The sequence below is a fragment of the Clostridium sp. MCC353 genome, assembly GCF_018785315.1.
Taxonomy (GTDB): Bacteria; Bacillota; Clostridia; order Lachnospirales; family Lachnospiraceae; genus CHH4-2.
In genome coordinates this window covers 149,162-206,832 of the sequence record NZ_WQPN01000109.1, presented here as the reverse complement: position 1 = coordinate 206,832, position 57,671 = coordinate 149,162, and the positions used below count along the sequence as shown (strand labels likewise).

42 protein-coding genes and 6 pseudogenes (2 of these 48 running past the window's edge) are annotated in these 57,671 nt (G+C 44.2%); 33 read left to right on the top strand and 15 right to left on the bottom strand.

The window, feature by feature from the left end; translation table 11 throughout:
• The 4 genes in view from dndC to GPL15_RS19150 are tightly spaced (at most 10 nt apart) and all read left to right on the top strand, a layout consistent with a single transcriptional unit that may run on beyond the window.
• Nucleotides 1–460: the 3' portion of a DNA phosphorothioation system sulfurtransferase DndC gene (dndC, locus tag GPL15_RS19165; protein ID WP_252198504.1), read on the top strand. Its footprint begins 1,013 nt before the window's first position; the window shows 460 of its 1,473 coding nt (coding positions 1,014–1,473); the start codon falls outside the window, past its left edge; the stop codon is at nucleotides 458–460.
• Between the two features lie 10 nt (nucleotides 461–470).
• Nucleotides 471–2,453 carry a DNA sulfur modification protein DndD gene (gene dndD, locus GPL15_RS19160; RefSeq protein ID WP_215700283.1) on the top strand — a complete coding sequence of 661 codons (1,983 nt, stop codon included), beginning with the start codon at nucleotides 471–473 and terminating at the stop codon, nucleotides 2,451–2,453.
• Between the two features lie 2 nt (nucleotides 2,454–2,455).
• Nucleotides 2,456–2,845, top strand: a complete 390-nt coding sequence (dndE, locus tag GPL15_RS19155) for a DNA sulfur modification protein DndE (protein ID WP_215700282.1) — start codon at nucleotides 2,456–2,458, stop codon at nucleotides 2,843–2,845.
• 1 nt (nucleotide 2,846) lies between these two features.
• Complete coding sequence (locus GPL15_RS19150) at nucleotides 2,847–3,977, top strand: cysteine desulfurase family protein (RefSeq protein ID WP_215700281.1); 1,131 nt, start codon at nucleotides 2,847–2,849, stop codon at nucleotides 3,975–3,977.
• A 53-nt stretch (nucleotides 3,978–4,030) separates the two neighbouring features.
• On the opposite strand, the gene GPL15_RS19145 is transcribed toward GPL15_RS19150, so the two are convergent.
• The 9 genes and pseudogenes from GPL15_RS19145 to GPL15_RS27580 form a co-directional block, all read right to left on the bottom strand.
• Nucleotides 4,031–4,366 carry a hypothetical protein gene (locus tag GPL15_RS19145; protein ID WP_215700280.1) on the bottom strand — a complete coding sequence of 112 codons (336 nt, stop codon included), beginning with the start codon at nucleotides 4,364–4,366 and terminating at the stop codon, nucleotides 4,031–4,033.
• A 12-nt stretch (nucleotides 4,367–4,378) separates the two neighbouring features.
• The gene (locus GPL15_RS19140; RefSeq protein ID WP_215700279.1) at nucleotides 4,379–5,053 is read right to left on the bottom strand and encodes a hypothetical protein; all 675 of its coding nucleotides are present in this window, start codon (nucleotides 5,051–5,053) and stop codon (nucleotides 4,379–4,381) included.
• On the bottom strand, nucleotides 5,040–8,156 hold the full coding sequence (locus tag GPL15_RS19135) for a hypothetical protein (RefSeq protein WP_215700278.1): 3,117 nt from the start codon (nucleotides 8,154–8,156) through the stop codon (nucleotides 5,040–5,042). The genes GPL15_RS19140 and GPL15_RS19135 overlap by 14 nt, the downstream gene beginning before the upstream one ends.
• Nucleotides 8,153–8,953 (bottom strand): hypothetical protein, encoded by an 801-nt coding sequence (locus GPL15_RS19130; protein ID WP_215700277.1) that lies wholly within the window; start codon nucleotides 8,951–8,953, stop codon nucleotides 8,153–8,155. Before GPL15_RS19130 ends, GPL15_RS19135 begins: the two co-directional genes overlap by 4 nt.
• A gap of 9 nt (nucleotides 8,954–8,962) precedes the next feature.
• The gene (locus GPL15_RS19125) at nucleotides 8,963–11,455 is read right to left on the bottom strand and encodes a helicase-related protein (protein WP_215700276.1); all 2,493 of its coding nucleotides are present in this window, start codon (nucleotides 11,453–11,455) and stop codon (nucleotides 8,963–8,965) included.
• Nucleotides 11,448–14,672 (bottom strand): SNF2-related protein, encoded by a 3,225-nt coding sequence (locus GPL15_RS19120; RefSeq protein WP_215700275.1) that lies wholly within the window; start codon nucleotides 14,670–14,672, stop codon nucleotides 11,448–11,450. Before GPL15_RS19120 ends, GPL15_RS19125 begins: the two co-directional genes overlap by 8 nt.
• Nucleotides 14,673–14,717: 45 nt before the next feature.
• Nucleotides 14,718–17,618: a hypothetical protein gene (locus tag GPL15_RS19115; RefSeq protein ID WP_215700274.1), complete on the bottom strand. Its 2,901-nt coding sequence runs from the start codon at nucleotides 17,616–17,618 to the stop codon at nucleotides 14,718–14,720.
• A gap of 3 nt (nucleotides 17,619–17,621) precedes the next feature.
• Nucleotides 17,622–20,903 (bottom strand): UvrD-helicase domain-containing protein, encoded by a 3,282-nt coding sequence (locus GPL15_RS19110; RefSeq protein WP_215700273.1) that lies wholly within the window; start codon nucleotides 20,901–20,903, stop codon nucleotides 17,622–17,624.
• 98 nt (nucleotides 20,904–21,001) lie between these two features.
• Nucleotides 21,002–21,141: pseudogene (locus tag GPL15_RS27580) on the bottom strand (helix-turn-helix domain-containing protein); the annotation flags it as partial.
• Between the two features lie 926 nt (nucleotides 21,142–22,067).
• Here GPL15_RS27580 and GPL15_RS27575 point away from each other — a divergent pair.
• From GPL15_RS27575 to GPL15_RS27570, 3 genes and pseudogenes are all read left to right on the top strand, one after another.
• Nucleotides 22,068–22,621, top strand: a pseudogene (locus GPL15_RS27575) (transposase); the annotation flags it as partial.
• Nucleotides 22,622–23,428: 807 nt separating this feature from the next.
• Nucleotides 23,429–23,602: pseudogene (locus GPL15_RS19105) on the top strand (IS110 family transposase); the annotation flags it as partial.
• Nucleotides 23,603–23,771: 169 nt separating this feature from the next.
• Nucleotides 23,772–23,903 (top strand): hypothetical protein, encoded by a 132-nt coding sequence (locus tag GPL15_RS27570; RefSeq protein ID WP_252198503.1) that lies wholly within the window; start codon nucleotides 23,772–23,774, stop codon nucleotides 23,901–23,903.
• 165 nt (nucleotides 23,904–24,068) lie between these two features.
• Here GPL15_RS27570 and GPL15_RS28130 read toward each other — a convergent pair whose 3' ends face one another.
• Complete coding sequence (locus GPL15_RS28130; RefSeq protein ID WP_346345001.1) at nucleotides 24,069–24,425, bottom strand: transposase; 357 nt, start codon at nucleotides 24,423–24,425, stop codon at nucleotides 24,069–24,071.
• Nucleotides 24,391–24,564 (bottom strand): hypothetical protein, encoded by a 174-nt coding sequence (locus tag GPL15_RS28125; protein WP_346345005.1) that lies wholly within the window; start codon nucleotides 24,562–24,564, stop codon nucleotides 24,391–24,393. Before GPL15_RS28125 ends, GPL15_RS28130 begins: the two co-directional genes overlap by 35 nt.
• A 528-nt stretch (nucleotides 24,565–25,092) precedes the next feature.
• On the opposite strand from GPL15_RS28125, the pseudogene GPL15_RS19090 reads away from it, so the two are divergent.
• Both GPL15_RS19090 and GPL15_RS19085 read left to right on the top strand, forming a co-directional pair.
• Nucleotides 25,093–26,285 (top strand): annotated as a pseudogene (locus GPL15_RS19090) (ATP-binding protein).
• A gap of 10 nt (nucleotides 26,286–26,295) precedes the next feature.
• Nucleotides 26,296–26,886 carry a class I SAM-dependent methyltransferase gene (locus tag GPL15_RS19085; protein ID WP_215700272.1) on the top strand — a complete coding sequence of 197 codons (591 nt, stop codon included), beginning with the start codon at nucleotides 26,296–26,298 and terminating at the stop codon, nucleotides 26,884–26,886.
• A 113-nt stretch (nucleotides 26,887–26,999) separates the two neighbouring features.
• On the opposite strand, the gene GPL15_RS19080 is transcribed toward GPL15_RS19085, so the two are convergent.
• From GPL15_RS19080 to GPL15_RS28120, 3 genes and pseudogenes are all read right to left on the bottom strand, one after another.
• Nucleotides 27,000–27,596, bottom strand: coding sequence for a response regulator transcription factor (locus GPL15_RS19080; protein WP_215700271.1), 597 nt, complete (start codon nucleotides 27,594–27,596; stop codon nucleotides 27,000–27,002).
• A gap of 2 nt (nucleotides 27,597–27,598) precedes the next feature.
• A complete protein-coding gene (locus GPL15_RS19075; RefSeq protein WP_215700270.1) occupies nucleotides 27,599–29,044 on the bottom strand; it encodes a sensor histidine kinase in 1,446 nt (481 codons plus the stop codon).
• A 591-nt stretch (nucleotides 29,045–29,635) separates the two neighbouring features.
• Nucleotides 29,636–29,776: pseudogene (locus GPL15_RS28120) on the bottom strand (DUF6783 domain-containing protein); the annotation flags it as partial.
• Between GPL15_RS28120 and GPL15_RS28115 the strand changes: the two are divergent.
• The 22 genes and pseudogenes from GPL15_RS28115 to GPL15_RS18970 all read left to right on the top strand — a co-directional run.
• Nucleotides 29,753–29,875 (top strand): annotated as a pseudogene (locus tag GPL15_RS28115) (DUF6783 domain-containing protein); the annotation flags it as partial. The pseudogenes GPL15_RS28120 and GPL15_RS28115 sit on opposite strands and share 24 nt — an antisense overlap.
• Nucleotides 29,876–30,017: 142 nt before the next feature.
• Nucleotides 30,018–30,653: a hypothetical protein gene (locus GPL15_RS19070; RefSeq protein WP_215700269.1), complete on the top strand. Its 636-nt coding sequence runs from the start codon at nucleotides 30,018–30,020 to the stop codon at nucleotides 30,651–30,653.
• A 149-nt stretch (nucleotides 30,654–30,802) separates the two neighbouring features.
• Entirely contained in the window at nucleotides 30,803–31,078 is a 276-nt protein-coding gene (locus tag GPL15_RS19065; RefSeq protein WP_215700268.1) for a hypothetical protein, read from the top strand.
• Nucleotides 31,079–31,087: 9 nt separating this feature from the next.
• On the top strand, nucleotides 31,088–31,849 hold the full coding sequence (locus GPL15_RS19060) for a hypothetical protein (protein WP_215700267.1): 762 nt from the start codon (nucleotides 31,088–31,090) through the stop codon (nucleotides 31,847–31,849).
• Nucleotides 31,830–32,318 carry a hypothetical protein gene (locus GPL15_RS19055; protein WP_215700266.1) on the top strand — a complete coding sequence of 163 codons (489 nt, stop codon included), beginning with the start codon at nucleotides 31,830–31,832 and terminating at the stop codon, nucleotides 32,316–32,318. Before GPL15_RS19060 ends, GPL15_RS19055 begins: the two co-directional genes overlap by 20 nt.
• On the top strand, nucleotides 32,299–32,991 hold the full coding sequence (locus GPL15_RS19050; RefSeq protein ID WP_215700265.1) for a LytTR family DNA-binding domain-containing protein: 693 nt from the start codon (nucleotides 32,299–32,301) through the stop codon (nucleotides 32,989–32,991). The genes GPL15_RS19055 and GPL15_RS19050 overlap by 20 nt, the downstream gene beginning before the upstream one ends.
• 207 nt (nucleotides 32,992–33,198) lie before the next feature.
• A complete protein-coding gene (locus GPL15_RS19045) occupies nucleotides 33,199–34,767 on the top strand; it encodes a GTPase domain-containing protein (protein ID WP_215700264.1) in 1,569 nt (522 codons plus the stop codon).
• Nucleotides 34,768–34,796: 29 nt separating this feature from the next.
• Nucleotides 34,797–36,839, top strand: a complete 2,043-nt coding sequence (locus GPL15_RS19040) for a dynamin family protein (protein WP_215700263.1) — start codon at nucleotides 34,797–34,799, stop codon at nucleotides 36,837–36,839.
• A 54-nt stretch (nucleotides 36,840–36,893) separates the two neighbouring features.
• Nucleotides 36,894–37,541: a hypothetical protein gene (locus tag GPL15_RS19035; RefSeq protein WP_215700262.1), complete on the top strand. Its 648-nt coding sequence runs from the start codon at nucleotides 36,894–36,896 to the stop codon at nucleotides 37,539–37,541.
• A gap of 11 nt (nucleotides 37,542–37,552) precedes the next feature.
• A complete protein-coding gene (locus tag GPL15_RS19030) occupies nucleotides 37,553–40,840 on the top strand; it encodes an ATP-binding protein (protein WP_215700261.1) in 3,288 nt (1,095 codons plus the stop codon).
• Between the two features lie 37 nt (nucleotides 40,841–40,877).
• Nucleotides 40,878–43,880: a dynamin family protein gene (locus tag GPL15_RS19025; protein WP_215700260.1), complete on the top strand. Its 3,003-nt coding sequence runs from the start codon at nucleotides 40,878–40,880 to the stop codon at nucleotides 43,878–43,880.
• Nucleotides 43,873–44,295 (top strand): hypothetical protein, encoded by a 423-nt coding sequence (locus GPL15_RS19020; RefSeq protein ID WP_215700259.1) that lies wholly within the window; start codon nucleotides 43,873–43,875, stop codon nucleotides 44,293–44,295. The genes GPL15_RS19025 and GPL15_RS19020 overlap by 8 nt, the downstream gene beginning before the upstream one ends.
• Nucleotides 44,296–44,844: 549 nt before the next feature.
• The gene (tet(W), locus tag GPL15_RS19015; RefSeq protein ID WP_002586627.1) at nucleotides 44,845–46,764 is read left to right on the top strand and encodes a tetracycline resistance ribosomal protection protein Tet(W); all 1,920 of its coding nucleotides are present in this window, start codon (nucleotides 44,845–44,847) and stop codon (nucleotides 46,762–46,764) included.
• 50 nt (nucleotides 46,765–46,814) lie between these two features.
• On the top strand, nucleotides 46,815–47,582 hold the full coding sequence (locus tag GPL15_RS19010) for a class I SAM-dependent methyltransferase (protein ID WP_002586626.1): 768 nt from the start codon (nucleotides 46,815–46,817) through the stop codon (nucleotides 47,580–47,582).
• Between the two features lie 171 nt (nucleotides 47,583–47,753).
• Nucleotides 47,754–48,176 (top strand): sigma-70 family RNA polymerase sigma factor, encoded by a 423-nt coding sequence (locus GPL15_RS19005; protein ID WP_002586616.1) that lies wholly within the window; start codon nucleotides 47,754–47,756, stop codon nucleotides 48,174–48,176.
• On the top strand, nucleotides 48,169–48,381 hold the full coding sequence (locus tag GPL15_RS19000) for a helix-turn-helix domain-containing protein (RefSeq protein ID WP_002586615.1): 213 nt from the start codon (nucleotides 48,169–48,171) through the stop codon (nucleotides 48,379–48,381). Before GPL15_RS19005 ends, GPL15_RS19000 begins: the two co-directional genes overlap by 8 nt.
• A 497-nt stretch (nucleotides 48,382–48,878) precedes the next feature.
• Nucleotides 48,879–49,277: a plasmid mobilization relaxosome protein MobC gene (mobC, locus tag GPL15_RS18995; protein ID WP_002596229.1), complete on the top strand. Its 399-nt coding sequence runs from the start codon at nucleotides 48,879–48,881 to the stop codon at nucleotides 49,275–49,277.
• Nucleotides 49,249–50,874 (top strand): relaxase/mobilization nuclease domain-containing protein, encoded by a 1,626-nt coding sequence (locus GPL15_RS18990; protein WP_002596230.1) that lies wholly within the window; start codon nucleotides 49,249–49,251, stop codon nucleotides 50,872–50,874. The genes mobC and GPL15_RS18990 overlap by 29 nt, the downstream gene beginning before the upstream one ends.
• On the top strand, nucleotides 50,864–51,250 hold the full coding sequence (locus GPL15_RS18985) for a cysteine-rich VLP domain-containing protein (protein ID WP_002596231.1): 387 nt from the start codon (nucleotides 50,864–50,866) through the stop codon (nucleotides 51,248–51,250). The genes GPL15_RS18990 and GPL15_RS18985 overlap by 11 nt, the downstream gene beginning before the upstream one ends.
• Before the next feature lie 72 nt (nucleotides 51,251–51,322).
• Entirely contained in the window at nucleotides 51,323–52,117 is a 795-nt protein-coding gene (locus GPL15_RS18980) for a replication initiator protein A (RefSeq protein WP_006356266.1), read from the top strand.
• A complete protein-coding gene (locus GPL15_RS18975; RefSeq protein WP_002596233.1) occupies nucleotides 52,114–52,956 on the top strand; it encodes an ATP-binding protein in 843 nt (280 codons plus the stop codon). The genes GPL15_RS18980 and GPL15_RS18975 overlap by 4 nt, the downstream gene beginning before the upstream one ends.
• A gap of 14 nt (nucleotides 52,957–52,970) precedes the next feature.
• Nucleotides 52,971–53,165 (top strand): transposon-encoded TnpW family protein, encoded by a 195-nt coding sequence (locus tag GPL15_RS18970; protein WP_002596234.1) that lies wholly within the window; start codon nucleotides 52,971–52,973, stop codon nucleotides 53,163–53,165.
• 64 nt (nucleotides 53,166–53,229) lie between these two features.
• Here the strand turns inward: GPL15_RS18970 and GPL15_RS18965 are convergent, their stop codons facing one another.
• On the bottom strand, nucleotides 53,230–53,430 hold the full coding sequence (locus tag GPL15_RS18965) for a hypothetical protein (RefSeq protein ID WP_002596235.1): 201 nt from the start codon (nucleotides 53,428–53,430) through the stop codon (nucleotides 53,230–53,232).
• Between the two features lie 225 nt (nucleotides 53,431–53,655).
• On the opposite strand from GPL15_RS18965, the gene GPL15_RS18960 reads away from it, so the two are divergent.
• Together GPL15_RS18960 and GPL15_RS18955 are read left to right on the top strand one after the other, a co-directional pair.
• Nucleotides 53,656–55,272 carry a recombinase family protein gene (locus tag GPL15_RS18960; RefSeq protein ID WP_002596236.1) on the top strand — a complete coding sequence of 539 codons (1,617 nt, stop codon included), beginning with the start codon at nucleotides 53,656–53,658 and terminating at the stop codon, nucleotides 55,270–55,272.
• Between the two features lie 532 nt (nucleotides 55,273–55,804).
• A protein-coding gene (locus GPL15_RS18955; RefSeq protein ID WP_215700258.1) for a dynamin family protein crosses the window boundary here: on the top strand, nucleotides 55,805–57,671 show its 5' portion. 290 nt of this gene lie beyond the right edge of the window; 1,867 of the gene's 2,157 nt are visible here — the first part of the coding sequence; it begins with the start codon at nucleotides 55,805–55,807; its stop codon lies beyond the right edge, outside the window.

Genomic DNA, 57,671 nt, shown 5'->3' with positions numbered 1-57,671 from the left:
TGAAAAACTTGTTCATGAAATTGGCCCGGACGAAATCAAGGATGTTCCTCTTATTACAATGGATGAATTAAAACTCATCCGGCAGATTTGGTTAGATGAGTTTCATGAATTTGAAGATATTCTTCCTAGAATCTATGAGGAAGAAACAGGAAAACCTTATAGTGATGGAATTATAGGAAAGAACAAATACTTTGGAGCAACGGAAACAGAAATTCTCAAACAAGTATGTGCTGACATGTGTTATGAGGAGACGCTTATGCCTCAGATGTTGAAAGCTTTACTTGATGTTGAAGCCAAAGCAGCGGCTATTTCTAATAAGCGAAATGTAATTAACAATCTGGAAAAAGAGATTAAGAAAGCTTTTTATAAAAATGAAACAGAAGCTGAAGGCATTGCTTCTTCTCGAGCAACTAAACTTTCTGAAGCCATGGAAGAAAACGATGAAGAATTTGTAGAGTGAGGTGATCCGAGTGTATTTTACCAAGGTTGAATTGCATAATTTCGGTATATATAAGGGCACTCATGAGATGGTCCTCACTAATAAAATTGGTGAACGTAACATTACGTTGATTGGAGGTCTTAATGGCCGTGGAAAAACGACCTTTCATGATGCCATACTAATTGCTTTGTATGGAAAGCAGGCCCTGAAATATATACAGGAAAAAGAAAAATCATACGATAAACTTCTGGTTGATCATATTAACAAGCATGCTACTGATGGCGCAACATACATAGCTGTAACTCTTGTGCTTGAAGACAATGTAGTGATTCGTGTGAAACGAATTTGGAGCCTCAAGGGGAAAAAAGTTGATCAGCAAACAAGCGTTGAAAAAAACGGTACAATAGATAAATATTTGGGGGAGAACTGGAGCTATTACATCGAAGAAATACTGCCTTTTGGTATTGCGAGATTTTTCTTCTTCAATAATGAAAAAATAACTCAGCTTGCTGATGACAGTTCTTTTGAACAGATTAAGAGTTCAATCAAGTCTGCTATAGGTGTTTCAACAATCGAAAAAACGATTGAGCATATAGATGAGGTGATTCGAAGAAAGAAAGCTGCTCTTAAAACATTTGAGGCTAGTGAATTAAACCAAGAATATCAAGCAGTCGAGAAAGAAATATCTGATATCGATCAGCGTTTAGAGGAAGCACAGAGAGAATTGAATAAGCTTGAGCTTCGGTGTCAAAAACTTACGATTCAAATTGAAACCAAAGAGAGCGAATTTTGGTCTTCTGGAGGAGATCTTAGTAGAAATCGTGATTCAATTAAAGCTGAGATGAATCGGATTTCAGGTCTGGCAGAACAAATCCAGCAGGAAATTCTCCAACTGGCTTCCGGTGCCGCTACTCCATTGGCGCTCTGCAAAGACTTGGTTGTTCAGTCGTATAACGAAGAACAAGAACAGCTTCAGGGCGATGTAAAACGCCATACAGATACAGTAGTTAATGACAGTTACCAGAGAGTGATCAATCGTTTAAACGAAAGTAATTTGCCTTTAGAAGTGCTGGATCTGGTTAAAAGAATAATCAGTGACGAGTTGGTTGTACATATTAGTGAGGCGGTAAACGAAAATCGCATTAGTATGTCTCCAGCAAGTCTCATGCTATACGAAAAACTAATATCAGAATTTTTCCCTGAGATATCTCAAAAAATTTCAAATTTGCTCTCTTCTTCTGAGTCTCAGGAAGCTGAATATATGAGTTTGGATGCTCACCTTGACGCGGCGGATGATAAAACTCTTGCTATGCAGTTATATGAAGCATTAAAGAGTATTGAAAGGGAAAAGGCCATTGCTGATGCTGAATTCCAAAGAAAGTGCGACTCTATCGAAAGTATGAATCGTCAGAGAAAGATCCTTGTCGGGAAGAGAATTCGTCTCATTAAGGGCATGGCTGAGAAAGAAAATGCAAATGATGATAACATGCGTATTATCAAATATGCAGCGATGTCTATTGAGACACTGACCGAGTTCAAGAAGCGTCTTCAGTTTGAAAAGGTTGAACGCCTTTCTGATACTGCAACAAAATGCTTTCAGACATTGATTGAGAAGAATTCTTTGGCAAAGAGAATTGATATTAACGCAAAAACTTTGGATGTTACCATTATTGACATCGATGGCAATGAGTTACTAAAGAGTCAGTTATCTGCAGGTGAACAGCAAATGTTTGCGGTGGCTATTGTGTGGGCGTTGGCATTATCTTCGGGTTATAAAGCTCCGGTTATTGTAGATACGCCTATGGCACGACTGGACTCTTCTCATAGAACCAATTTTGTAACAAAATATCTTCCCGCGGCAAGTTCACAGGTTATGGTTCTTTCTACCGATGAAGAAATCTACGGCAGATATTTGGATATGGTGCGTGAAAATGTTGTGGATTATTACACACTTCTCTATCGCGAAGATGAACAATGTACATCTATTGTGCAGGGATATTTTGAGGAGGCATGATTATGATCGTAAAACATTTTAAGCTTTCTCAGCCGGAAAAAGATCGTCTGATTAGAATAAAAACCAAAACCGGTATTCAAAACTGGAATATTATCTGCCGTTGGGCGCTTTGTTGGTCATTAGCAGAACCAACCCCTCCTGGAGGCATAGATCCTTTATCGGATAGCAACGTTGAAATGGACTGGTCGACTTTTGCGGGTGAGTATTCAGAAATATATGAGGCAATAGTTCGTCAGAGATGTATAAATGATGGATTTGGAGACGATGAAAAGACGTTGGCGAAATACTTCCGTCTCCACCTGAATAGGGGAATAAACCATTACAGTTCGAGAGATGTATTAAAGAATTGTGCTGACCTCCTAAAATCTGCAGTAGCAAAAGAAGGAGAATAATATGGCGGTATATCTAGATTATAATGCTTCCTCACCAGTTGATGCACGAGTTTTAGACCGTATGATTGAAGTATACCGTTCTCATTATGGGAATGCCGATAGTAGAACCCATACTTTTGGAACGGATGCAAAGGAAATCGTTGAAAACGCAAGGAAAACAATTGCAGAGGTTCTTTGCATTGATAGTACAGATATTATATTTACGAGTGGTTCCACAGAGAGTAACAACATGACCACGGTTGGTTTGCTTGAATATGCTCTAGAGTCAGGACGGAATCACTTTATCACAACATCAATAGAGCACAAATCTATTCTGGAGGCTATGAAATATTTGCAATCGAAAGGGTGTGTTGTGGATTTTGTATCTCCTGGCGAAACAGGTCGCATAAAGCCGAGTCAGATTCTAGACTTAGTAACTGACAAAACTCTTCTCGTGTCAATGATGCACGTGAATAGCGAAACTGGCATTATTCAGCCGATTGAAGAAGTTGGAGAGGCTCTTGCTGGAACTAAAACATACTTCCATATTGACGCGACACAGGGATTCGGAAAGCTGAATGATTCATTACGAAAAGTCAAATATAATATGATGAGTATCACTGCGCACAAGTTGGGTGGTCCGCAAGGCATCGGAGCGCTGATACTGAAGCGAGATAAAACTTATCGTCGGCCACCTGTTAAGCCGCTTCTATTTGGAGGACAGCAAGAACGCGGTTTTCGTCCTGGAACTACTCCAGTAGCATTGGTTGCCGGCTTTGCACTTGCTGTAAAACTCTGTAATGAGGAAGCGGCCGAACATATGAAACAATGTGCAGAAATAAAAGCTTCTTTGCTGTCGGCTATAAAGGAACTGAAGTATCAGGTTAATGGAGATCCACAGTATTGTATTTCAAATACAATCAACATCAGCTTTTCCGGGGTGGATGCAGAAAGCTATTTTGTATCCTTAAAAGACGAATATGCATTTTCAAATGGATCAGCATGTAACTCTGGAAGCCATACACCAAGTTATGTGCTGACCGCTATGGGGCTCGATGAAAAACGAATTAGTGAAGCAATTCGTATGTCGTGGGACGCTCACGTTAACCCTGATTTCTCAGCATTTTGTAATTATATAAAATCAATAGTATAAAACAGAAGGGACAGCCGGATTTGCAGGCTGTTCCTTCGTTTTTTTAGGGTGTATTAATATTTTCGATTAAACTCAGAAAGAATCATATCAAAAACTTCCGGATTGGAAAGCAAGAGTGAATATACTTTCTGCATACTTGAACTAGCGGCAGACAGACCTTGTTTCCCATCTGTTGCAATGAAAACAACATTCTGGAACATCATTTTCATTCCATTTAGATTTCTGAATTTTTCATCATGTGCAATTTCTAACTTGTCAGCTCTTTTAACAAGTCTTTCCGAAAGAGAGCTAAGCTTTTCATCGATATCAGACGCAGACATATTGCCTGAAGAACAGTAAACGTCTATCAACGCAACCAGTTCTTCGACATCCCAATTAACTTTCATCATCGTTATTTCTCCTTAGAATCTAACCTTAAGTTTTTCCATAAGCTTTTTCTCTTTTAACCAAGCAGTAACATCTGGTGTCAGATCTGCAACAGTAGCCTGTTGGGAGGATACCTTTTTTAGGAAACTCTCAATTTTCGAGCTGATTGAGAATGCTTCGATGATTTTCTTCGCAGCAGCAACGTCTGTTACAAGCTTGGATATTGCTCTGATGGACGGATCACCTTCGGTGGTTTTATTGATACCATCAACTAGCTCTTTAGCTTGTTTAGGGCTATCAGTCAGACTTCCAATCATAGAAAGATAGCCTGCAGGCCCTTTAGCGTAAGTACTTGCCGCGTCTTTCCAGACGACTTTTATTGAGGATGCAATCGCATCACCTTTAGACTCCAGCAACTTTACGGTAGCTAAAGATAACTGTTCCGCAGAATCTGGAGAAACACCATTTCCGCATGAATCAATACAAGTAAGCAGATCAGCCTTTACCTCTACTACTAGTATTGGCTCCGCAACAATGCCTTGTGATTTCATTTCTATGGCACATTTCAGGGTGTCTTCTATGTTTTTGGCCGTCTGATCCAACTGAGTCAAAGCCTTGAAATAGGACTCGGCTTTTGCCCTGTTGTCAGTTGCATTTCTACGCAGCTTAATGGCGGTTATACTTTTTTGAATTGTTTCAGTGAGTAGCATTAGACACCTCCGTAGCTTCGACGAATTCATACAGCTTTTTCATAGTTTCCAGAGCAGCAATGGACATCTCATTAATACCGTCAATTCCGTCGATCTTAGCTAATTCCTTGTTTGCAGTAGCTTCTTCTTTCTCGGCTAGGCCGGCAATTGTCTGTAAATCACGTAGAAAGTCCGCCAGAACATGTAAAGCGTTTCTTGAAAATACTGACAGTTTTTTTGCGTTGGATCGTTGTTCTTCAGCCTTCTTTATAGATTCCCTTGCATTCAAAATTTTCTTTGCAGTATCAATGGGTGTAGATTCGTACTTTGTACGGATCTCATTGCTGCCAATGATTCCATTGGAAGCGAAGACAGAAAAAAGGGTCTGAATCGCGTTCAGCGTTTGTAACAGATTTCCCTCATTAATGGGTCCAACATATTCTTCGATATTGTAAGAAACCTGTTTGGCTTTTTCAGATTCTGCTACAACCACTTTTATTACGCTCGGATATAGCTTTTTGAGCAGAGCCGCCTGGTTATAAAGGAGATGCTTATCGGGTATCGTGGACGGTATTTCAGCTTCGATGTCCCAATTACAATTCTTAAGCTTATTCAAAATAGACAACAACTCGTCCGCTCTAATGCACGAGGCATTTTGGGTATCAACCGCATAGTGGACAGCACCTTGCGTTGTCGATACCGATCTACAGAGCAAGGTATATGCACTATCAAATTCAGATTTCCTGTTTTGAACGAACTGAATCAGATCTCCCCATTCTTTTGTCTCGCGCTTATTTTTGTCATCGGCCTTATATGTGAAATCCGACATTAATGAATGTAAGAAGGTATATTTGTTCGTATTGTCGAGCTTACATCCAAAGATTTTTGCCTTAAGATACTGTAATACTAGGCACCATTCAATAACAGGAAGAGCGGGTTCGTTGCCTTTTGAAGCGGTAACTCGTTGGATGATGGAATCCTTTTCTCGCTCTAGCCAAGTGATCAGCCGTTGTTGGTAATACGCTGCGCTATCAAAATCCCACCCCTTTGAATACTTCAGTTCATTTAACGCGAGAAGAGCATCACGGCTTAATGTACTTTTATCCATTAGAACGATAGCTTTGTCTTGGTTTAATGGCGTGCTTTGATCGGTGATGAAATATACACCTAAATCTTCCAGGCGTTTCTCTGCAATGTATGCGGGAATTCCAATATCTTGCCAGTTGATAGCACCACCCTGGGATGCACCACCCTTGATTAGTTCTCTAAGCCATGTTCTATAGTCTACATCAAATTTAAGTGGTTGACTCTTTGTGAACCATCCGTTGATATCGTCTTTGTACTTCTGATAGCTTTTCGCTGCTTCATCAACTCTTGGCTTTTGCGGTTCGGGTTTCTGCGGTTTTTTTGTGCCTGTTGTTCCATCACCAGTGGTTTGATTTTCTGTTTTTAAATCACCAATTCCTTCGAAAGAATCCAAGCCAATATCGTCAAAGAATTTTTTGTTGATTCCGCCAAAGCGAATGGTTCCATCAGCCTCTTTGATTCCGGAAGCAGATCCATCTCCCCATAAAGCAAATATTGCTTTCAAACGGCTTCGATCACAAAGAGAAAGGCTTTCAATTCGATCAATAGCGGAACTGTGTGGATCCTTGCTCATCTGGACATTTCCTGGGTTCAGAGGGAAATACCATTCGTCGCCATAAATCTTCCCATCAAAATATTCTTTTAGCTGTGCACGTAAAACCTCTTTTAGGAACATACGAGGACTCTTTACGGGTAAGCTTTCATAAAGCGCAACGAGTGACGTTTTGTTGAAGGGATAAATAGTTGTTTCTTTCGAACCGATTTTAACAGTATCCCATTCGCAAGGAGGTACAAAAGTGTTGATCGGCAGCGAGTTAAAATCTGCCCCATGATCATTCCATTCGCGTAAGGTTGTGGCATCACAATAAATAGAATTAATATAGCGCCCTGCCATTTGCGTCAGGAATTCAGGGCTTCCAAATGATTCATCGGTAAGACTAATCTGATGGGTAACACGATCGGTGAAATTATCACGAAACTGGTCGTAGTAGTCATTTGTGATACCAATAATTGAGGTAACACGGCAGAGGTCTGCATAATCGCCGCCATGCTCTGTAGATAATACGGTAATCAGTTCTGAGTCAATACCCGTGAATCCCGTAAAGTCCTCAATAAACAGTGTGAGATTTTTTCCTTGCCTTTTTAGATCTTTTCGGAGTTGCTCAAAAACAGCTTTTGCACTTTCACTTGAAATGTCAGCGCAGCGTTTAACAACTTCACTCGTAAAACGGTTTAAGTAATTAACCAGTTTATGTATTTCATCTCGATCGCCCTTGATAGTAGATGCAAAATCGGATGCCTGAGGATCGCCCTGCTTGATTACGGCAGTAATAATTTTGCGCACATCAAAGTCTTCATCTGTAAAGACTTCTGTAGTTTTTAACACTTGATTGCTTGGTGCTGTAATAACAGTGTAGCATCTTGAAATAGCACCTCCCTCACGAAGAAGGTGATCTTTTACACGGCTGTCAGACAGATAACTGGAAATGTCGCGGCATATTACAGGCTTGTATGTATTGCCAGTTTGATCGTTACTAACCGCTACAATATAAGAATACAGGATATCTGTTAGGAATGCAGCCTCATCTTTAGAATCAGATGAGGCTATGAATTTTTTTATCTTCTGACTAACAGCAGGATCTTTTATAACATCCTGTTCAATTAATTGAGAGAAGACCCCTCGCACGGAGTTATTCAAACGACGCAGAAAAATCAGCTGCTCAGTTGTTGGATTATAAACTGTGGCTGGGCTCCCTTCCAGTCTGGCTTTCAAGAAACGAATAAGATGCGACTTACCGGTACCGTTATCACCTCTGACGATAATCATTCGATGGTCATTATCAGGATTGCATATAAGCTGAGCAAAGACTTCCTCTTCGCTATACATCTTGGGTGCGCTTTGAGTACGTCCACCTTCGTATACGGCCAATTGTGAGAAAGGCATGTGAGTGGACATGAAATAGGCGTCTTCTGTTGCCATATCATCCGTCTTTATGGCGTAACGCTCCATTGCGGATTTGTATTGCTCCCAACTCATTTTGCAACCTCCTTTCTAACCGTAATGTGAGAAAAGTCATTGATAGGATCACCGTCAACAGGATATAAGAAGATTCGATTAGAATCTCGCCATGTTTCAAGCTTGATTAACCCCAATTCATGTAAGGTTCTTAACCCTGCTGAAAATGCTAATGGCAATTTTCCCGACATGTCTACCTCAGGTACTTTTGTGGATATCCAAGTAATAAAATCTGTTGCTCGTATAGCCAGGTCATAGTTGAATTTTTCTGCAAAAGTAGTTGCCAAAATATCTTCTATTCTGATTTTCATATTGGGAATAATTATTGTTCCACTCAAATATCCAAAACCTAAAAATGTAGCCCAAAAACGCCAACCAAGGGCAGCGTTTTCACTCATATTAGAAAGTTCAGACACTTGAGATCCACAGGTTTTTGCCATGGATTCCCATGTTTTCAATGCGAAGATTTCTTCATTTTTTGAAATTACCCATTTTGTAAATAGATGAAACGTTGTGTCTTTTTTCAAAAGAGTGGTGATTCCAATGTGTCGCCGGAAGTTTACTGGCGACGCAACAACCATTGGGTTAACCGCAAGTTCGATCAAATTATCCTTCGTTCTGACAATATTTAACTCTTCTAAGGCAACTGACAAAGATTTGTTAATCTGATCAACTTCTTTTTCACCGCTCTGACCCATAGTCATTGCTTGACGTAGTTCCTCATGGGTTATGCTCTTTTGAGCAATTAATCTGCAAACAGAAAGTACACGCTCGGGAGTAGGTTCCATTCGCATACCATCTGGATTTGTCTTAAACATAGGCCCTCCTTAGAATTTGCTTAATGTGATAGTGTATCCATCCACACATTCTCTAAGCGCTTTTCCGTTGCTCATAACAAGTGCGTTTTCGTTGGAATATAAAACACATCTGTATCCGTATTTTTCTAGTTTTCTTGCATGCTTGAATAGAGATGATTTTGAAAAATTATCTCCATCAAGAACACATACCATGCCATTTGCGAATAAATAAGGGCAGTGGATTGTTGCAAAAAAGAATTCATCGTAGTTCAGCACTATACAATCCGATGAAACATTGGCGAGCAATTCGTTTGGAGCGATGAATATACCAACTTGGTTTTGACTCGCTTTTTCTGCCAGGGTAATGACTTCAGTCTCGGCACAAGGACCAGAACCTTCTCTACGGATAACCATTTCGGTAAAAGATGCAATATTACGTGCAAGCTTACGGCTAGGTACTGTAGGCGCTAATTGAATATCTGGGTCTAAACGTAATTTATAGTTTTCATCAGTAGTAACTCTGCCTTCAGGGTCCGCAGGGCAACCGTTACAGACTTCTTTTGACAGCGGATATAAATGCTTAAATATACGTCCCCAGCATTTAGATCTAGGCGAAGCAACAAGCTCACTAATGATTCGATATCCAGCCATTTGGGATTGATACTCGGTATCTCTTGGCTCGGCCAGACTATGTGTTAGTTTCTCGGGATCAGATAATTCTTCAATCTTAAGTAGTTTAACTCTTACGGAATAAGCCTTGTTTTCTTGGATATAACTTGCATCTAGCAGGTCAATATATCCCGTGCGATACAGAAATAGCAAAAGATTGATATTCCACGCAATATTTCGATTTCCAGCATATTCAGCCTGTTCATCAGTCATAGAAGTTGGCGGAGTGGCGGTGTCAAGAACACATTCATCAGCATCTATCATTGCCGAGGGACTATGCAACATACTGTTCCACCTAATTACTGCACGCTCTACCGTGAGTACCCTTTTATTAACGAGTCCTAATGCTCTTCTGACATCGCCTTCATAACTATTTTGGTTAGGCATAAACAGACTTAGAGACGGGAGCCTATCACGACCACCACGACCTACCTCTTGGTAAAAGCGACTGAGATTTTCGGGACAACATGCATGAATAATAGTTCTTACATCGGGCTTGTCTACACCAATACCAAAGGCCGAGGTAGCTAGCACGATATCGTATTCCTGGTTTTTCCAACCAGATAGAATGGTATCTCGGTCTTTTTCCTTCGTTTCTCCAGTAAAAACTGGGGTATTCAAAAAGCCTTCGTTTTTCAACTGTTTTTGTAAGTCAATTGCTTCGCGAGGTTCGAGAACGTAGACGACCATCGGTTTTGGCAGTAATTTAATGGCCTCAATGGTTTTTTTATCTTGTTCTGCTTTTGATCTTGTGGATTGAAAATAGAAACGAGGTTCTTGACGGAGTGTATCACACCGTACCTGCTTATTCTTTCCTTCAAGTCCAAACAATTTAAATAATGTTTCAACAACATCATCGGATAAGGTTGCAGAGAGAAGATAAGTTCTGAGTTTTTCTCCGGACGCAGTGCGCCATTTTCGTAAAGTAATTGAAAAAATCTGAAAGTCCGGTCGGAAGAAAACTCCCCAATCCGGGATTACATGTGCTTCATCGATTACCACATTTTTCAGAAATCTACTCTGCACAGATGCTTCTAAAAGTTTATATAATTCAGTATTCTTAAAAATCGCCTCTGGCGAGGTGAAGAGAATTCGAGTTTTCTGTTCCTTTATGGACTTTACGATAGATACTCGACTATCCGCAGATTGATCGCCTCTATAACAATAGATTTCTGTTGAATCCTTCAAGTTTCCTTGAGCTGCATGATACTGGTCCAAAGCCAATGCTACGGTTGGAACGATTACCAAAGTCATTCCGGCTGATACACTGGATAGCATTTGAGTTACAAGACTCTTTCCACCACCGGTGGGTTGTGAAACCAGAAGAGTGTATCCATCTGGTAGGGCTAATGCGGTATGAACAGCAATCTTTTGCTCAAAGCTCTTGTAATGCTGGAATACCGTATGGGTTCTTAAAAGATTATCTCCGCATGAGGGCCGTTTGGCATTAATCCCGTCATCCTGCTTAAGTGAGTACACATCGCGAACATAATGAGAAGGTGATAACCAATTGGGAATTTTCAAATCGCAAGAAATCTGATTATCGGCTTCTATCCGAAATCCCAGATCTACGCCTTTCTCTTTAATCAATTTATAAAGTCTGTCATTGACCTTTATACGACCCAAAATTAACGATAAATCTCTGATATTTAGACAGATATCCATGTCGGATGCGTTACCAGCCAGATATTGCCGATAACGGCGAATAAACCCCGTCACATATCGAGCTTTTGCAGATTCCTGTAGTGCATTAGGGGATGAACCAGGAGATATTAATTTGTTTAATTCAACAATGGCGCTTGCTGACTGAATTGCTCCTATCATGAATTGGCGCAGGATTTCTTTACTATCCATTTGTTCTCACCCTTAAAAAACATATAGCGTCCAGTTCGGGTTTTGCATTTTTTAAGGCCCGGAAAGTTACCTGGAAAATTTCTTTCTTTTGTTCAACAACGTCTGTATTACGTTCAAAATAGAGATATTCTGCACGATGACCATTTAATACTCGCTGCATCTCTGCGCGTGCTGCAGAAAGATTTGATTCCGTCGCTATTACTTTTTCTGCTTTCTTGTATGCTGTGGTCGAAATACTATCGACTAATGGTTCCCAAACACTTGGAGGCGTTCTCGAAATAAATGTTTCAAGCGGAGACATCATTCCCTTGTAGGAACTGCGGCGACCGATATGACGGGCCTCACTCAATTTTAGGTTAATTAGTTTACTTTTTACGGTCTCTTCAGATATCTCTCTGCTCTTCTGAGTGAGTGGGATACAAATCATTATTTGCTCAAGAGGAAGATACATTCGATACTGAGATAAAGTCTGCAAATCGATGTTGGCTTCCAACAATTCGTCTAACGGTGGCACAACATTAAAAATGAAGATTGCACCATCATAATTAAATGAACCCATTGTTTCGATTGCAGTACATCTTCCTCGGCTACAACCAACTGCGTTAGAGATTATGGAATCATATACAGAATCACCCGGTGCGAAGAAAAGGACATCTTCTCTTAGTGCGGCAGTCTTTCTGTTAAAAGAACCTAATATCTTTCGTTCTCTTCGCATCATAGAAGAGTTGGTATAAACGCTCCAATCCGGAGGAATAAATAAGGACTGCTTTGCTGCATTTATACTGAATGCGCTACTTCGGAATTCGATAAGACCGGTTTTTGTTGGCGGTTGAGCTGACAAGCCAGCCTGATGCCCCCAGCCCATCATTGCTGTCGCAAATATGTTGGTGTCTTCAGAGGTATACAGATTTAATACATTGTCTATTCCTTGGGCCATTGGACGATATAATGTAGCTCCAAGATCAAAGTCTTGTTCATCTTCAACGCTTTCCCGCATTTCTTCTGCTTGATCTAAGATGTTATCAAAAGCATTTGTTAGTCCTGTATTGTAATCATTTAGCAGGGCTTCAACAATCAAATCATTGAGTTCGCCAGTAATAATTTCCAGACCACTAAGAGACTGTTCAAACAGTCTCATGCCATTTTTCCAGATATTAAAGAGCTGTTCCTCAACGGTTTCAGTAGAGTACAAAACAACAGATTCAACATTCATTTCAGGCTCTCGCCCTAATCTATCTAGACGTCCTATTCTTTGCTCAAGCGCATTTGCGTTCCATGGCATATCAAGATGGAGAACCTGAGAGGCGTTCTGAAAATTGCGTCCTTCGCCACCAGTTTCATCGCACACGATAACACGACAACTAGAGTCATTCTGAAAAGAGTACACGCTATCCTCAAGCTCTTCTCGAGACATGTTTTTCCCAAAAGAAACTGCATAAATGTACGTATCGGCATAGTAATTATTGAACAGTTTAAGAAATGCGGTTAATGTTGCATTAAATCCTGTAAACACCACAATTTTGAAGTTTGGATCATCTAAAATAGGTGTTTCCTGATCGATATAATTCAGAGCATTCATTAATCGACCTTTAATCAAATCTGGATCCTCAGTCAGTGCAACAAAAACAAGAGCGTGCTCATTTTCTGCCTGTTGTTTCCAGGCGGTCGTGCTATCAATCAAAATACTGTCTTTAATATTTAAGGCTGTAAGAACATCTTCAAACGCCCATGGGCTGCTAAACAAAGCAGAGAGTAAGGGGATTGCTGTCTCAATTACATATTCTTCACCCTCCTCACCATTTTCCAATAAATATGCCAATGTGTTTTGAATTACAGCAATTTCATTGTAGTTTTCATTAGCAGACAGAGGCATATATGGAACTTCGTGAAGAGTTCGCTTGGCCATTTTTTCTTTTATTAACTGTCGGCGGTTACGAATAACTTTGCGCTCGATTCGGTAGTTCTCGCAGATATACGCAAGGGCTTGCTTAGCAAGGTCAAGACCATTGTCTTCTGAATTGAGATCAATTGAGTCAACAAGCTTTTTTAGGTAAGTATCTTCCAATGTGTCTGCAACTTCGCTCAGCTTATCACGAATGATGTCTTTATACTCGTCATAGCGCTCCAGTCGACCTAACTGTTGGTTTACAGTTTTTTGGATTCGTTGTTGCTTTTTTACCATCCAAGAAAACCGTTCTGGTGTCATTTCGGCATATTGTTCCGGATTGAGCAATGCAAGAAGGCGACGGTATTCCTCATTTCGATCTTGAATGGGAGTCGCTGAAAGCAATAAAATATGTTGAACTCTACGACTTAATGATTGCACATTCTGATACCACTCATTATAGTTGAGCAATCTATGAGTTTCATCAACAATTACAAGATCCCACGGAGTTACTAATGCAGCTTTTGAGTTAGAAAGTTCTTCCGTTGGAATAATACAAATTTGTGACAATGGAGAATTAATCTGAGCCTCTATGCCAAACTTGTAATGTAGTTCGTTTTTCCATTGAGTAGCCAATGCACCCGGAACAATTAGTAACGAACGAAATTTTTTTTTCTCGCTTGCTAAAATTTTCAATATAGAGCAAGCCTCAACGGTTTTGCCTAAGCCAACTTCATCAGCTAACATGTATCGAACTGGTATTGTCTCAAAGCACCTGGCTACGGTGCTTATCTGGTGAGACATCAAAAATGCGCGGCATCCAGCTAATACGCTAAAGCCATATGTAGCGTTATTCACCAAATGCAGATTACGACTTACCTTAAGATGGTTCAAGAACCATGTTGGATTTTGAAATTCATAATTTCGAAATTGTTTTACTGGAGAATAGTTCATCTGGGAATATTCAACTTTTAGGGCGGTCTCACATTCTTTGAAGATTTTTCCGTTTAGCAGCTTTATCCAATACCAATAGGGTTGGCTTTCGTCGTAAGGAACTGCAGATCGAGAGATAATGATACCGCGTCCACGATTGCTCTCAACAACGCCACCTGATATTGCTTCGCAGCGAGTAACAGCGTCAGCACGAAAAACATTATGTTGAAAAATATTACTGTAATATTCGCCACTGCCCAGAAGATCATGCATTTTCACTTTTACGGCGTCTGCCAACTCGTTGTATTCAATTACCTGGGCAAGAACAAAGAGACGAGGAAATTCAGAATCTCCTTCTTCAATAACTATTGGGCATCGATAATAGCATCCTTTTAACATGGAAGTTTTCTCCTTTGAAGATATCTCATCAGAAAAAGTAAATAATTATCTCATTTGCTTTCCAATAAGAAATGGCTCCACACACATTCCGCGATGGACACAATAGGTGCACCAATCGGAAGGAATGGCGGTTTTGTCTGTGTTGATAGTTTGGTTTATGTAGTCTCGTGCCTCTGCGCACAATGAATCTGCCAATGTTTGTTGAGCAGGCTGCGAACTGAGCAATGGAAGTTTATGAAGTGAGTACTCTTTTTTGGGCCATACAGTTGTTGTAAGAGACTCAAATTTTGCATAAGGATTTTTGGTTTCAGTTTCTGAAATATCGATGATATACTTTGCCAAGCCGAACCGCTTTCTGATCTGCATATGTTTATCGTCATAAGCAGATACCGTTGTCCCGCGGCTTTTATTAATAACCTCGAATTTCAGATAATTGAAGGCTCTGTTCATCAGATCATGTATTTCAGTTGGTTTCCAGAATCTAAAATAATCTTTGAGCTTTTCGCTTTCGGTTCTAACGAACAGCTCAAGATGTTCACTGGCAGTTACACAAGGCTGTTTTTCGATTCTTTTCCATACCGCTTCAATTAGCAGATTTTCATACAGTTTTTGATACAGGAAATTCCCTTGGATTATAGGTGAATTTTCAGTAACATAGTCTAAGAAGAATTTATAAGGGCACAAATACATATCCATCATTTGCATGGGATCATACTTTATTTTCTGGGTTTTTTCTTGTCTAATATTGATGGACATAGGAATCGAAGCGGATGGCAATTCCATCGACACAGAAACAGGCTCTTTAAATCCAAGTATAGATAACAGAGCATAGGGTTCTGTTACTTCATCACCGTACTGTTTTACATAGCTGATTCGCACATCACAACGGTTGAAGCAGAGGCCATAGAAAAGAGCGTATCTAAGGAAATTGCTTCTTTCACCTAGCGCAGTGTAATAAACCTGGAACTGAAGATCCACTGGTGCGTAGGCTACACGAATAAATTCATCAGTAAGAGGCCAAGGAAGCTGATCATTTACCGTCATATTCATATCTCTATCAGATACACATCCGAAATGATATGTTTTCACCTGTTCCTGCTCAAATTGATGTTTACTCTGAAGGATATCACCATCTATCTGTTCAAAGTTTTTCACAATCCAATCTACTGCAGGCTCTGATGTTTCTTTTTGTTTGAGGTAGTAGTATAAACCTTCTCTTAAATCTCGGATAGTTCCACTAAATTCAGATTTATCAGGACGAATTTCGCTAAGGCGCAGTTGTAATGCGTTAATTAACTCGCGCTCTTTTGAAGTTGCTAGCGAAAGTTCTCTCTGTTTAAGGAACTCTTCAAGATTTTGAAAATGGCTTCCGAAATCAATGTAGTCTCGATGGTCGGGACTTTGGACGAACAGGTATTTAGCAATCTCGTTAATTTCTTCAATTGCTTTAATCAGTGCAACGATATCTTTTTCCGATACTTTATATTTGTTGTATATCGAGAGGCTGCGCAGATTATCATTCTCACTAATTGAGGCATTAACTTTCTTGTAATTACTCAGAAATTCATCTGCTATCTCAGAATGAAACTCTTCATAAGTGCTTATGTTTTCAAACAGAATTTCAATCGAATAAAATGTTCTAAGCAAAACCTCTCCAGGTGCTGCATTCAGAATCTTAGAAGAAAGGCATTCTTTAAGCGCAGGCATATCCATGAGGATAGCCTGCTTCTCATAATCCCACAGCCGATAGATAGCAGAGAAAAATTGACCAATAGGATAGGCCAAAAAATGACGTTCTTGAGAAAATTCCGGATGGTAGATTCTAAGCAGAGTATGAACGTCTTTGTTTGCCGTATATACCTGCTCAGTCATAGCATTTAGAACCTTTGCATTACTGAGCGTCAAACTGCCTCTAATTTGAACGGGTGCTTTTTCATAACATCTATGCTTTGCGTCCTCGACATGCATAGAGACAAAATGCGCATATTCAGTGATGTTAGCGAATTCCCTGTATTGAATGCTTTTATATAACTGACGCCATTGAGAAAGCGGCACTCGGTTTATCTGCTTTCGATTTTCGCAAATTTCACCCAAGGCGCAAGCGAGTGCATTACTTGGATTCTGCATTGTGGGCATTTGATATTCTGAAACCGCAGTATCGTGCTGAATGGGTACTCCAAAGCAACTATAGATATCATTCCACGACGAATAAATCTTCGTATATTTTTTTTGGTAATTGTACAGGAAAATAATATTAATTCCCTGCTTGTCTAAATCTAATAACAGACGCAACTGAACAGGAGTAAACTGGTGTATCCCATGCACAATAATGCTCGTAAATTGCTGACTTTCGGTCAATTTCTTAGCCCGCTCGCAACGCTTTACTTCTCGCTCTGTCCCACGACAATCATCAATTTCCTTTTCGGCAAGATCAACAACTACTTCTTTTACCTTGGACAGATGAGGTGTGTCCGGAAATTTGAAAATCCCATTGTTTTGAACACTATTTAAAATCTCTACAAATAGCTGTTGCTCTGTATTTCCTTTTGATTTATCAATCGATTTTGCAGGAATATCTAGCTCTATAAACAATCTTAATGCTTCGAGAAAATACTTTTGGTTCTGTATGAGCGCAAGAACAAACGGATTGTCGATGGTTGCGTTCCCAATCTGTTTCCCTAGAAGACGACTATAGATAGATGTTAATCGGCTATACTGCTTCACACGAAGGCTGATGTTATCAGTCCAGGATTTATAGATTCCTTCATGTTGAACAAAATCATCAAATGCACAAATTAGACCTTTGATTTTATCGCCATAAATGTCTTTTAAACCATTTACCAAGGTACGTGCAGAGCAGAAATGCGGCAAAGAAGATATTTCATCCCAGAAATCAGTCTCATCTAATTTATATGGATCTTCATATGTATAAATTTTAAAAGACACCTGTTAATCCTCCTTGCTAATAAGGTTTTGCCAAGAAAGTGCGTTCTTTCCCTCTAATTCAATCCATGAGAACGAGCGTATAGCACGTGTCATAGCTACGTAGAGAATTCGTGTCTCTTCCCGACTTTTTTCGGCCTTTTCAATGGCATTGTCAAAATACGAATTTTGAACTGTACTGCCGGTTTCACTGACGCTCATGCTATATCCAATTTGATACTGGTTATCTTCTTTCTTGACACTGACATGCAGCTGCGTCGATTTGACACGGTCAATAGGGGCAGAGCAAAACGGCAATATAACATGCCCATATTCCAACCCTTTTGACTTATGAACAGTAATGCAGTGAATCAAGTCTTCATCGCTATTTTCGGACGGGATTCGGCTATCGACAGACACTTGCGAAATAATACTGTTATATAAATGATCTCTAAGAGTGTTTATCGTAAGCCGATCCACGTTGCATGCGTTAATTAATTGCTCAAAAAGAAGATCCACATTGAGCTGATAATAGTGCTGTTTCGTAAGATTTTCTGGAGTATAATTCTTCCAAGGTTCCAATCGTGCATATATGGATCGTATAGCCTGCAAGATGGGCTTCGTTCGGAGACTTTCAACAAGCAATTCCCAGCTTTTTTCATAATCCTCTGTGTTTGCAAGCAGGGGATTCAAGCATTTAATGAGATAGTTTACTTGGTCGTATTCATCGGCTTTAGTCCGCCAGCCACCAGCGCGTATTTTTGCTCGTATTTCAAACAAATTCGATTTTGGAATATCCAGATTGAAAAAATTTGAAACTGCAAGGCTGTAAAGGTATTCCGCCTGGTCATAGTTAACCAAGGCGTTAATCAGAGTCATCATGTCAAGAGCTGGCTGTGACATATACAAATCACCACCGGTGTTTGTTTGTATATTGGCAATGCCAAGCTTAGCACATTCCTTTCTAACCATCTCGGCTTGCCAATTTTCTCGCACAAGGATAGCGATACTTCTCTCTTCTGTAGAGAGTTTTGCGCCACGCTGTTTTTCATAGGCGATCCATTTCTGAATGCGCCTGATTTCCTCAACCAGAGCAGGAATCCTTCTACCTTCGTTCTGAACAGGAATTCTTCTATAAAATCTGTTGGTGTTGCAGGACAGGTAAGAATTGTAGTTTTTGGTGCCAATCAGTCTATCGCTACGAGAAGCAGCTATTTGGTATTCAAGTAATCTGTCAGCGCGTGCTGCCCAGTTAGAGAAGGAGTGGTCAAAAATATCTAATAAAGCAGTGTCGGTCCTATAATTTCGTTGAAGAGAAAAATCCATCCACTTGTCAGAATTTTCTGCAATTCTCAATTGGTTGAAGGCTTCTTCTTCCGCACCGCGGAATCGATAGATGCACTGTTTTATATCACCGACAACAAACATTCTATAATCGAGGTAGTTCGCAATTTTTAGAAGAGACTCGATCTGAGAGTCGTCCGTGTCTTGAAACTCATCAACGAACATAAACTGTGTTGCATATTTGTCTCGTTTAAGTTCTCTGATTCGCTTTTCACTTCCAGATGCATTAATGAAACGGCTAAGTGTAGACATCATGGTGTTCAGATGAATTTTGTTTTCTTCCTGAAGCTCACTTAAATATTCACGCTCTACCTGTGGAATCACTGCAGCAAGCAATTCATGAAGAGCGACATGGGAATCGCCAGCAGCTAATGAACCAAAGTCAGTAGCTGAAATCTCATCAACGCTTACGCTTTTATTGTGCAGCTTTGCAATAAAATCCAGGATATTGTCCCTGATGGCATAAACAGGCATGCCAAGCATCTGACCATACTGCGCACTTCCATATTTTATAGCGTTTTTTCTGATCTCAGAATCGAGGATGTCTGAGATTTTACGACGCCTATTATATTCACTTGAAGTTATACCAAGGTCGATTCCGTATCCAAAAGATGTTCCCAACTGAGCAATTAATTTTTTTGCGTAGGAATGGATAGTACTGATTTGCATGGAATCTACACATGAAATAATGCTCAAGTATTCCGCATTGGAAGTTAGAAGATAGCAATTACGAAAGTACTTTTTCAGCTTACGCTTCATTTGGTTGGCCGCTTCGTTTGTAAATGTAATCATCACAATCCGATTAGCCATTTTCTGCAGTGTGACATTTTGGGTATAACAAACATATGCAATACGTGAAATCATGGTATAGGTTTTTCCAGTACCTGCACCAGCACGTATTACTATGTTTTTATTAGTATCAGCATGCTCGACAAGATATTGCTCCACATTAAAACTACTAATGTTTGACAGCGCTTTTAATGCGTTTATTTCTTGCGAAGAAATACAACCGTTCGAAATTCTAAAAGACGGAAGATTAGTGTTTTGAGCAGCCACACTTAAAGAGATATGGAATGCTTTAAAATTCTTGGGAGTGTCAGAAAGTATGGGACTATGTTTGCCAGTATTATCAAAGTCATAATCAAGACTTTCTCCATCACGAATGAGCCCGTGAGAAGAAAGTGCACCATCAATTGCTGTTGTGAGAACGTGCAATTGAGTATCATCAGAGAAAACGCCATATATTTTACAACCAGCAAAATATTCGTTAATCAGGTCTGTGAGCTCAACACTTGAAAATGACTCATCGGGAGCCATATACAAAAACCGAGAGTAATCATGTTGATGAAAGTCAACGTTTGTTACTGGGGCAGTATCTTTACTGGGATCAGAGAGATTAATTCCGGTTTCGAAAAGATTTCGGACTTCGAGCATGGTCCTTGTATCAAAAGGATCACGTTTCCAGGTGACTGTTTCGCGAAGCGCCTGATCAAGCTTTGCAAAGAACGCCGTATTGCTCTCAAGATCTTCCCTCAATATAGTGAACCGTTCTTCCATTACAATGTCTAAACGATTCGCGTGATAGAAGTTTTTTGATACCTGAGGCAGACAAACCAGCTGACAAACCAAAGGGAATTTGTCTATGCTTTGCCTTAAATGGCGCTCTAAAGAAAAGCGATAGCCACGAGACTGCTTCTGAGGAGATGATTGAATTTCACCAGTTTCAGTTTGAACTACAACATATTCGTTATTTACCACGTGAAGTATATTTTCCTCACGCCAGCCTTTAAGTTCTACAACCAGGATTCCTTTTCCAGGCATAAGAATACACACATCAAATTCCCGGCCAAAAAGCTGGCGGTTCCAGTAAATGATGTGGTTATTATCTAAATATTGGCAGGCTTTTGATATGAATAGTTTTTCACCATAATTGCCATCATTCGTACCGCCGATAATTCTAGCCATAACGATACCTCGTTTCTGAGAAGTTGGATGTTATTCCTCATCTGCCGAAATTCTACAAAATCATCAATAGGGCAGCCTTAGGCAACGCAAATTTTTTATAAAACTTCAGCTGATACGTTTTCATTACGAGTCAGCTTTTTGTGGTGTAGTCACTTACTCCGGCTAACCGCTCTAAATCTTTCTTTTTCATGTCTAGATCAATAAGAATATGCCAAAGCTTTTTATAACTGATTGCCACTTATGAGCCCTCTATATTAAGACCCAAGAGTTCACACATCTTAGTAAATTATATCATTGTATCCGTCGATAGTAAACCGATAATGGCAAAATTTCGCCGTTCCGTTCGTGCGGAATAATTATAATAAATCTAGAAAAAATTACTACGATTACTAAGATTGTCCAAAGCCAGATGCGTACTTTTCGGCTATATGCCATATTTGATATTCCTATTTTTTCATTTTCCTACCTTTTAACACGACTTGATGTTGATAACTTTTTTACTTCACTTGTATTTACAAGTTTAATAGATAATATGGGTTTGCACCCGATCCAGTAACTGAAACACTAAATGGTGGTTTCAGACTAAGTGACTGATGTGCAAAAAAACCAACTGTATGCATATCTCTTTCTCCAGAAGAATCAACAATAAATGTGCAATTTCCATTCTGCGCGTCATAATAGTTGTCATCTATCACTGCGTTGATTTATATCTACCACCATATCTGTTACCATTACTTTGCTTACATAAGTCGGAGTCTGATTCTTGGTTGTACCACCACTGTATATATATTTGTATTACACGTTTGCACTTTTTTCTGCCTGAACCCAACTATTCCAACTAACTGTTATCATATCTTTTCGTTTAATAACTGGCTGCCCATTCCATTCGAAATTAAAACGAATTCCGGAGCTTGTACGATTTGCCGATGCATATATGTACAATAATCAATGCTTAAAACGATGGATACCGTACAGTCCTCACGAGACTAAAAAAGGTGCTCCTGACCTTCTTTTTAGACAAAGAGAAACTGTTCCTGTCCTATTTGATGAACCGTTGCACAGCCGGCACCGTCCGTATGGTATTTGACCACCTAGAAAAACGCTTGGAGTATGACGTCCTTATTCTGTTCCACATAATCTTCACAGACCGCAGAGCAGAATTTTAAGCTGATTGAAATTCAGACATTATTAGCAGATGCCGGCTATAAACCCCAGCCATAGCGAAACCCCTGATTGATGATGTAATTCAGCCATTGTTTTCGTATAAAAGGCCTATGACTAAAATGGGATATTTACGAAAAGATGACTACGTTTATGATGAACAGTACGACGGCTTTTTTTGTCCAAACAATTAAGTGTTAGAATATAGCATAACAAATCGGAATGAATACCGTGAATATAAGAGCTGCGGAGAAGTATGCGGAACATGTCTTTACTTATGTGAATATGCAGGAAGCTGTGATCATGTTAAAGTGGTAACACGGCATATCTGGAAATTCTACATGGAAGAATGTGAAGAGATCCGCTATACATTGGGAATGAAAGAACTTTACGCATAGAGAAAAGAAACCATTGAACGTTTATTTGGAATGGCAAAAGAAGCGCATGGTTTCTGATATACGCAGATGAAAGGAAAAGCTCGGATGGAAATGAAGGTCGAACTGGCTTTCGCAAGTGCGAATTTAAAGAAGCTGGCAAAGTTAAAACAGAAACAGGGGTTGTTTGACCAGTCAGGTCATGCTTTACTAAAAAAACTTGCATCGAAATTCAGTATAAAAGAAATACGGTGTTTGCACTCCAACACCGTATTTGTCTACAGATTTGGCGCTTCTAAGCCTGTTCTACAGACTGATTTACGGCTCCTTTTTTATACAACATATTGAGGGGAAGGTTTTTATCCACTTCACAGAGCAGTCCGGTTTTTACAAGTAGCTGCATCAGTTATAAATTTACCTTTGAATGAAATGAAATTAATTTATTACAAGTGTTGTGGGTTAGATATTCATAAAGATTTGATTGTCGCTTGTATACTTGTTGGTAGGAAAAAAGAAATAAGGTCTTTTGGAACAATAACAGATGAGATTATTAAGGTTGCCTCGTGGTTAAACAAAAATGAGATACAGGTGGTTTCAATGTAGGCAACAGGAGTTTATTGGAAAACAATTTATAACCTGTTAGAAGAGGAATCGTTTAAAACCTTAGTTGTAAACGCTCAATTCTACTTTGGAAGGAGCTAATATCAAACTCGGTTCTGTCATAACTGATATTTCTGGTTAAACAGGAATGGGAATACTCTGTGCAATTGCAGATGGAAATACAGATGCCGAACAGTTAAGCAAGCTTGCCAGAAGCTTTGTCGTAAGCAAAAAAAAGGAGCTAAATAGAGCATTGAAGGGCTACTTAAAAAAGCATCAAAAAATTATGATCTGGAATCAAGTGGAACATGTAAAGGCACTAGATAGCATCATTACTCAATTAGACGAGGAGATTAAAAAACAGAATCAAACGAAGAGTTAATTTAGAGTTTGGATGGGATTCTCGGAATAGGGAAACGGACAGCAGAATGGATTGTGGCAGAAATAGGTTTTAGTATGGAGTAATTTCCTACAGTAGCACACCTCTGCTCCTGGGCCGGATTAGTACCATGTAATAATGAAAGTGCAGGGAAAAAGAAGAGCACACATCTCCGAAAAGAGAATAATAAAATTAGGGGAAAAGCCAACGATCTCCATGGGCTCATTAAGCATACTATTTTATTACTTTTTTTAATATTTAACTTTTCAGAGCAGTCTGTATGCCCGCCAAAAGCGAGCTTATTTAGGATGCTTGTTTATAGGGGCGCCACTGAATCATGTTTTCAGGACAGCAATGCATCTGCTTCAATTCGGAGTCAATCTTGTTTATATCAGAGCTTTACTGGGACATTCTGATATTGCTACAACTGAAATATACGATCGGTCAGACGAAAAAATGAAATGCAAGGCATTGATGGAGGTGTAATAGTCTAACATCTGACGAACTGCCGACATGGAAAAAGGATAAATCCCTTCTTGATTGGCTGAAATCTTTGTAAGGAGTTCTTCCGAATTATGCAGAGTCCAAAGAGCCCATACTCACCATAAAATCAACAAAGTGTGGCCTCACCTTTGCATAATAACTTACTTTTCATAATATACCCCTACGTTGTGCCTCCAGCACTACATAGGCCGCCCGGCTCAGGAGGCGCCCGTCTTTCCGTATCTTATAATGCACGCAGTCAATAAAGACATAGGGATAGAGCGGGGGCAGCGGACGAGACTGCCACTCCTTCACCTGTGGCAGGATCTTATCGGTAATCTTACTAACCATCTCTGCCGACAACTCAATCCCATAGAGATCCTGTAGCTGGTCATGGATACCCCGTGTGCTCATTCCTCTTGCATACAAGGAGATGACATTCTCCTCGATGCCAGAGATGTCATGCTGATATTTGGAAATCAATTTTGGCTCAAACTCCCTGCTGCGATCCCTGGGAACAGTCACCTAGAACTCCCCATATTGGCTTTTGAGAGTTTTTTGAGGAATATGCATTCCGTTTATTATCAGTTGTTATATTCCCCTTCTGATTCTTTTCATATCCAAGGGAAGCATTCAGCTCCGCTTCTATGAGTTCCTGAAGGATGATCTTAAAACTTCCTTTGAGAAAGGAATTAACATTCGCAACTCTGGAAAGGTTGTTTTCTGAAATAATCTATCGAATTTGTTCCTTAGCCACTTCCATAAAAAATACAAACTAATTTACACTACCGTAGGAATGGTATATGAAATGTGGTCAATAATATCTATAGTCATAAATGCTTATATTATAAATATTTTGTTTGCCCTCCCGCTTGCGCAACCACCCCTCGGCATGTGCCCCCCCTCCCTTCTTCAACGTTTTTCAGCCGTCATCCAGTTCAAAGCTGGTTGTCGCCTCTCTTATGAAACTTCAGGAATCTTGAGAAAATCAAGGATCCTGAGGTTTTTGTTTTTTAAAAGATTTTGTAGAATAGTGTAAAAATATTAATTATAACTTGCTTTTTTAAAAATAAATATATATTATAAGCTGCAACTGATGAAAATATAATAATAAAAAATATATTAATTACACATTATAAAATATGCACGATTTTTTTGGGGGGTGTATACTATGATAAAGTGAGAAAACTATATGAGCAGGATACGGCCGTTTATAGGAAATGAATTGATTAAGGTTTTGATCGGTATCAGGCGAAGCGGAAACTCTGTTATGCTTCAGTTGATACAAGAAGAGCCTTTAGCAGCAGGTATATTGAGAGAACAGTTTATTTTCGTCAATTTTAAAAATATGAGTAATTCGTATTTATGTACAACAGAGGCGTTTCACGATGAGATATGCCGAAGGAAAGAGCAGATATCTGGTAAGATGTATTTATTTTTTGATGAAATACAAGAATTTGCCAATTGGGAGAAGTGTATTAACTCTTTCGAAGTAGAATTTAACTGCGATATCTACATTACGGACTCGAATGCAATATTGCTTTCGTGTGAACTTGCTACTTACCTTGCAGGGCGTTATGTGGAATTTGCTATTTATCCCTTTTCTTATGTGGAGTTTATGGGGCTGTATCAGACGATATTTCCCGATGCAGATTTCAGAGAGATGTTTGATAAATATCTAACAGTTGGAGGGATGCCTTATCTTAGAAATCTGCGTTATGAGGTAGAGCCGTGCATTCAGTATCTGCAGGAGTTGTATAACTCGGTGGTTTTAAAGAATGTGGCAAAACGCAATCGTATACGTGATGTAGATTTGCAGGAGCGGATTATTTCCTATATTACGGCAAATATAGGAACCCCGTTTTCTGCTACTGCGATTTCCAAGTATTTAAAAAGAGAGGGAAGAACAGTGCTCCCGAAACGATTTTAAATTATATTAAGGCCTGCGAAGAAGCATTTTTATTTTATAGGGTAAAAAGACAGGATTTGCAGAGAAAGAAGATTCTCACAGTTAATGAGAAATATTATATAGTAGACCAAGGAATCAAGGAGGCTGTATTCGGGGGGAACCGGAGAAATATAAATTTGATTTTGGAGAATATAGTTTTTATGGAGCTGGTGAGACATGGATATCAGGTAACAGTTGGAAAGGCTTCAGAGAAGGAACTTGACTTTGTATGTGAACAGAGGGGAGAAAAGCTATATGTACAGGTTTGCTATCTGCTGCCGTCAGTGGAGACGATATAGAGAGAATTCGGGGTGTATAATACGGTAAAAGATAATTATCCGAAATATGTAGTTTCTATGGATGAATTTGATATGAGCCGGAATGGAATTAAACATTGGAATGTTCGCGAGTTTTTAATGGAGAAAGAATGGAACTGAGGAGGAACCAATGCCAAATACATTAGAGTACTATAATCAAAATGCAAAAGAGTTCATCGACTGCACCAGATCCTTGAATTTAACGGATTTGCAGGATAAATTTCTTAGTTATATAAAACCGGGAGGTATGGTTCTGGATTTCGGCTGTGGGTCGGGACGGGATACTAAGTATTTTTTGGAAAACGGATTTCAGGTAGAAGCCATTGACGGATCCATAGAATTTGTCAAAATGGCTTCGGAGTATGCGCAGATTGAAGTGAAACAGATGTTATTTCAGGAACTGGATGAATTGGAGAAATATGATGGGATTTGGGCTTGTTCTTCGATTCTGCACCTGACAAAAGAGGAATTGGCCGACGTATTTGAAAAGATGGAAAGGGCTCTTAGATCGAAAGGAATTCTTTATTCTTCTTTTAAGTATGGCGAAAGGGAAGGGGAGCGGAATGGGCGTTACTTTACAGATATGACGGAAGAAAAGATAAGTGAAATTACAAATATAGCGGATCTGTTCTCTATAGAAGAAATGTGGCTGAGTTTTGATAAGCGGCCAGGAAAAGAAAATGAAAAATGGCTGAATTTAATTTTGCGGAAAAAGAGATAGGCTGTATCTGACGCAGAGATAGACTGTATCTGACGCGAAGTACAGCCAGTACAACCTTAGGAAATAGTGATAAACTTTATTGCAAGATGGAATAGACTGAGCACAGGGGGAGTTCAATTCCCCCTGTCAAACATCATCCCGCCGAACAAATGCTTTAATTCTTCCTGGCTCTTTAAATTCAGTTTTTTCAGCAGTCCGGCTTTCTGATTATAAATCGTTTTAGCTGTTGATCTCAGCTTTACATCTTCCCCCATCATCATTAAAAAAACTGACCGTTCAGCGGTGGATAAATCCGATAAGATCAGGGAATTGATCATATATTCCTGCGGTGTGGGGCCGGAGGCGGCTTTTCGTATGGTATCGGGTAGTATGGAAAACTGGCTTTTGAAGACGTAGGCGCAGGCAAAAGAATTTTTACAGGCTTCGATTGTGATCTGTGGGTCTTCGAAGGCGGTGAGTATGATGACTTTCGCGTCTGTAAGGAGCCGGATTTCCCTGGACGCTTCGATTCCGTCCAAATGCACGCTGGACAGGTTTAGGTCCATGAGCACAATATCGGGCTGGAGGCGGCAGGCCATTTCAATAGCGTCCTGGCGGTTGAAGGCGCAGCCGACGGCTTCCATTTGTTCTTCTTTGTCGATCATGCTTTTTATAAGAAATGAAAAGTCTGCATCATCTTCTACGATTAATATCCGTATTCTATCGGGCAAAATCAATCCCTCCTTTTATTTAGCGTCCCATTTTTGACGGGGAAGTTCAGGGTTATGGTGGTTCCATATCCCTCCTGGCTTTCCGCCTGTATGGTGCCTCCGTGTTTATGCATAACATTGCGGCAGTAGTATAGTCCCAGTCCCATGTGGTGATTGGTGGTTTTTGTGGTGTAGTATGGGTCAAACATATTTGACAGCTGTGAGGATGGGATGCCAGAGCCTGTATCCGTGATAGAAATGCAGGCGTATCCATGTTTTCGGGGGGCTGAGTAAGTGACTGTGACGGTTCCCATTTCTCCCATGGCATCCAGGGCGTTGTCCAGCAGGTTGCTGATGACCTCGCTTACATGTTTATAATCGCAGTATAATGGCTTATCGGAAATAAAATTCGTTTGGAAAGTGACGCCTGGTTTCAGCAGGCGGACATCCTGGATACAGGTTTCAATCATTTTTTTCACATCTACCGGCTCCGGCTCGAGAATGATATCGTCGGAGTAGTCTTTGATTTTGGCCATATAATCGTTTAAATGCTGGGCAGAACGGACGATTATCTGGACCAGATCATCAATTTCCTGGCTGACAGGGGGCTCGGCATTCTGTATGCTGTTTGCGCACCATTCTATTTTGGCTGTTTCATTTTTTACAACATGGCGTATGAAATGGGCGCTTTTATTGATCAGGCGGCCTTCTTTGTTCCAGTCATAGGCCTGATGCACAAACTTTGTCCCCATAATCCCTTCGTTAAATGCATGATAAAGGTAGTAGACCAGAAGCAGCAAAATAATGAATAAATTTCCCTGCCATAATTTAAAAAGCGGTTTAATTCTCAGGGCGTGGATCAGAAATGCGCTGAGCAGTTCGTACCAGATTGGAATCAGCGTCAGGAAGGCTACAAGGCGTTTTTGATGGTAAGTAACGGATTCCCGTTCTTTTCTCAGGGTGCTGATAATCAGGTAGGTGAAGAAGATTCCGTACAGCCAGTTATAGGCGGCGGCAGTCAAATAGTAAACGTAATCATAGAGCTGAAAATAGCGGGTCTGAGTATAAGGATAACGCAGGCCGAATAAAACAGCCGGAATGAAAACGCCGATGCGGAGCCAGAAAAATAGGCGCGGGCGGTATTTATCCAGGTTGCGGAAATAAAGTGCAAAAACGACAGCGGACGGCATGGCATAATAATACATGACAGCTGTGAGCACGGAATAGATCGTATAGGACAGGGTTTCGTTCATCAGCCAAGGATAATTGCTGCTCAGTACCGGGAATAACGTGAAATAAAGGTATTCTTTGAATACTCCCATGCTGAAACACATTCCGCTGATAAAACACCAGCGGTTCAGCTTGTTATTGCGGTTCCCAAGATAGATAAGGAAAAATAAAAGCCAGATTAAGATTGTGAACAGAAGGAGAAATTCGCCGGGAAGCCCTTTTGATTTTCCAATTAACATAGTGGTCCTCCGTTTTATATGATTTACGGTATTTATGTAAGTTTTTAGTTGCCTTAAACGGAAATCCGATTATTTGATCTGAGATTTCCAGTCGTTTCAACGGGAAATCCGGTTGTTTGATCTGAGATTTCCATTCGTTTCAACGGGAAATCCGGTTATTTGATCTGAGATTTCCAGTCGTTTCAACCGGAAATGCGGTTATTTGACCTGAGATTTCCAGTCGTTTCAACCGGAAATGCGGTTATTCAATCTGAGATTTCCAGTCGTTTCAACCGGAAATGCGGTTATTTGATCTGAGATTTCCAGTCGTTTCAACCGGGAATCCGGTTATCTGATATGAAAATGCAGTTGTTTAACGGATTTCATATCCGGTTATATGAGATTGACCGCCGGCTGGTTCATATTGGCTGCCAACTTTTATTTTAATTATAACGGACGATTATATAAATTTAAAGCGGTGTCAAGTCTAAATGTCCTAAAAATTTTGGGAACATTAGAGAAATGCAGTATGGTATTATTGTATATAAATAATGGGTAAAAGTCGAATAAAATAATGAAAATATAGAAAAATATGATGAATTATAAGACTTTTTATGGCCGGAATCCTGCATAGCTGATGGAAATTATGATCCTGTATCCAGAGCGTGTCTGAAGATTCATTCCTGTCAGATGCACGCCCCACTTTGCGGTATGTTTGGACCAAATTCAGGTTACATAGCCCGCTGTGCGCCCTTCATTTGGCCCAAATCTCCCACAAACTGGGACGCACATCTGACGGAAAGCAATTTTCAGACACGCTCTGGGGATATAAAATACCGTTTCACGGTCTAAAAATGCCGTTGACATTTACCGGAAAAATTAACTGCTACTATGTACATAGAAACATATCCCGGGGCCAGGATGCAGCCAGGGCCAGCGGCGCTGAAGCATCGCCTGAGAGGGGAAAGAGTGCTTATGAAAAAGGAGGAGACGTATGGAGGTATTTGAAAATGCTGCATTGGAGAGCGCTGCATTGGAAAATCTGGATCAAATGGATGAGGTGAATCAGGACAGTGTGCTGCCGGAATTTATGCGAATGGATGAGACCAAGGAGTTCGCGCCGTCGATGGAGATCCAGGCGGTGGAGATCCGGGACGTATTTCTGGATGTGCCGGAACTTCAGTATGATCAATGGATAGAACTGGGGATGGAAGAGCGGATCGGGACTTTGAATGATTTTGAAACCAGGATAGCGGAAATTGAACATAGAACTCCTATGGAAGTACGGCATGAAGAGATGAGAGACACGTTGATGGGATATTATGACGGAGAATCCCTTGTATTGTCGGAAAAATTCCTTATGGATAATTCTTATGATTCCTATAAGGAAACGCTTAATACCTTATTCCATGAAGGAAGGCATGCCTATCAGGATTATAATTTGAATGTGGAACGGGTGGAACAGAGTGCAGAGATGGTGCAGGCCTGGGATGTGAATAATAATATTCTGGGATATAAAGAGCCTGAAAGCATCATTCCTGAGCTGGGATATTTGGAATATTACTCTCAGCCTGTGGAAGTGGATGCGAGAGTATTTGCTGAAAAAGTCATTAATGCGCTGAATATTTAAAGATACCTATAAAAATAACTATAAAGATACCTGTGAAGACAGAAAGATATATTTTGGAATACAGGGAGTACGGGATTAAAGATTTATGCCGGGTGGGCCAAATGTCCCGGAAAAAAGTTGCAGAATATCGATATGGAATGGAGGAAAATATGAGAGAGATCATCATAAAACGCCTGGGCTGTACGCCGGAAAGGGCGGAATCTATTGAAAAGAATCTGAAGGAGCTGAGTGAACCGTTAAGACCGCTTTTAGATGCATGGCTGGAACAGGGAATCGAAGACGATGATACCATGTACAGCGGTTATTCTCTCAACTCATTGATGAGGGATTATGACATGAAGTTTACAGGAGCCCTGCTCACACTGGATTGGCTGGTGAAGGAGCCAAAAGAGGCGGCAAAGGCGCTGAAATCAGGGATTCGTTAGGACGGGAGTGTGAAAGGATATCATATGCCTTTATGGTTTGAACTGGAAAATACTGAGAATTTAGAGACGTGTTCTGAAGTTGAAGATTTAGAAGATGGCGTATATTTAGAACATATAGATGGAAGAGGGGACCATGAGACGGGACTGGCGGGAGAACTTCCATATGAACTGCTGGGGAATCAGCAATTTGATCCGCCGGAAGAACCTGAAAGAGAAATGTTTTTATTTGGCACGCCTGAGACCGACAGGGAGTACTGGCATGAGCAGGTGGAAATCAATTCCGCCCCCATTGCATGTCAGAGAATGATCGCTGAACAGGTATTTCAAAAGGAATTTTCTGAACAGGAGATTCTGGAATGTGCGAAGATGAAAGGATATTACAACCCGGAATACGGCATTTCCGCCGGAGATATTGATAAGTTATTTCAGGAATATGGGCTGGAGGCGGAACTGGATTTTGATGTTTCGGTAACGGAACTGGCAGGGATGCTGGATCAGAATGAGAAGATCATCTGTCTGGTTAATGATTTCGTTTTAAGCTGTCCTGAGGCGGCGGATTTGTGCGGAATATCGCCCAATCATGTGGTGCAGGTGATCGGCATGGATTTGTCTGATCCCCAGAAGGGGAAGGTGATAGTGAACAACCCGGAAGATAAAAAGGGAAAGGGTGCGTATTATGATCTGAGCCGTTTTTTGAAGTCCTGGAGAACGGGGGGCTGCCTGACGGTATCTGTGCACAGGAGGTATGGGGATGACGATACGGGAAGTTGAACGGGACTTGCTGCGGCATCCCCTTATAATGAGAGAAATGGGGATGCAGATGCAGCTTGGCCTGCCATGGCTGTACTGCCATGGACCAAAGCTCTGTCTTTCTTACAGGCCCCACAGAGAAGTGTACAGGGATGATGCGCTTTGGATCTATGAGGCCCAGTATGAGCTGGAACTTGTATATCCGTCCTGGCATATTACTCGGTTTGTTAATCTGTACTTTGAAAGAAATCGTGATATAAGGGAACCCGAATCCATATGTGTAATAAATGGGAAATGGATGATTGAGGAAGGGCGCGGTTATCTGGATGCATTATATCTCGAATGCAGCAGAGTGATCGATAAATGGAAAGAAGACAAAGCCCTCTCCGCCCTTCTCCGTTACCAGGCCCTGTATAAAGAAACTGCGGCAGAGCTTGGCCTTCTGGCTCTGTATGGGGAGGTGAGGCAGAATGCAGATTGCCGTATTTGACACCGACCAGACAGCGTTAAAACAGATGAGAAAGAAACTGATTCATTTTGCCGTCAAAAAGGACCGGGATTTTGATGTGATGTGGTTTACTGAGGCGGGAATGGACGGGAAGATGGACAAATATGCCGGGAATATTTTAATTGCCCTGATTTCTCTGGATAATGAAAATGGGGGAGAGATTGGTGACAGGCTGTATGGGCAAAATCCCGGCTGCCGGATCTTTTATTACAGTTCTTCTTCCCGTGACCTGGAGCCGTTTCTTTCTGCCCGGCCCATCAGCTTTTGTTTATGGGGCCAGGAGGATGAAGTGTTTTTTAATAAGCTGGAAGAGGTTTTTCTGGAAGTGAGCCGGGCGAGGGATGTTTTCAGACATCAGACCCGCAGGCTTTCGCTGACGCTTCCGGTCAGGGATATTCTCTATCTCCAAAGTGATTTAAAATATGTGCGCATTCATATGGCGGATGATACCAGCCATGACATCTACGGGAAATTGTCGGAGATTGAGAAGGGGTTGAACAGGCCCTTTTTACGAATCCATAAGAGTTATATTGTCAATACCATGCATGTCCGGTATTTGGATAAAAGGGAACGGCTGGTGTATTTGTCCGATGGGAGCCGGCTTCCTGTTTCGGAAGCGCAGTATGAGAATGCCCTCAAGTATATTGGGGTTTAAAAATACTGTTTCATGGGGGAAAAATGATGGATTGGTTTTTTATGGTTTCAGATATGTTAGGATGTGCCCATCATCTTATATATACCAGAAGAACCTGAGGTCTAATCATAAATTTGTACCGGAGCGCTGCAAATTTATGCAGACGGACACAGACCAGGTGTCCGGCGCCTTATCTTGGCTGGGAGACGCTTCAGAATGGAGGAAAATATGGAGTTATTTGAAAAATTGCTGCCTTTCGCGGCGGATGCAGGGTGTGAAGAGGCCGTAAACCGGCTGAAAAGCCAGGCGGAAGAACTGCTGGCCCAGGAAGATACCCACGTAGTAGTGGCCGGAGGGGCCAACAGCGGAAAAACTACGCTGATCAACCGCATGGTTGGCAATGAGGTCCGGGAAGAAAGCCTTTTGAATGAAGAGGAAAAACCGCTCCGGGTGGTATTTGAGAAGAGAGATGACGATGATGCCTATGACTGCAGAACGGTCATGAACCAGGCCTGGTACGATGAAGGGGCGGTTCTCTATGAAATGAAGATTCAGGATATGTTCTGCGGGGAGAGCGGCGCTTTGAAAGAAGTGATGAATACCAAGGATATCGTTTTGTATATGGTATCGGCAATCTCACCGTTTACTTATGAAGACGTCAATGCCATTAAAGCCATGTCCGGTTTATCGGTCCGGGTGTTTTTAAACAAACTGGAACTGATCGACGAGGAATCCAGAGGCAAAGTGGAAAAGTACGTTCAGGATCTGTGTGAAAACATGGGGCTGTCAAGTCCTGTCATACCAAAGACGGAAGACTGGGACAACATGGGAAAACTGATCCGCAATCTTCTGCCGGGCACCATAGAAAGAAATGATATCCGCAAGAGACATGTTGAGGCGGTTTATAAGTCGGCTGTGGGGCTGGTTGAGGCGGAAGCGAACAAGGCGCTGGCAGAGAACCAGCTTCAACTGGAAAAGACCATGGAAAACCACATCTCTGAAAGCCTGGATGCCCATGAAAAACAGTCGAAATGGGGAATTTTAAGAGCCGATATGCTGGAAAACGGGGATAAGCTTTCTGAGCTAATCAAGGGCGATATACAGGACAGGGCTGAAAAGCTGGGACGGAAGTTATTTGATATGGGGAAAGAGGCCCGTTTCAGCGATCCGTGGCTGAAAAAGACGCTGCCGAAGGAGACGCAGAAAGCGCTCCGGTCTTTGACTGAAAACCTAAAGCCCCAGATCGAGATAGGGATGCGGCGTGACACCAGAACAATGATGGATACCGCGGTCCAGGAAGGCCTGGTGGAACGATTTGACCTGAGTGAACCGGATTTTATGGCAATGACACAGGTGATCCATATTGAACCCTATGTTGTTCCTGAGATGGCTCCGGACGGGAAAAAGGAGTTTGGCCGCGAAAAGAAATCAAAGGAAATTCTTATTGGCACCGGTGCGGCGCTGGGGTTATTCCTGCTCATTCCCCTTCCCACGGTTTTCAGCGTGGCAGGCGGAGCAGCAGCGGTGGGCATCGGAGGAGCCGCTTATCTGAAGGAAAAGGGAAGCTGGGAGGATGCGCAGTATCAAAGAGAGTTATATCACTATGCGAAGATCAACTGCCAAAACCTTGCTGATGCAATCGGGGATTCCATTCGGAACTATTATGATAAAATAGCGGCAATCCTGGCAGAGCGGGGAGAGGCGGTTAAGGCTCCTGAAGTAGATCAGACCGCTTTTAAAGAAAGGGAACAGAGGCTTCAGGAAATCATAGACGGATGTCAGGAACTTATAAAGTGAGATAAAACATAAAAAAGGGGTACATAAGTATGGCAAGTATGATAGTTGACCACAAAAAGGTTTTGGAACAGCTGGGAGTCCTGCTGGGGCGGGAACAAAAATGTGCGCTGATCATTTCTCCGGACAATAAAAAGTGGCAGGAAGACCTGGAGGAGACAAAGAAAAAGACAGGGGAGAAATTCACGGTTCTGGTTATGGGCATTTTCAGTTCAGGGAAAAGCAGCATGATCAACGCCCTGATCGGCGAAGAACTTCTTCCTACCGGCGTTTTGCCGGAGACCGCTGTAATCGGTGAACTCCATTATGGGGAAAAGAAAAAAATAACCATTTATCCGAAAAAGGGGAAATGGAAGGGCGGAGATAAGCCGTTTGAGTTAGCATCTCCGACCATGGAGGAAATCGCAAAGTACGCCTCCATTGATAATGAGGCGGGCTTTAACTCCAAGCAGCAGAATTCCCAAAGAATTGAATCGGCATTCCAGAAGATTGTCATCCACTGGCCTCTGGATATCCTGAAAGACGGCGTGGTGCTGGTGGATTCCCCAGGGCTTAACGACCCGTTCAGCAATGATTATATCGTTAAGGGATATCTTCCCAAGGCTGACGCCATCATCTATGTTATGAGTTCCACTACGGCATATACTGCGACGGACGTGGAGCAGCTGGATGAGATTAATAAGTTCGGATTGAGAAATATTATTACAGGTTATACCTATTATGACGTGGCTCTGCGAAGCATGGCAAGGAAACCGGGGAAAGTGGAAGAAACCCGGAGAGTGCTGACTTCCCATATGTTAAAGCACAGCAGCCTGGGCGAAGAATCCATCCATTTTTTAAGCTCCATTGACGGGCTTGACGCAAAACTGAACGGTGACCAGGCGCTGCTGGTCCGTTCGGGATATGACGGCCTTGAGAAGTATCTGGGACATTATCTGGTGGAAGGAAAAGGCCGGGACCAGGTTAAGAATATGGCGGAAACCATAAGGATTCAGGCGGATATTATGATAAAACAGGCTACGGTGCTGAATGAAGCCGCAGGAAAGGATGTAAAAAACTTGGATGAGCGTATTGAACAGGCCCAGAGGGAACTGAATACGATTAAAACAGCTACCAATTCTACGAAACGTGTATTCCGTACCATGATGGAAAGATGTATGCCTCAGGTTGAAATGATGACGGAAGAGTATGTGAAGAAGCTGGCTGATATAACGGATCTGGACGGTTTTGAGCCGGAGACAGAACTGGCAAGCGGGTTGGGAAGGCTTAATCCATTTGCTACTAAGAAAAAAGCAGAGGCAGTACAGGAGGAGTTTAAAACAGAATTTGAACGCCGTATGAATAAAAATCTGGATAACTGGATGGCTTCTGTCATGACGCCTTATTTACAGGAAGCAATACAAGAAAGCGCCAGGAGCGTGGAAAAACAGCTTCAAAATCTGGCTGACCGGCTGGAGGGTATCAACAGTCTGCTTGCTTACGGTACGGTTGAGGAACGCGGATCAGGACGGGCAACCAGTATTGCGCTGGGGCTGGTTTGGGGGATTCTGACCGGCAATTGGTTTACCAGCGGTATATCCGCTATTTATGGAAAGGGCGCTTTTGCAAAAGCGCTTGTGGCACAAGCCGCTGTTCTTGCAGGAACGGCCGGTCTTCTGGCTGCCGGGGTAGTCATTACTCTTCCTGCTTTTATAGCAGCAGCTATCGTTGCCCAAATTGTGGCGATTTTAGTGAACAACACAGAAGCGCAATTACGCAGGATGAAGAAAGATATTGTGAAGGGGTACAGAGAAGGATATCTTAAAGAACCGCAGAATGTAGAAAAGAATGTGAAGGCTGTTGTAAATAATGTTAAGAAGTACATCAATTCAGTGTGCGATGATATGGACGCTGCCCTGGATGCTGACGTGAAGGCAAAGGAAGATCTGATTGATGCAACCATCCGTGATAAGAAGCGAAGCCAGGAAGAACGTGACCAGGAGATAAAAAAACGTGAAGACGCGGTTAAAGATTTGAAGGAGATCACAGAAGAAGCAGCGCAGATTTGTGGAAAATACGGGCTGACGGGAAATTAATATTCAATTGCCGCAGGGAGAAAGCCTGCGGCAATCTTTGATTAGAGGGAGAAAATGATGAGAAAAGTTGATATCTATTACAATCCTTATTTATACCGTACCACTCTTTTGATAGACGGCAGTGTGCTTAATCAGGAAGAAAACAGGCTCTGTGAATTTATGGAAGGAAAGCCGCTGGAAGCCTGGCTGGACTATCAGGTTGTATCTTACCAGCTTTGGGAAGGCGGGATATTGGAGCTGATGAAAGAGCTCAACGACGATGAACTGGATATCACCTTCTGGGGGCTTTTGACAGATTATGAGCATTTTGCGGAGGCGGCAAAGCGGCAGCAGGATGCGGTCAGGGAGTATGGATATAATCCCAGCGAATGCAACATGGAGTACCGGCCCAGGTTTAACCCGGAATCGGTAAAGAAAAATGTGCAGACATTTCTGAATGACAGAAATACAGCGGTGGTGGGCCGGCAGAAAAATATGCTGGATATGGAATTTTTGAGCAGGGATCTGGAAGAGGCGAAAACGGTGACTGTGGAATTTATGCGGGATGTAAGAGAGCGTTTGAGCGGTATTCTGAAAGAGATCCTGGATTATCATGAAAGAGAAAGAGACGCCATGATTTCAGATGAAGCGGTTCTGAAACAGGATAAAATTATAGATTATTGGAAAAAAGCTGTCCGTGAACTGGATAAGATTTACATGTAGGGGGAGAAACGATGGCGGAAGAAGTGAAGGTATATGAAGAAAATGGGTATGAAGAGCAGAGGTATGGAGAGCAGGAGAACATGGCCGCACAACTGATTAATAATGCCATTGCCAATGTGGACTTGTATGTGAGAAAAGAATATCTTTCCGTTATTGACCAGGCGGATATTGTGCCGATGCCCGACTGGCAGGCGCAGATTGTGCCGGGAAGCAATATGCGGCTTATTAAGATCGACAGCTTTGTATTTGACAAGGGGCAGTCCATATCGGGAAAGATCAGAAATGTCTACGGAGCTATTCAGCAGAGGGGCGTCAGTTCCCTGTTGATTCTGAATGGAAAGAAGGATCACGTGGACTTCTATCTGGGGGTCTGCAGCGAAGAGGAGAGCCGGGTTACGACAGCGTTTCGAACCTATCTGAATTCATTTAACGGGGTATTTCCGGGATGCAGGTATGAAAATATGAAGTTTGGCGGCACGGGGGGACTGCTGAAGGAATTAGTTCCTGAAGAGGAGAAAATCTCCATGGCCGCGGTCTCTTGTTTTCCGGCATCAGTTTCAGCAGGAGAGGAGAACTATCTGGAGAAGCTGGATGTTTTGATCGATGGGATGAGGAGAAAACCATTTTCCATGATTCTCCTGGCCCAGGCCATTGACCGGACCGAACTGGCTGTCATGCGCCAGGGGTTTGAATCCCTTTATACACAGCTATATCCCATGCAGAAGCGTGATATATCCATTTCACAGAGCGGAACGGAAAGCTGGGGGCTGAATTTTTCACAAAACGTATCGGAATCATTAAATATCAGCACAGGAATCAGCATTGGGCACACAAAGACCAGGGGAACCAGTACCAGCGTCCAGCATGGGCCGGATAACGAAGACTTAAAATCACGTCAGTCCAAACAGCAGCTTGCAGGAGCCGTTGCCAGCATTGCGCTGAACAGTCTGGTTCCAGGAGAAGGAGCCGCCGGTTTTTTACAGAGCTTGTTTTACGGGCAGGCGGTGTCCAATCTTCTGGGCAGCGCCGATACCGCTATGGGGGGCGCTCCTAAGCCTGATACGGAAACGGTTACTCAGGGGAGCCATGAAGATGAGGCGGATTCCATAAACAGGCAGATTAACCAGGGTTCCGGATACAGCAGCGGCGAATCAGGGGGTGTCACCTGGAATAAAGGGGAAACCCGGGGGCAGACCGCACAGGTATCCTATGTGAATAAATCCGTGGTAAATCTGCTGGAACATCTGGAAGAACAGATACAGGAATTGGCGGGACTGGAGAAGGAAGGGGCGTTTCGGGCGGCGGCGTATCTTATTGCGGGGGACCGTGAGACGGCGGCCTCGGCAGCTAACCTGTACCGGTCGATTATTTCTTCGGGCAGGGATATGCAGTTTGCGTCACCGGTCTATCACTGGAATACAAAGGAAATGACCGATGAAATTTCCAAATATCTTGTGAGGGGAATCCACCCGGTATTCTCCTTTGACGGCGGTTTCGGCCTGCCGGATCTAACGGTGGCCCAGCCCATCGGCCTGAGTGATATGCCGGCTTATTTCTGCATCCCACAAAAGCCCCTTCCCGGCCTGATGGTTACGGAACACGCGGCATTTGCCAGGGATGTAATCCTGAATTCCGGAAGGAAGGCCCAGGAGGATGAGCGGTCCGTAAAGATAGGCTGTATCTATCATATGGGGAGAGAGGAAAGCCAGACCGGAGTGAGCCTGTCCATGGATGATTTGACCGCCCATCTTTTTGTGGCGGGAGCTACCGGAGTTGGCAAATCCAATTTCTGCTATGGGCTTCTGGATTCTCTGACGGAAAAGGGGGTTCATACGATGGTCATTGAACCGGCTAAGGGAGAGTACGCCAAGGTATTTGGGGGAAGGGAGAATTTTCATGTATACGGGACCAACCCCTGGCAGGCGCCTCTGCTTCGCATCAATCCATTCGCGTTCCCGGAGGGAGTGACCACACTGGAACATATGGAACGGCTGCTGGCCATATTCAACACAGCCTGGCCAATGTATTCGGCCATGCCTGCCATATTGAAGGATGCGCTGGAAGAAGTTTACATAAAAAGAGGATTTGACCTTCTGCTGGATGGAGGGCGGGATGGGCTGGAATTCCCCTGTTTTGACGATTTGCTGGAAGTCCTTCCCCGAATTATTAAGAGTTCGGAATATTCGAAAGAGGTTCAGGGCAATTATATCGGGGCGCTGGTAACCAGGGTGAAATCCATGACCAACGGCATTTACAGCCTGATCTTCAGCCGGGATGAAATCGGCGATGAAGGGTTATTTGATGAAAATGTGATTGTAGATATCAGCAGAATCGGTTCTGAGGAAACCAAGGCGCTGTTGATGGGCGTGTTGGTTATGCGGCTTTCCGAATACCGGATGTGTTCAGGCCGGATGAACAGCCCGCTGAACCATGTTGCGCTGATAGAAGAGGCCCACCATCTCTTGAAGAAGCAGACGGCTTCTTCCGGCGAAGGGGTGAATGTCAGACAGGCTTCGGTGGAGATGATCACCACGGCAATCGCTGAGATGAGGACTTACGGTCAGGGATTCGTGATTGCGGACCAGTCGCCGTCAATTATGGACCCGTCTGTGATTGGAAACACCCAGACAAAGGTATTTTTCATGCTGCCCAGGCGGGAGGACCGTATAATGGCGGGGGATTCCGTGGTTTTGGATGATCGGCAGCAACAGGAGCTGGCCAGACTGCCAAGAGGCGTGGCAGTTGTGAAACAGAATTCCTGGACGGATGCGGTTCTCTGTAAGATCAATTATTTTCCGGATTGGAAAATGATCCCGTTTCGCTTTCAGGCCCCTGATTTTCAGGCCGGTATACGGGAACTCACGGGACAGTGTCTGGCTGTTCTCATGAAAGACCGTCTGGCTCCTGGAGAAACATGCGGTGTGGACGAAAAAAAACTGGCGGAAATTAACTGGAAAGATATTTACGCGGCGGAAAGCAGAAAGAAACTGATGAAATCCATTGTGGAAGAATACTGCGGAGCAGGGCGGGTTCAGAGGAATTTAACCCAGATGGCGCCGGTTCTGGAACAACTGGTTGGATTTGGTGAAATATTCAACAGCTGCCGGGAGTGCAGGGATATGGAAACCTGGGTCACAGCGGTTTTTAGGAAAGTAGAAGAAAAAGCGGTTCTGACGGATGATGAAATGAGGCTGCTGGTCTCTCTGGGGATTCAATGTAAAATCCCTTCTGAACCGGAATTCAGGAAATTGTATGTAAAGTATCTGGTCTATTGCAACGACAATGGGCAGCAGGTCTGACGGACCAATAGAAAAGGACAAAAGGAGGGGCGGGAGTATGATAGATACTTTCAGACAGTATTGGGAGGCAGAAGAAAACATCGGCAAAATAGGAAGGACGCTGATGCGTGCCGAAAGGGTTTTGCATGGTGGGGAGAGCGAAACAGTGCGCACACTGAAAGCGTTGGAAGGAATCATGGACCGAAAATATGTTGTTCTGGTCTGCGGCCTGATAAAATCAGGAAAATCCAGCGTTATTAACGGCCTGATTGGAGAAAAACTGCTGGATGAAGAGATTCTTCCGACCGTCCCGTCTGTGTATGAACTGCATTACGGGGATGAGAAAAAAATTGCTGCTTACATGTGGGAGAATGGGCAGTGGGATGAAAGCAGGGCGATTTATGTAAAGCCTACCGCCGAAGGAATCCTGAAGTTTAAGGAACGGCTTGGGGAATTCTATGACTTTTTCCGGAATAACTGCGAATTCCCAGTATGCAAACTGGTTATCTACTGGCCTTCGGATCTGTTGGAATCCGGTCTGGTGCTGGTAGAGGCACCTTATACAAGTCAACAGAATGTCTGCTGGCCAATTCGCGAATATCTGCCCTATGCGGATGCAGTGATCTATGCAGTGAATATGAATGTGCCGTATATAGGAATGGATTTGGAATATCTGAGTGAAATTAATAGTTATGGTGTGGAACGCATTGTCAGCGTATTTACCCGCTGTGATATTATGGAAGCAGAGGACGAAGATGATGATGGGCCGGGAGACGAGGAAACCGGCGGCTATATTGATATGGAGGATGATGAGCCGGACGATTTCGATGAAGACGATGAATTTGAAGATGACTACAACTTTGATGAAATACGTCAATATCTGATGAAGAGAGCCCAGGAGTACAGCAGCCTTGGACCGGAGGCCGTCCACTTCGTAAAGAACCGGGTAAAAAATGGCAGGACGATGTGGCAGGACGAGGAAATCATGGGCCAGTCCGGCTATCCGGAATTAAAATCCTATTTGAACCGGCTGTTAATTCAAGAATGTGCGGTTCCCCGACTCATGAAAGGCATGAGACTGTTAAATGAAATTATTATGGATCTGAAAGGAAACAGTTTTTACAGGGGAATCATAACGCCGGATATGATGCAGAAGATACAGTCGCTCTGGAAGGAAGTTCCGGTTGCGCCGGGTGAACTTGCAGACCAGGGATTTATGGTTTTAGACCGTGTAATCCCCAGCCTTGAACCGGAGCTTGCGAAAAAATATGACCTGCAGGAAAAAGAACTGTATGACAAATACCAAAATCCGGAACTGCACCTGGCGGTAATTGGCAATTTCAGCTGCGGGAAAAGCACTTTTTTAAATGCGGTTTTAAAACAGGAGCTGCTTTCCACGGATAATCTCCCCACAACCGCCCTTCCCACCTATATCAGATGGGACAAAACCGGGGGAAATGAACCGGAAATCACTGCGGAGGACGTGGAGGGGGAACGGTTCCGGCTTTTGGGGCCGGAATTGAGCCGGTTTGAGGTGAAAACAGGGATAACGCTGCCGAAAGAAACCGGAGCAATGATAGACAGTCTCACCACTGACAGCGGGCTGATCGGAAAAGTGAAGCGGATCGAATTATCATTTCCTGAAGAAGAGAAATATGAGAATTTCTGCATCATTGATACGCCCGGAGTCAATCCAGGGCAGGAAGATGCCAGGGAACATATTTTGGAAACCCAGTCGATTTTAAGAAAAGAGGCGGATGCGGCGATTGTGCTGTTTCCGGCCTTACAGGTATATACGGCGGATTTCGAGAATTTTCTGATGGAAAATGCGGCCCACCTGATGGACGATTCCATTTTTATCATTACCAAAATGGATATGGTGAGGCGGGAATCAGAACGGGCTGAACTTCTTGCCTACGTAAAAAGACTGCTTCAGAAAAATTTTGAACTGCAGGAGCCAGAGGTATACGGAATTTCCGCCGGATTCGCGTTAGATTACTATATGGATGAAGCCGTATATGCGGGGGACAAACAATGGGCCATGGGTTTTGAAGAGGTGATGGAGAAGGTATTTCAAAAGCTTCGGGACCGGAGGCAGGAAATCATATCCGGGCGGATCAGCGAGATGGTTCGTGAATTGATACATCTTGTTGGGGACGAGGTGAAGAAGGATACAAAAAGGCTGGAAGACGACAGGGAGAAGCTGCATAAATACTCACTGGACAGTCTGGAAAAGTCCTATCAGGTGTTATTGAGTAAATATGAGGAAGATTTGCTTGTGCAGGAACCCCAGTGGATTTCAAGTATGAACGAAATTTTAACAAAAAGGATAAAAGAAACCGAAGAGGAAATTGATTATAATATTGACCGGCAGAGGCTGACAAGGGGATTGAAGGCATATGTGGATTGTGAACTGAATAAAGCCGTTGCCGATATGAATTATCAAATTTCGCAGGATATCAATAAAAATATAATAAAAAAGATCAGGAAAAGGGGATATGAGTTTATAACGGAGGTAAAGGCCTGTTTGGAAGAATATCAATATTATGTCAGCAGTGCCGGAGATTTTTTCAATAAGCAGAAAGACAGTCAAAAACACCCTGCTTTGGTACTTAATGATATATCAATAGAACCAAAGGAACAGATGCCTTCTTTGATTGATGCAGTTATACAAAATCTAGAATTAGGTTCGATTTTGGGAGCATTACTCATGCCGCTTTTAGCCGTAGGATTCATACTGGAACAGCAAATGTTGCCTAAGAAAAAAATTGAAATCAAAATGAAAATTATGATGGAATTGTCCGGCTATTATGTGAGCCTAAAAAGCGTATATACTGTTCATGTGAATACGCATATTAAAAAGAACATTGACTGGGCGAAATCTCTGCTGGCGGCATATCAGGACGAATACAAACTGTTTTTTGAGAAGAAAAATCAGGAATTCCAGGAAAAAGAAAAAATAATCCTCAAGGAGATCAAAAAGAACCAGGTCAATCTGGAGAATATGGAACTGATAGAACCATTGCTGCAAAAGAGGAAACGAGGGATAGATCATGGTTGATACAATGGAGAAATGCCGGGAAATTGAGGAAAGTATTAAAAAAGCGGAACAGGAACTGCTGAGAAATGCTAAGATGACTTCATACGGCGCAGGCAGGATGGCGCTGATCCCAAAGTTTCAGGAACTGGATAAGACGGTGGACCGGAAACTGGTTGTGTTGGTTGACGGACTATTCGCTTCTGGGAAAAGAAGTCTGATTCATGCTCTTATCGGCGAAGAATTATTACCTAATACATTACTTTCGGCTGAGCCGTTTTATGAACTGCATTATGGGAAAGAGAAAAAGGTGATTGCATATCCTGAGATAATGCTCATGTACGGTAAGGAAGCAAGCAACCGAAAACAAGAGATAGACCGCCAGCACTACACTATTCCGAACCAAAGACCAAAAGATAAGCATTGTGGGAAAATCTAAACTTTTGGATTTTCCTACAATGCCAACTACGGCGGAATCCCTCCCACTCCTTATATCTTTCTGTATACATTGAATTTGTATTTAGTAAAATGCAGACAACACCACGGATCGGCTTTTGGTTGGACAATTCCAACCAAACACCACAGCAGACAGCAGAAAACATTCTGAACGCTAGGAAGCCGGTATGATTGTTACATATAAGGGGAAGAAAAATTTCTTTTAGGTACTTGCTTTCCTAAAACTGATGTGATACAATGATTTAATCCAGAAAAGGAGTAAAAAATATGCGGCAAGGTATTCTTAAATAAAACTATAATCAAATAGTGGGAACAAAGGATTATGATAGCTCCTTTTGTAGGGGCTTAGTTTTTTGTACCCAATTTAAGAATACTTTTGCCTTATCAATTTTGACATATCCCCAAAAACAGCAATCACAAACAGGTGTATGCTGTATATGTGTATGTCCGCAACTTATAATCCCCAGTGGTAAAAGTATTTTACTGCTGGGGATTTTTATGCCCTTTGGGGCTGTAAAGGGAGGACAATCACATGAAAATAATCAATATTGGAATTCTTGCCCATGTAGACGCTGGAAAGACGACCTTGACGGAGAGCCTGCTATATGCCAGCGGAGCCATTTCAGAACCGGGGAGCGTCGAAAAAGGGACAACGAGGACGGACACCATGTTTTTGGAGCGGCAGCGTGGGATTACCATTCAAGCGGCAGTCACTTCCTTCCAGTGGCACAGATGTAAAGTTAACATTGTGGATACGCCCGGCCACATGGATTTTTTGGCGGAGGTGTACCGCTCTTTGGCTGTTTTAGATGGGGCCATCTTGGTGATCTCCGCTAAAGATGGCGTGCAGGCCCAGACCCGTATTCTGTTCCATGCCCTGCGGAAAATGAACATTCCCACCGTTATCTTTATCAACAAGATCGACCAGGCTGGCGTTGATTTGCAGAGCGTGGTTCAGTCTGTTCGGGATAAGCTCTCCGCCGATATTATCATCAAGCAGACGGTGTCGCTGTCCCCGGAAATAGTCCTGGAGGAAAATACCGACATAGAAGCATGGGATGCGGTCATCGAAAATAACGATGAATTATTGGAAAAGTATATCGCAGGAGAACCAATCAGCCGGGAAAAACTTGCGCGGGAGGAACAGCAGCGGGTTCAAGACGCCTCCCTGTTCCCAGTCTATCATGGCAGCGCCAAAAATGGCCTTGGCATTCAACCGTTGATGGATGCGGTGACAGGGCTGTTCCAACCGATTGGGGAACAGGGGGGCGCCGCCCTATGCGGCAGCGTTTTCAAGGTTGAGTACACCGATTGCGGCCAGCGGCGTGTCTATCTACGGTTATACAGCGGAACGCTGCGCCTGCGGGATACGGTGGCCCTGGCCGGGAGAGAAAAGCTGAAAATCACAGAGATGCGTATTCCATCCAAAGGGGAAATTGTTCGGACAGACACCGCTTATCAGGGTGAAATTGTTATCCTTCCCAGCGACAGCGTGAGGTTAAACGATGTATTAGGGGACCAAACCCGGCTCCCTCGTAAAAGGTGGCGCGAGGACCCCCTCCCCATGCTGCGGACGACGATTGCGCCGAAAACGGCAGCGCAAAGAGAACGGCTGCTGGACGCTCTTACGCAACTTGCGGATACTGACCCGCTTTTGCGTTGCGAAGTGGATTCCATCACCCATGAGATCATTCTTTCTTTTTTGGGCCGGGTGCAGTTGGAGGTTGTTTCCGCTTTGCTGTCGGAAAAATACAAGCTTGAAACAGTGGTAAAGGAACCCTCCGTCATTTATATGGAGCGGCCGCTCAAAGCAGCCAGCCACACCATCCATATCGAGGTGCCGCCCAACCCGTTTTGGGCATCCATAGGACTGTCTGTTACACCACTCTCGCTTGGCTCCGGTGTACAATACGAGAGCCGGGTTTCGCTGGGATACTTGAACCAGAGTTTTCAAAACGCTGTCAGGGATGGTATCCGTTACGGGCTGGAGCAGGGCTTGTTCGGCTGGAACGTAACGGACTGTAAGATTTGCTTTGAATACGGGCTTTATTACAGTCCGGTCAGCACGCCGGCGGACTTCCGCTCATTGGCCCCGATTGTATTGGAACAGGCATTGAAGGAATCGGGGACGCAGCTGCTGGAACCTTATCTCTCCTTCATCCTCTATGCGCCCCAGGAATACCTTTCCAGGGCTTATCATGATGCACCGAAATACTGTGCCACCATCGAAACGGCCCAGGTAAAAAAGGATGAAGTTGTCTTTACTGGCGAGATTCCCGCCCGCTGTATACAGGCATACCGTACTGATCTGGCCTTTTACACCAACGGGCGGAGCGTATGCCTTACAGAGCTGAAAGGATATCAGGCCGCTGTCGGTCAGCCGGTCATCCAGCCCCGCCGTCCAAACAGCCGCCTGGACAAGGTGCGCCATATGTTTCAGAAGGTAATGTAAAGATACATAATCGTCAAGACGGCAACAATCAGAAGTTATGGAGGGTAACAATGGAATATAGTAAGGAAGATTTAATGGAAGCAAAAAAGCAAATTTGGGGAGTGGGAGAGAACATGGGAACAGAGGAAAGTAAAAAAATCTGGGAGGAGAACGCACAATTTTGGGATAATGCAATGGGTGACGAATCTAATGAATTTCACAGAGAGGTAGTGCGTCCCAAAGTAACGGAACTTCTATCTCCTAATCCTGCGGATTACATTTTGGATATTGCGTGTGGCAATGGAAATTATTCTTCGTATCTTGCACAAAGAGGCGCTTCGGTTGTCGCTTTTGATTACAGCAAAAAAATGATAGAATTGGCTAAAAGACGGCAATCACAATATGCAAAACAAATTGAATTTTGTGTGGCGGATGCGACCGATAGAAAAAGTATATTAGAATTAAAAAGAAATCGAGCCTTTACGAAAGCAGTTTCTAATATGGCAATTATGGATATTACGGATATTGAACCACTTCTTATGGCTGTTTATGAACTGTTGCAGGAAAGCGGAATTTTTGTCTTTGCAACGCAACACCCTTGTTTTGTCACGTTGACTGAAAAATATATGACACCGCACAGTTACTATGATATAGCGATTGAAGGGCAACCGAAAGAGCAGATTTATTATCATCGTTCCATACAAGATATTTTTAACCTTTGTTTTAGAGCTGGATTTGTCATTGATGGATTTTATGAAGAATGTTTTAAAACCAACAAAGAAATTCCTATGGTAATGATAGTAAGGCTTAAGAAGGTAAAACGTGATAGCTTAAAATAAATTCAAGTTTGTCGGGTAAATAGCAAACCCAGCCGAGCCAGTCAACGGTCAAGATGAACGGCGCATATGCGCAGCCGTTGACAGCCCCGCCCGCCTTTGCTGGTAGGCAATCAAGGGGCGACAGCAAGAAGTGCCACCGCCCCGCACTATTATTCAGAAAGGGGAATTTCCATGACCGACCAGATAGCCTATCAAGAATATATCCAGCGCAGGTACAACGCCTTTTGCAAGACTGTTATCCGCTGTGCCGCCTTGGACAAGATTTTGAAGCTTAAACGGCAATGGGAACGGCAAGTTTCCCTTGACTATCTGATGAACGAGAAGTTTGTCCAGTTTGCCGCGTCGGAGCCGGACGAGGAATACCCATTTACCGTCTGCGGTCAGACCGTCCTGCTCTGCAACGCCGCCCTTGCCGACGCGATCTCTGTTTTGCCGGAGCAGACGCGGGAAGAAATCCTGCGCTATTACTTTCTGCGCCAGCCGCAGCGCGTGATCGGCGCGTGTATTGGCCGGTCACGCAGCACAGCGGGGCGGCATATCCAGCTTGCCTTGCAGCGGCTACGCGAAGAAATGGGGGTGAGCCGGTATGAGTAGACTTCTCCCCTATGAAACAATCCTCAAAGCCCGTGAGGGCGACCCAGAAGCCGTGAACGCTGTCCTGCTCCACTACGCCGGATATATCCGCTATTTCTCAAAAGTGAACGGGCAGGTCAACGCCGAGGTGGAGGACTATGTAAAGCAGCGGTTAATTGACTGTCAATTCAAGTTCCGGCTTGACGAACCACCGGACAAGTCATAAAAACTGAATACCAGCCGCCACCGACGCGGCCAGCGAAAGCAGTAAGTCTTGAAAAAGATTTACTGCTTTTTTTGTTGTCCGGCTCCGCTCCCGGCCATTTTGCCCCCTGCCGGTTGTAGTAGTAAGCGAGGAGGGAATTTTTCTGCCCTGGTGTTTGGCATTTGGAGCATTTACCCGTAGTAGAGGGCAAAGAGAAAGGATTTCTCCAACACCGGGTAGAAACCACTGCGTCCGGTGTCATTTTAGCGAAAGCGGGCAGGAATGCCCTTTACAGGATTAGTAGTAGCAGAAAAAGAGAAACAAACTTTTGTGGTTGCAGTTTTCCAAAAAAGTGGCGGACGGAAGTGAGAGAAAGTTTGCAGTCACGGAGAGCAAGTTTCTACCACGGTGCCAAAATCCGCAATTCTGCAGTTTTGCCCCTCGCGGGAAACTTGTTGGGGAGTGCCTTCCCCAAACCCTGCTCATGCGCCCTTACGGGCGAGAAAGGAGGTCACACCATGCGAAAGAAATACAACACGCCCCACCGCAGCCGCGTTGTGAAAACCCGGCTGTCCGAAGATGAGTATGCCGACTTCACAGCGCGGCTTGCGCCCTATGGTATCAGCCAGTCCGAATTTCTCCGGCAGGCGATACGGCGGGCGACCATACGCCCGGTTGTCCATGTGTCGTCGGTCAATGACGAGTTGCTTTCCGCTGTCGGGAAGCTGACAGCCGAGTACGGCAGGATCGGCGGCAACCTCAATCAGATTGCCCGGTATCTGAACGAATACGGCGTACCCTACAACACCCTTTCCGGCGAGGTACGCGCCGCCATATCCGACCTTGCCGTCCTCAAGTATGAAGTCCTCAAGAAAGTAGGTGACGCGGTTGGCAACACTCAAGCATATCAACTCTAAAAACGCCGACTACGGAGCCGCCGAGCAATATCTTCTCTTTGAGCATGACGAGTTTACCATGAAGCCCGTCCTTGATGAAACCGGCAGGCTTATCCCCCGCGAGGACTACCGGCTGTCCACGCTGAACTGCGACGGGGAGGATTTTGCCGTTGCGTGTATGCGGGCCAATCTCCGCTATCAGAAAAACCAGCGGCGGGAAGATGTGAAAAGCCACCACTACATCATCAGCTTTGACCCGCGGGACGGGCCGGACAACGGCCTGACCGTAGACCGGGCGCAGGCGTTGGGGGAACAATTCTGTAAAGAGCATTTTCCCGGCCACCAGGCCCTTGTCTGCACCCACCCGGACGGGCATAACCACAGCGGCAACATTCATGTGCATATCGTCATAAACAGCCTGCGGATTGAGGAAGTGCCGTTCCTGCCCTACATGGACAGGCCGGCCGATACGAAAGTCGGCTGCAAGCACCGATGTACCGACGCTGCCCTGCGCTACTTCAAATCCGAAGTCATGGAGATGTGCCACCGGGAGGGGCTTTATCAAATCGACCTCTTGAACGGCAGCAAGAACCGCGTCACCGACCGGGAGTATTGGGCGCAGAAAAAGGGACAGGCCGCGCTGGACAAGCAGAACGCCCCCATGATTGCCGATAGTATCACGCCCCGGCAGACCAAGTTTGAAACGAACAAGGAGAAGCTGCGGCAGACCCTACGGAAAGCCCTTGCCACCGCCGCCAGCTTTGACGAGTTTTCCTCTCTGTTGCTGCAGGAGGGTGTGACCGTCAAGGAGAGCCGGGGGCGGCTTTCCTACCTCACGCCGGACAGGACAAAGCCAATTACCGCCCGGAAGCTGGGCGACGATTTTGACCGCGCCGCTGTCTTTGCCGTTTTAGAGCAAAACGCCGCCAGAGCAGCCGAAGCGCCAGCCAGATCCCCCGATCCCCCACGCACCATAAAAGACCGCTTGCAGGTTGCCAGAGCCGAGATAGCCGCCCCGAAACAGGACGGAGTGCAGCGGCTTGTGGACATTGAGCAGAAAATGGCCGAGGGCAAAGGCCGGGGCTATGAACGCTGGGCGAAGATACACAATCTGAAGCAGGCCGCCAAAACGCTGTCCGTCTACCAGCAATACGGCTTTACTTCCCCGGAGCAGTTAGAAGCCGCCGTTGACACCGCCTATCAGAAAATGCGCCAGACCAGCGGCGAACTGAAAGCACTGGAAACGAAGCTGCAAGGGAAAAAGAAGTTGCAGCGGCAGGTGTTGGCCTACGCCCAGACCAAGGCCGCCCGCGACGGGCTGCGGGCACAGAAATCCGAGAAAGCCCGCGCCGCATACCGGCAGGCCCATGAGAGCGATTTTATCATAGCCGACGCAGCAGCCCGGTATTTCAAGGCGCATGGCATTACCAAGCTGCCCGCCCGGAAAGCGTTGCAGGCCGAGATCGAGCAGCTTATCTCCGAGAAAGACGGCCTGTATAACACCTATCACGAACAGAAACAGCGGTTCAAGGAGTTGCAGACCGTCAAGCGGAACATCGACCAGATTTTGCGCCGGGACGAGCCGCACCGCAGAAAGGAGCAGAGCCATGAGCGATAACCTGCCCCACATGGACTACCGCCAGCACCGGCGGGCGCGGCGGCTGGTACATGAGTGCTGTAACTACGATGAGGGGAACTGCCTGCTATTGGACGACGGGGAGCCTTGCGTGTGCGTCCAGAGCATTTCCTTTTCCCTCATGTGCCACTGGTTCCGTGTGGCTGTCCTGCCCCTTGACGGGGAGCTGGCCGCAGCCCTCTTGTGCCGGGGAAGCCGGAAACGGTGTGCCGTCTGCGGGGCGGCCTTTGTCCCCAAATCCAACCGGGGAAAATACTGCCCCGACTGCGCCGGGCGCATGAAGAAAATCAAAGCCGCCGAGAGAAAGCGGAAACAAAGGCAGAGATGTCACGCTTTAGAGCCTTTCAAACCCGCATAAATCAAGGCTTTTTTCGTGGGTGTCAAAGGGTACGCGATACATTTATCCTTTTCCCCCGGAAACGGCGTTTTAATGCGTGACAATACGCCAAAATCAACCCGAACACAGGGAGGTGATCCTATCGCTGATTATATCAGGGCAGACACGCGGCTGCCCGCCTATCTGCCGTATCCCCGTTTCCTGCTGAAAATGGAGATTTCACAGACCGCCAAGCTGCTGTATTCGCTGCTGTTAGACCGTTCCACCCTCTCCCAGAAAAACAAGTGGCTGGACGACGAGGGCAGGATTTATATTATCTATCCCATCGCGGAGATAGCAGAAATACTGGATAAAGGCAGCACCACCATCAAGGGGGCGCTTAATGAACTGGACACGGCGGGGCTGTTGGAACGGGAACGGGGCGGCTTCTCCGCACCGAACCGGCTTTATGTCAAAGTACCGCCAGTGCCACAGGTACAGTTTTCAGACCAACTGATGGCCGGAAGTCCGCCCCTCATAGAGCCGGAAAACCGTCCTACTGATGGTCAGAAAACCGACCTTATGATGGTCGGAAAACCGTCCCCTAACCAAACTACTATAAACAACCTTACAGAGAGCCAAACAAAGGGAGTGAGTGGGGGGCCGTCCGCGCCCTATGGCCGATATGGAAATATTTTTCTGTCACAGACCGAATACGACGAGTTGCAGGCAGAGTACCCTGACAGGCTGGAACGGTTCATCGAGGAAATGAGCCGCTACCTTGCCGCCAACGGGAAAAGCTACCAGAACTATGCCGCCGCCCTGCGGATATGGGCGGGGAACGACAAAAAGGAAGCCCCTAAAAAGGGCATACCAGACTACTCATGCAAGGAGGGCGAGAGTTTATGAAGAATGAAATCAACGCGGTTTTGGAGAATATGACGACCACCATCCCGGAGCCGGAGGACTACACCGGCGAGGACGGTTTACTGTACTGCGGCAAGTGCCGCAAGCCGAAAGAAGCCTATTTTGCGCCGGATAAGGCCGCTATCTTCGGGCGCGACCGCCACCCGGCAGAGTGCGACTGCCAGAGAACCGCCCGCGAGGAACGGGAAGCCGCCGAAAAGCGGCGCAGACACCTTGACACCGTGGAAGAACTGAAACGCCGGGGCTTTACCGACCCCACCATGCGGGACTGGACTTTCGAGAACGACAACGGCAGGAACCCGCAGACCGGGCTTGCCCGCCGGTATGTGGAGCATTGGGAAGATATGCGGACAGACAATATCGGCTGCCTGTTCTGGGGCGGCGTAGGCACCGGCAAAAGCTACCTTGCAGGCTGTATCGCAAACGCCCTCATGGAGAAAGAAATCCCCGTCCGCATGACGAACTTTGCTCTTATCCTCAATGACCTTGCCGCCAGCTTTGAGGGGCGCAACGAGTACATTTCCCGCCTTTGTCGTTATCCGCTGCTGATCCTTGACGACTTCGGCATGGAACGCGGGACGGAATACGGGCTGGAACAGGTGTTCAATGTGATTGACAGCCGTTACCGCAGCGGCAAGCCGCTGATCGTCACGACCAACCTTACGCTGGACGACCTGCACAACCCGGAGGACACCGCCCATTCCCGGATTTATGACCGCCTGCTTTCCATGTGCGTCCCGGTACGCTTTACCGGCGACAACTTCCGGCAGGAAACCGCCAAGCGGAAAATGGAGAGCATGAAGAAACTGATTACCGACTGAAAGGAGTATTGCCTATGGCAGATAACAAGCAGCACGACACCCGCACCACCCGCCGCCCTGACTGTGTGACGGAAATCCGCATGGGCAATTCCGTCCTTGTCGTGTCCGGCTATTTCAAGAAAGACACCACAACCACAGCCGCCGACAAAATGGCGCGGGTACTGGAAGCGGAAGCCGCTGCTACACAGGAGCCGACTTATCCGGCGTGAACCGGGGCATGGAAAAGCGGCCATGCCAGGGAGCATGACCGCTGGAACGAAAATCGGAAGTGCTTTAGCAATTCTTAATCTCATTCTCTATAAAATAATTTGCAATTTCAAAGGCTTTTATTCTTCTCTTTGCCAATGTGATTTGTGATTTATAACGCTCGGAATTATCCTTTGATTCAAATGTTTTTACTGTTTCTCTTAGCTTGTGCAGAGTTGAATCAATTTGCCTTTTGGCCGCGGTTAATTCATCTATTGTATACTTCATGTTTTCTCCTTTAACTTCTGATTTTTTTGTTAAATCAGAGTATACCACGGAGTTATGAACTTTTCTACTGCAAATATGGGACGACAACCCATACCATAAAAATCGGAAAATTGAAAAGCTGTAAAGAAGCAAATTTAACGCTTTTGCCGCTGTACAGCCCCCGCCGTTCCGTGGTACAATGAAACCACGGAATAGTGGGGCTGGCTGTCGGAAACGGAGGATTTTATGTTAAGACAAGCCACCCAAAACCTCATTACCGCCCTTTATCCGAGATTGTCCCACGAGGATGAATTGCAAGGCGAGAGTAATTCCATATCGAACCAAAAAAGGATACTCGAAACCTACGCAAAACAGAACGGCTTTACCAATCTGCGCTGGTACACCGACGACGGTTTTTCCGGCGCGAACTTCCAGCGGCCCGGATTTCAAGCCATGCTTGCGGACATTGAAGCCGGGAAAGTGGGTACGGTCATCGTCAAGGACATGAGCCGGTTAGGGCGAAACTACTTGCAGGTAGGGTTTTACACGGAAATGCTGTTCCCTCAAAAGGGTGTGCGTTTTATCGCTGTCAACGATAATGTGGACAGTGCCAGCGAGGGCATGGACAACGATTTTACCCCGCTGCGAAATCTGTTCAATGAATGGCTGGTGAGAGATACGAGCAAGAAAATCAAGGCAGTGAAAAAGTCAAAAGGCATGAGCGGCAAGCCTGTTACCAGCAAGCCGGTTTACGGCTATGTGATGGACGAGGACGAGAATTTTATTATAGACGAGGAAGCCGCCCCGGTGGTGCAGCAGATTTACCAGCTTTGCCTTGCCGGGAACGGCCCGACCAAGATTGCCCGTATGCTGACGGAGCAGCAAATCCCCACGCCGGGGACGCTGGAATATCAGCGGACAGGCAGCACCCGCCGTTATCACCCAGGCTATGAGTGCAAATGGGCGACCAACACCGTCGTTCATATCCTCGAAAACCGAGAGTACACCGGATGTCTGGTGAACTTCAAAACGGAAAAGCCTTCTTATAAGGTCAAGCACAGCATAGAGAACCCCGTCGAGAAGCAGGCCATTTTCGAGAACCACCATGAGCCGATCATCGACAAGGAAACATGGGAACGGGTGCAGGAGTTACGCAAACAGCGCAAACGCCCGAACCGCTACGATGAAGTGGGGCTGTTCTCCGGGATTTTGTTCTGCGCCGACTGCGGCCATGTGCTGTATCAGCAGCGGTATCAGAACAAAGACCGCAAACAGGACTGCTACATCTGCGGCAGCTACAAGAAGCGCACCCGCAACTGTACGGCGCACTTTATCCGCACCGATCTGTTGACCGCTGGTGTCCTGGCAAATCTCCGGCAAGTGACCGAATACGCAGCCAAGCATGAGAGCCGGTTTGTGAAACTACTTGTCCAGCAGAACGAGATCGGCGGCAAGCGAAAGACCGCCGCAGCCATCAAGCAGCTTGAACAGGCGCAGGAACGCATTTCTGAAATCAGCCGCATTATCAAGCGGCTGTATGAGGACAATGTAAACGGCAAAATCAGCGATGAGCGTTTCATGGAACTGTCGGCTGACTACGAAGCCGAGCAAGCGGAGCTGAAAAAGAGAGCCGCCGCCCTGCAAGCCGAACTGGACAAGTCACAGGCAGCTACCGTCAACGCCGAGAAATTTATGGGCATTGTCCGCAAGCACCTTGCCTTTGAAGAACTGACCCCCACTCTCTTGCGGGAAATGATCGAGAAAATTGTGGTGCATGAGTGCAGCTATGATGAGAACGGCACCCGCAGGCAGGACATTGAGATTTATTACAGCTTTGTCGGCAAGATTGACTTGCCCGAATAACCGCCCGACCTATCCGACACAATGGCCAAGTGTCGGATAGGAACGGCAAAATTTTTTGCACTTCTATTGCTTCTTTATCACACATAAGCAAAATTCCCGGAGATATAATGGTACGCCGATATATGTCAACCCGTCTGTTGAAGGGATTAGAAAATTCATCAGTACGATAGGAAACCAAGGTGAAGAACTGGTGTGCCCTATTAGAAAAATCGTTATCTATTGGCCTTTAAATCTGTTAAAATGCGGTATAGTATTAGTTGAGGCACCAGGAACGATTTTACAAGACAGATATAATTATGATTATATTTTAAAAGAATATGTACCCTTTACAGACTTGGTTCTATATGCTGTAAACGCAGTGGGGCTATATCAAGGCAGTGATATAAATGAATTGCGTGACTGGAATAATTTTGGATTCAAAAATATTATTACTGCAGTAACCGGGTGTGAACACTTAGATGAATTTAAGTCTGAACAAGAAAAAGCGCGATTCGAACAGGATATTAATCAAAGAGCGGTGGAGTACAGCGGTTTGGGAGAAGATGCGGTTCATTTTGTGAGTCCCCGCTGTGAAATCGACATAATACAGGATAAAATACCCCGGATTCCGACTGGCATTCCTGAATTGAGATCATATCTGAACCAGATTTCGACCCGTCTGTATATGATTCCCCGCCTCAATCACTGTGTGAAAATACTGATGGAGTGCGTCGAAATCATGAAAAAAGATCCGGTTTTAGAGAAATACATAGACCCGGACGTGGTGCGGCGGATACGGGCCATAAATATGGAAGTGTCACTGCCCTCCGAAGAAGTGATTCCCCGGGCATTCGGGGTTCTGGATCAGGTGATTCCCAGCCTGAAACAGGGCTTAGCGAAGAAATACGCTTGGCAGAAGAAGGAACTGTATGATAAATACCAGAATCCGGAACTGCATCTGGCTGTGATTGGGAATTTCAGCTGTGGTAAGAGTACATTTTTAAATGCCCTCCTGAAACAGAATCTGCTTACCGTGGATAATCTTCCCACAACCGCCCTTCCCACCTATATGAGGTGGAACAAGGACGGCGGCCCGCTGGAAATTACAGTGGAGGACGTGAGGGGAGAACGGTATGTGCTGAATGAAGAAACATCCATGAAGCGTTTTAAGATGGAGACTGGAATTGTACTTCCCAAAGACCCCGGGGCCGCCATTGATCTGCTCACCACCAGCAGCAGTCTGATCGGTAAATTAAAGCATGTGGAACTGTCATTTCCAAAAGAGGAACGGTTTGAGCATTTCTGTTTGATCGATACGCCGGGAGTTAACCCGGGGCAGGAAGATGCGCGGGAGCACATTTTGGAGACCCAGTCCATTTTGAGGAAGAAAGCGGATGCGGCAATTGTGCTGTTTCCCGCTTTGCAGGTGTATACTGCGGATTTTCAGGAGTTTTTGGACGAAAATGCGTCTCATCTCATGGACGATTCCATTTTCATTGTCACAAAAATGGATATGGTGAGGAAGACTTCCGAACAGGACAAACTCCTTATCTACGTTAAAAAACTGCTGCAGAAAAACTTTAATCTGGAGAATCCTGCGGTATACGGCATTTCAGCGGGAATCGCTTTGGAATGTTATACGGAAGAATCTGAGGCTTCTGAGGATTTCCGGTGGGTTGTGGGCTTTGAGACGGTGTTGGAACATATATCCGGAAAACTTCAGGCGAGGAGGCAGGAAATCATATTCAACCGGGTGAGCGATATGGTCCGGGAGCTGATACATGTAGTTCAGGATGAAGTGAAGCAGGATACCGAACGGCTGGAAAAGGAGAAGGAGGAACTGATTCAATATTCGCTGGAACGTTTGGAGAAAGCTTATAGAAAGCTTTATGAAGAGTATGCGGCGGATCTGGAAGGTGCAAAGAAGAAGTGTGAGACAAAGATTCAAAAAATTGTACATGATAAAATGTCTGATGCGGTCTGGGAGGTGGCAAAAAAAATTGACAGTAAAAATAATTCCAGTCAATTGAATAGCTATCTGAAAAATGAAATGGAAAAAGATATTTCCGTAGTTAATGATAAAATTGCTAAGGAAGTATCTAACGTCGTATCAAAACAAATTTATGAGAGAAACCGCCGGTTTGTTAGTGACGTGAAACAATGTCTGGTGGAATACCAGTGGTATGCAGGCAATGCGGGGGCATTTGCGGAACAGAAGAAGGGGAGAGAGATGGATATCATTTCCCCGTCAAATCATTTGCCGACAGGGGAATCCAAGCTGGTTAACTTCATTATAGAGAATATAGAAATTCCAACAGTAGGAGCTGCATACCTGGGAGCGTTTATGGTAAGGCATCTTCCGTTATTACTGACTGGGTTTATGGTTAACCAAATGCTTTTTCCTCTCCGAAGAGATAGGA

Bases quoted from the DNA above. Each gene is read 5' to 3' on its own strand.
- dndE (WP_215700282.1), top strand. From the start codon at position 2,456: ATGATCGTAAAACATTTTAAGCTTTCTCAGCCGGAAAAAGATCGTCTG.
- GPL15_RS19150 (WP_215700281.1), top strand. From the start codon at position 2,847: ATGGCGGTATATCTAGATTATAATGCTTCCTCACCAGTTGATGCACGA.
- GPL15_RS19145 (WP_215700280.1), bottom strand. From the start codon at position 4,366: ATGATGAAAGTTAATTGGGATGTCGAAGAACTGGTTGCGTTGATAGAC.
- GPL15_RS19140 (WP_215700279.1), bottom strand. From the start codon at position 5,053: ATGCTACTCACTGAAACAATTCAAAAAAGTATAACCGCCATTAAGCTG.
- GPL15_RS19135 (WP_215700278.1), bottom strand. From the start codon at position 8,156: ATGAGTTGGGAGCAATACAAATCCGCAATGGAGCGTTACGCCATAAAG.
- GPL15_RS19130 (WP_215700277.1), bottom strand. From the start codon at position 8,953: ATGTTTAAGACAAATCCAGATGGTATGCGAATGGAACCTACTCCCGAG.
- GPL15_RS19125 (WP_215700276.1), bottom strand. From the start codon at position 11,455: ATGGATAGTAAAGAAATCCTGCGCCAATTCATGATAGGAGCAATTCAG.
- GPL15_RS19120 (WP_215700275.1), bottom strand. From the start codon at position 14,672: ATGTTAAAAGGATGCTATTATCGATGCCCAATAGTTATTGAAGAAGGA.
- GPL15_RS19110 (WP_215700273.1), bottom strand. From the start codon at position 20,903: ATGGCTAGAATTATCGGCGGTACGAATGATGGCAATTATGGTGAAAAA.
- GPL15_RS27570 (WP_252198503.1), top strand. From the start codon at position 23,772: ATGCATCTGCTTCAATTCGGAGTCAATCTTGTTTATATCAGAGCTTTA.
- GPL15_RS19085 (WP_215700272.1), top strand. From the start codon at position 26,296: ATGCCAAATACATTAGAGTACTATAATCAAAATGCAAAAGAGTTCATC.
- GPL15_RS19075 (WP_215700270.1), bottom strand. From the start codon at position 29,044: ATGTTAATTGGAAAATCAAAAGGGCTTCCCGGCGAATTTCTCCTTCTG.
- GPL15_RS19070 (WP_215700269.1), top strand. From the start codon at position 30,018: ATGGAGGTATTTGAAAATGCTGCATTGGAGAGCGCTGCATTGGAAAAT.
- GPL15_RS19065 (WP_215700268.1), top strand. From the start codon at position 30,803: ATGAGAGAGATCATCATAAAACGCCTGGGCTGTACGCCGGAAAGGGCG.
- GPL15_RS19055 (WP_215700266.1), top strand. From the start codon at position 31,830: ATGACGATACGGGAAGTTGAACGGGACTTGCTGCGGCATCCCCTTATA.
- GPL15_RS19050 (WP_215700265.1), top strand. From the start codon at position 32,299: ATGCAGATTGCCGTATTTGACACCGACCAGACAGCGTTAAAACAGATG.
- GPL15_RS19045 (WP_215700264.1), top strand. From the start codon at position 33,199: ATGGAGTTATTTGAAAAATTGCTGCCTTTCGCGGCGGATGCAGGGTGT.
- GPL15_RS19040 (WP_215700263.1), top strand. From the start codon at position 34,797: ATGGCAAGTATGATAGTTGACCACAAAAAGGTTTTGGAACAGCTGGGA.
- GPL15_RS19035 (WP_215700262.1), top strand. From the start codon at position 36,894: ATGATGAGAAAAGTTGATATCTATTACAATCCTTATTTATACCGTACC.
- GPL15_RS19030 (WP_215700261.1), top strand. From the start codon at position 37,553: ATGGCGGAAGAAGTGAAGGTATATGAAGAAAATGGGTATGAAGAGCAG.
- GPL15_RS19025 (WP_215700260.1), top strand. From the start codon at position 40,878: ATGATAGATACTTTCAGACAGTATTGGGAGGCAGAAGAAAACATCGGC.
- GPL15_RS19020 (WP_215700259.1), top strand. From the start codon at position 43,873: ATGGTTGATACAATGGAGAAATGCCGGGAAATTGAGGAAAGTATTAAA.
- GPL15_RS19010 (WP_002586626.1), top strand. From the start codon at position 46,815: ATGGAATATAGTAAGGAAGATTTAATGGAAGCAAAAAAGCAAATTTGG.
- GPL15_RS19005 (WP_002586616.1), top strand. From the start codon at position 47,754: ATGACCGACCAGATAGCCTATCAAGAATATATCCAGCGCAGGTACAAC.
- GPL15_RS19000 (WP_002586615.1), top strand. From the start codon at position 48,169: ATGAGTAGACTTCTCCCCTATGAAACAATCCTCAAAGCCCGTGAGGGC.
- mobC (WP_002596229.1), top strand. From the start codon at position 48,879: ATGCGAAAGAAATACAACACGCCCCACCGCAGCCGCGTTGTGAAAACC.
- GPL15_RS18985 (WP_002596231.1), top strand. From the start codon at position 50,864: ATGAGCGATAACCTGCCCCACATGGACTACCGCCAGCACCGGCGGGCG.
- GPL15_RS18980 (WP_006356266.1), top strand. From the start codon at position 51,323: ATGCGTGACAATACGCCAAAATCAACCCGAACACAGGGAGGTGATCCT.
- GPL15_RS18975 (WP_002596233.1), top strand. From the start codon at position 52,114: ATGAAGAATGAAATCAACGCGGTTTTGGAGAATATGACGACCACCATC.
- GPL15_RS18970 (WP_002596234.1), top strand. From the start codon at position 52,971: ATGGCAGATAACAAGCAGCACGACACCCGCACCACCCGCCGCCCTGAC.
- GPL15_RS18965 (WP_002596235.1), bottom strand. From the start codon at position 53,430: ATGAAGTATACAATAGATGAATTAACCGCGGCCAAAAGGCAAATTGAT.
- GPL15_RS18960 (WP_002596236.1), top strand. From the start codon at position 53,656: ATGTTAAGACAAGCCACCCAAAACCTCATTACCGCCCTTTATCCGAGA.